Source organism: Ruegeria marisflavi (assembly GCF_025673445.1).
GTDB lineage: Bacteria > Pseudomonadota > Alphaproteobacteria > Rhodobacterales > Rhodobacteraceae > Ruegeria_B > Ruegeria_B marisflavi.
Genome location: NZ_JAOVQN010000004.1, coordinates 111,218 through 165,563 on the forward strand (window position 1 = coordinate 111,218; position 54,346 = coordinate 165,563).

Annotated in this window: 65 protein-coding genes (2 of these 65 cut by a window edge); 47 read left to right on the forward strand and 18 right to left on the reverse strand. The window is 61.3% G+C overall.

The features are described 5' to 3' along the window. The 4 genes in view from infB to rimP are tightly spaced (at most 23 nt apart) and all read right to left on the reverse strand, a layout consistent with a single transcriptional unit that may run on beyond the window. Positions 1-2,193: the 5' portion of a translation initiation factor IF-2 gene (infB, locus tag OEZ49_RS05825; protein WP_263387436.1), read on the reverse strand. The gene continues 315 nt to the left of window position 1, outside the view; the window shows 2,193 of its 2,508 coding nt (coding positions 1-2,193); its start codon is at positions 2,191-2,193; its stop codon lies off the left edge, out of view. Positions 2,194-2,201: 8 nt separating this feature from the next. Continuing rightward, positions 2,202-2,825, reverse strand: coding sequence for an RNA-binding protein (locus OEZ49_RS05830; RefSeq protein WP_164131505.1), 624 nt, complete (start codon positions 2,823-2,825; stop codon positions 2,202-2,204). A gap of 23 nt (positions 2,826-2,848) precedes the next feature. Further along, positions 2,849-4,468, reverse strand: coding sequence for a transcription termination factor NusA (gene nusA / locus OEZ49_RS05835; RefSeq protein WP_263387437.1), 1,620 nt, complete (start codon positions 4,466-4,468; stop codon positions 2,849-2,851). Beyond that, positions 4,468-5,094: a ribosome maturation factor RimP gene (gene rimP, locus OEZ49_RS05840; protein ID WP_164131707.1), complete on the reverse strand. Its 627-nt coding sequence runs from the start codon at positions 5,092-5,094 to the stop codon at positions 4,468-4,470. Before rimP ends, nusA begins: the two co-directional genes overlap by 1 nt. 237 nt (positions 5,095-5,331) lie before the next feature. Between rimP and OEZ49_RS05845 the strand changes: the two genes are divergently transcribed. The 7 genes from OEZ49_RS05845 (at position 5,332) to OEZ49_RS05875 (ending at position 9,377) form a co-directional block, all read left to right on the forward strand. After that, the gene (locus tag OEZ49_RS05845) at positions 5,332-5,820 is read left to right on the forward strand and encodes an AAA family ATPase (protein WP_263387438.1); all 489 of its coding nucleotides are present in this window, start codon (positions 5,332-5,334) and stop codon (positions 5,818-5,820) included. Positions 5,821-6,078: 258 nt separating this feature from the next. Then, positions 6,079-6,921: a 50S ribosomal protein L2 gene (rplB, locus tag OEZ49_RS05850; RefSeq protein ID WP_164131508.1), complete on the forward strand. Its 843-nt coding sequence runs from the start codon at positions 6,079-6,081 to the stop codon at positions 6,919-6,921. A gap of 3 nt (positions 6,922-6,924) precedes the next feature. Next, on the forward strand, positions 6,925-7,203 hold the full coding sequence (gene rpsS, locus OEZ49_RS05855) for a 30S ribosomal protein S19 (protein ID WP_093029006.1): 279 nt from the start codon (positions 6,925-6,927) through the stop codon (positions 7,201-7,203). A gap of 3 nt (positions 7,204-7,206) precedes the next feature. Beyond that, positions 7,207-7,587: a 50S ribosomal protein L22 gene (rplV, locus tag OEZ49_RS05860; RefSeq protein ID WP_093029004.1), complete on the forward strand. Its 381-nt coding sequence runs from the start codon at positions 7,207-7,209 to the stop codon at positions 7,585-7,587. After that, positions 7,587-8,294, forward strand: coding sequence for a 30S ribosomal protein S3 (rpsC, locus tag OEZ49_RS05865; RefSeq protein WP_093029002.1), 708 nt, complete (start codon positions 7,587-7,589; stop codon positions 8,292-8,294). The genes rplV and rpsC overlap by 1 nt, the downstream gene beginning before the upstream one ends. Before the next feature lie 12 nt (positions 8,295-8,306). Then, entirely contained in the window at positions 8,307-8,720 is a 414-nt protein-coding gene (rplP, locus tag OEZ49_RS05870; RefSeq protein ID WP_263387439.1) for a 50S ribosomal protein L16, read from the forward strand. A gap of 108 nt (positions 8,721-8,828) precedes the next feature. After that, positions 8,829-9,377 carry an amino acid synthesis family protein gene (locus OEZ49_RS05875; RefSeq protein ID WP_263387440.1) on the forward strand — a complete coding sequence of 183 codons (549 nt, stop codon included), beginning with the start codon at positions 8,829-8,831 and terminating at the stop codon, positions 9,375-9,377. An 89-nt stretch (positions 9,378-9,466) separates the two neighbouring features. Here the strand turns inward: OEZ49_RS05875 and OEZ49_RS05880 are convergent, their stop codons facing one another. Then, entirely contained in the window at positions 9,467-9,715 is a 249-nt protein-coding gene (locus OEZ49_RS05880; protein WP_263387441.1) for a DUF1127 domain-containing protein, read from the reverse strand. 169 nt (positions 9,716-9,884) lie between these two features. Here OEZ49_RS05880 and OEZ49_RS05885 point away from each other — a divergent pair, with 169 nt between their 5' ends. The 4 genes from OEZ49_RS05885 to OEZ49_RS05900 all read left to right on the forward strand — a co-directional run bounded on the left by OEZ49_RS05885 (position 9,885) and on the right by OEZ49_RS05900 (position 12,764). Further along, complete coding sequence (locus OEZ49_RS05885; RefSeq protein ID WP_263387442.1) at positions 9,885-10,586, forward strand: winged helix-turn-helix transcriptional regulator; 702 nt, start codon at positions 9,885-9,887, stop codon at positions 10,584-10,586. Positions 10,587-10,649: 63 nt separating this feature from the next. Then, positions 10,650-11,270, forward strand: a complete 621-nt coding sequence (locus OEZ49_RS05890; protein ID WP_164131511.1) for a 2OG-Fe(II) oxygenase family protein — start codon at positions 10,650-10,652, stop codon at positions 11,268-11,270. 185 nt (positions 11,271-11,455) lie between these two features. After that, positions 11,456-11,959: a hypothetical protein gene (locus tag OEZ49_RS05895; protein ID WP_263387443.1), complete on the forward strand. Its 504-nt coding sequence runs from the start codon at positions 11,456-11,458 to the stop codon at positions 11,957-11,959. Positions 11,960-12,086: 127 nt separating this feature from the next. Beyond that, on the forward strand, positions 12,087-12,764 hold the full coding sequence (locus tag OEZ49_RS05900) for a cyclic nucleotide-binding domain-containing protein (RefSeq protein ID WP_263387444.1): 678 nt from the start codon (positions 12,087-12,089) through the stop codon (positions 12,762-12,764). A 7-nt stretch (positions 12,765-12,771) separates the two neighbouring features. On the opposite strand, the gene OEZ49_RS05905 is transcribed toward OEZ49_RS05900, so the two are convergent. Continuing rightward, complete coding sequence (locus tag OEZ49_RS05905; RefSeq protein ID WP_263387445.1) at positions 12,772-12,918, reverse strand: hypothetical protein; 147 nt, start codon at positions 12,916-12,918, stop codon at positions 12,772-12,774. A 255-nt stretch (positions 12,919-13,173) separates the two neighbouring features. On the opposite strand from OEZ49_RS05905, the gene rpmC reads away from it, so the two are divergent. The 13 genes from rpmC (at position 13,174) to OEZ49_RS05970 (ending at position 20,011) form a co-directional block, all read left to right on the forward strand. Further along, positions 13,174-13,374 (forward strand): 50S ribosomal protein L29, encoded by a 201-nt coding sequence (rpmC, locus tag OEZ49_RS05910; protein WP_093028990.1) that lies wholly within the window; start codon positions 13,174-13,176, stop codon positions 13,372-13,374. 12 nt (positions 13,375-13,386) lie between these two features. Then, complete coding sequence (gene rpsQ, locus OEZ49_RS05915; protein WP_164131516.1) at positions 13,387-13,617, forward strand: 30S ribosomal protein S17; 231 nt, start codon at positions 13,387-13,389, stop codon at positions 13,615-13,617. Between the two features lie 75 nt (positions 13,618-13,692). Then, entirely contained in the window at positions 13,693-14,061 is a 369-nt protein-coding gene (rplN, locus tag OEZ49_RS05920; RefSeq protein WP_005621870.1) for a 50S ribosomal protein L14, read from the forward strand. A gap of 2 nt (positions 14,062-14,063) precedes the next feature. Then, positions 14,064-14,375 (forward strand): 50S ribosomal protein L24, encoded by a 312-nt coding sequence (gene rplX, locus OEZ49_RS05925; protein WP_011046255.1) that lies wholly within the window; start codon positions 14,064-14,066, stop codon positions 14,373-14,375. After that, the gene (gene rplE, locus OEZ49_RS05930; protein WP_164131517.1) at positions 14,368-14,928 is read left to right on the forward strand and encodes a 50S ribosomal protein L5; all 561 of its coding nucleotides are present in this window, start codon (positions 14,368-14,370) and stop codon (positions 14,926-14,928) included. Before rplX ends, rplE begins: the two co-directional genes overlap by 8 nt. A gap of 17 nt (positions 14,929-14,945) precedes the next feature. Next, positions 14,946-15,251, forward strand: coding sequence for a 30S ribosomal protein S14 (gene rpsN / locus OEZ49_RS05935; RefSeq protein WP_093028984.1), 306 nt, complete (start codon positions 14,946-14,948; stop codon positions 15,249-15,251). A 12-nt stretch (positions 15,252-15,263) separates the two neighbouring features. Then, positions 15,264-15,656, forward strand: coding sequence for a 30S ribosomal protein S8 (rpsH, locus tag OEZ49_RS05940; protein ID WP_164131518.1), 393 nt, complete (start codon positions 15,264-15,266; stop codon positions 15,654-15,656). A gap of 12 nt (positions 15,657-15,668) precedes the next feature. Next, a complete protein-coding gene (gene rplF / locus OEZ49_RS05945) occupies positions 15,669-16,202 on the forward strand; it encodes a 50S ribosomal protein L6 (RefSeq protein WP_263387446.1) in 534 nt (177 codons plus the stop codon). 11 nt (positions 16,203-16,213) lie between these two features. Beyond that, on the forward strand, positions 16,214-16,573 hold the full coding sequence (rplR, locus tag OEZ49_RS05950; RefSeq protein WP_164131520.1) for a 50S ribosomal protein L18: 360 nt from the start codon (positions 16,214-16,216) through the stop codon (positions 16,571-16,573). 112 nt (positions 16,574-16,685) lie between these two features. After that, the gene (gene rpsE, locus OEZ49_RS05955; RefSeq protein WP_164131521.1) at positions 16,686-17,258 is read left to right on the forward strand and encodes a 30S ribosomal protein S5; all 573 of its coding nucleotides are present in this window, start codon (positions 16,686-16,688) and stop codon (positions 17,256-17,258) included. 12 nt (positions 17,259-17,270) lie between these two features. Then, positions 17,271-17,459 (forward strand): 50S ribosomal protein L30, encoded by a 189-nt coding sequence (gene rpmD, locus OEZ49_RS05960; RefSeq protein WP_050605831.1) that lies wholly within the window; start codon positions 17,271-17,273, stop codon positions 17,457-17,459. Positions 17,460-17,695: 236 nt separating this feature from the next. Then, positions 17,696-19,135: a DUF2252 domain-containing protein gene (locus OEZ49_RS05965; protein WP_263387447.1), complete on the forward strand. Its 1,440-nt coding sequence runs from the start codon at positions 17,696-17,698 to the stop codon at positions 19,133-19,135. A 234-nt stretch (positions 19,136-19,369) separates the two neighbouring features. Next, positions 19,370-20,011: a 2-hydroxychromene-2-carboxylate isomerase gene (locus OEZ49_RS05970; protein WP_263387448.1), complete on the forward strand. Its 642-nt coding sequence runs from the start codon at positions 19,370-19,372 to the stop codon at positions 20,009-20,011. A 52-nt stretch (positions 20,012-20,063) separates the two neighbouring features. On the opposite strand, the gene OEZ49_RS05975 is transcribed toward OEZ49_RS05970, so the two are convergent. Then, entirely contained in the window at positions 20,064-21,587 is a 1,524-nt protein-coding gene (locus tag OEZ49_RS05975) for a calcium-binding protein (protein WP_263387449.1), read from the reverse strand. A 278-nt stretch (positions 21,588-21,865) separates the two neighbouring features. On the opposite strand from OEZ49_RS05975, the gene OEZ49_RS05980 reads away from it, so the two are divergent. From OEZ49_RS05980 to OEZ49_RS06065, 18 genes are all read left to right on the forward strand, one after another. Then, the gene (locus OEZ49_RS05980; RefSeq protein WP_263387450.1) at positions 21,866-22,081 is read left to right on the forward strand and encodes a DUF1127 domain-containing protein; all 216 of its coding nucleotides are present in this window, start codon (positions 21,866-21,868) and stop codon (positions 22,079-22,081) included. Between the two features lie 193 nt (positions 22,082-22,274). Then, entirely contained in the window at positions 22,275-22,748 is a 474-nt protein-coding gene (gene rplO, locus OEZ49_RS05985) for a 50S ribosomal protein L15 (RefSeq protein ID WP_164131525.1), read from the forward strand. A 110-nt stretch (positions 22,749-22,858) separates the two neighbouring features. Beyond that, the gene (secY, locus tag OEZ49_RS05990; protein WP_263387451.1) at positions 22,859-24,226 is read left to right on the forward strand and encodes a preprotein translocase subunit SecY; all 1,368 of its coding nucleotides are present in this window, start codon (positions 22,859-22,861) and stop codon (positions 24,224-24,226) included. Continuing rightward, positions 24,223-24,864 (forward strand): adenylate kinase, encoded by a 642-nt coding sequence (locus OEZ49_RS05995; protein ID WP_234140524.1) that lies wholly within the window; start codon positions 24,223-24,225, stop codon positions 24,862-24,864. Before secY ends, OEZ49_RS05995 begins: the two co-directional genes overlap by 4 nt. 200 nt (positions 24,865-25,064) lie before the next feature. Further along, complete coding sequence (gene rpsM, locus OEZ49_RS06000; RefSeq protein WP_164131528.1) at positions 25,065-25,433, forward strand: 30S ribosomal protein S13; 369 nt, start codon at positions 25,065-25,067, stop codon at positions 25,431-25,433. A gap of 13 nt (positions 25,434-25,446) precedes the next feature. Then, a complete protein-coding gene (rpsK, locus tag OEZ49_RS06005) occupies positions 25,447-25,839 on the forward strand; it encodes a 30S ribosomal protein S11 (RefSeq protein ID WP_164131529.1) in 393 nt (130 codons plus the stop codon). 116 nt (positions 25,840-25,955) lie between these two features. Further along, a complete protein-coding gene (locus OEZ49_RS06010; protein ID WP_263387452.1) occupies positions 25,956-26,972 on the forward strand; it encodes a DNA-directed RNA polymerase subunit alpha in 1,017 nt (338 codons plus the stop codon). A gap of 178 nt (positions 26,973-27,150) precedes the next feature. Next, the gene (gene rplQ / locus OEZ49_RS06015) at positions 27,151-27,573 is read left to right on the forward strand and encodes a 50S ribosomal protein L17 (protein WP_263387453.1); all 423 of its coding nucleotides are present in this window, start codon (positions 27,151-27,153) and stop codon (positions 27,571-27,573) included. A gap of 115 nt (positions 27,574-27,688) precedes the next feature. Further along, a complete protein-coding gene (locus tag OEZ49_RS06020; RefSeq protein ID WP_263387454.1) occupies positions 27,689-28,096 on the forward strand; it encodes a hypothetical protein in 408 nt (135 codons plus the stop codon). 65 nt (positions 28,097-28,161) lie between these two features. Then, positions 28,162-29,544 (forward strand): Do family serine endopeptidase, encoded by a 1,383-nt coding sequence (locus OEZ49_RS06025; protein WP_263387455.1) that lies wholly within the window; start codon positions 28,162-28,164, stop codon positions 29,542-29,544. 3 nt (positions 29,545-29,547) lie between these two features. Next, positions 29,548-30,858, forward strand: a complete 1,311-nt coding sequence (locus tag OEZ49_RS06030) for a replication-associated recombination protein A (RefSeq protein ID WP_263387456.1) — start codon at positions 29,548-29,550, stop codon at positions 30,856-30,858. Positions 30,859-31,019: 161 nt separating this feature from the next. Next, complete coding sequence (locus tag OEZ49_RS06035) at positions 31,020-32,063, forward strand: RluA family pseudouridine synthase (protein WP_263387457.1); 1,044 nt, start codon at positions 31,020-31,022, stop codon at positions 32,061-32,063. Next, complete coding sequence (locus tag OEZ49_RS06040; protein ID WP_263387458.1) at positions 32,060-32,731, forward strand: HAD-IA family hydrolase; 672 nt, start codon at positions 32,060-32,062, stop codon at positions 32,729-32,731. The genes OEZ49_RS06035 and OEZ49_RS06040 overlap by 4 nt, the downstream gene beginning before the upstream one ends. Positions 32,732-32,735: 4 nt before the next feature. After that, positions 32,736-33,443 (forward strand): ATP12 family chaperone protein, encoded by a 708-nt coding sequence (locus OEZ49_RS06045; protein ID WP_263387459.1) that lies wholly within the window; start codon positions 32,736-32,738, stop codon positions 33,441-33,443. Positions 33,444-33,639: 196 nt separating this feature from the next. Continuing rightward, positions 33,640-34,656 carry an amino acid ABC transporter substrate-binding protein gene (locus OEZ49_RS06050; RefSeq protein WP_263387460.1) on the forward strand — a complete coding sequence of 339 codons (1,017 nt, stop codon included), beginning with the start codon at positions 33,640-33,642 and terminating at the stop codon, positions 34,654-34,656. A gap of 131 nt (positions 34,657-34,787) precedes the next feature. Beyond that, a complete protein-coding gene (locus OEZ49_RS06055; RefSeq protein WP_263387461.1) occupies positions 34,788-36,056 on the forward strand; it encodes an amino acid ABC transporter permease in 1,269 nt (422 codons plus the stop codon). A 1-nt stretch (position 36,057) separates the two neighbouring features. Beyond that, the gene (locus OEZ49_RS06060) at positions 36,058-37,371 is read left to right on the forward strand and encodes an amino acid ABC transporter permease (protein WP_263387462.1); all 1,314 of its coding nucleotides are present in this window, start codon (positions 36,058-36,060) and stop codon (positions 37,369-37,371) included. Positions 37,372-37,381: 10 nt separating this feature from the next. Further along, complete coding sequence (locus OEZ49_RS06065; RefSeq protein ID WP_317853159.1) at positions 37,382-38,173, forward strand: amino acid ABC transporter ATP-binding protein; 792 nt, start codon at positions 37,382-37,384, stop codon at positions 38,171-38,173. Between the two features lie 45 nt (positions 38,174-38,218). Here the strand turns inward: OEZ49_RS06065 and OEZ49_RS06070 are convergent, their stop codons facing one another. From OEZ49_RS06070 to argB, 4 genes are read right to left on the reverse strand one after another with little or no spacing between them, the layout of a single operon-like run. Further along, the gene (locus OEZ49_RS06070) at positions 38,219-38,716 is read right to left on the reverse strand and encodes a SixA phosphatase family protein (RefSeq protein WP_263387463.1); all 498 of its coding nucleotides are present in this window, start codon (positions 38,714-38,716) and stop codon (positions 38,219-38,221) included. Then, positions 38,713-39,345, reverse strand: coding sequence for a ferredoxin (locus tag OEZ49_RS06075; protein ID WP_263387464.1), 633 nt, complete (start codon positions 39,343-39,345; stop codon positions 38,713-38,715). The genes OEZ49_RS06070 and OEZ49_RS06075 overlap by 4 nt, the downstream gene beginning before the upstream one ends. Next, positions 39,342-40,136, reverse strand: a complete 795-nt coding sequence (locus tag OEZ49_RS06080) for a sterol desaturase family protein (RefSeq protein ID WP_263387465.1) — start codon at positions 40,134-40,136, stop codon at positions 39,342-39,344. Before OEZ49_RS06080 ends, OEZ49_RS06075 begins: the two co-directional genes overlap by 4 nt. A 57-nt stretch (positions 40,137-40,193) precedes the next feature. Continuing rightward, positions 40,194-41,057, reverse strand: coding sequence for an acetylglutamate kinase (argB, locus tag OEZ49_RS06085; protein ID WP_164131545.1), 864 nt, complete (start codon positions 41,055-41,057; stop codon positions 40,194-40,196). 114 nt (positions 41,058-41,171) lie between these two features. Here argB and OEZ49_RS06090 point away from each other — a divergent pair, with 114 nt between their 5' ends. Then, complete coding sequence (locus OEZ49_RS06090; RefSeq protein ID WP_164131546.1) at positions 41,172-41,900, forward strand: SDR family NAD(P)-dependent oxidoreductase; 729 nt, start codon at positions 41,172-41,174, stop codon at positions 41,898-41,900. Positions 41,901-41,915: 15 nt separating this feature from the next. Here OEZ49_RS06090 and yihA read toward each other — a convergent pair whose 3' ends face one another. The 6 genes from yihA to OEZ49_RS06120 form a co-directional block, all read right to left on the reverse strand. Beyond that, positions 41,916-42,569, reverse strand: coding sequence for a ribosome biogenesis GTP-binding protein YihA/YsxC (gene yihA / locus OEZ49_RS06095; RefSeq protein ID WP_263387466.1), 654 nt, complete (start codon positions 42,567-42,569; stop codon positions 41,916-41,918). Continuing rightward, positions 42,566-43,303 (reverse strand): MOSC domain-containing protein, encoded by a 738-nt coding sequence (locus OEZ49_RS06100; protein WP_263387467.1) that lies wholly within the window; start codon positions 43,301-43,303, stop codon positions 42,566-42,568. The genes yihA and OEZ49_RS06100 overlap by 4 nt, the downstream gene beginning before the upstream one ends. After that, positions 43,300-45,129 (reverse strand): membrane protein insertase YidC, encoded by a 1,830-nt coding sequence (gene yidC, locus OEZ49_RS06105; RefSeq protein ID WP_263387468.1) that lies wholly within the window; start codon positions 45,127-45,129, stop codon positions 43,300-43,302. Before yidC ends, OEZ49_RS06100 begins: the two co-directional genes overlap by 4 nt. A gap of 125 nt (positions 45,130-45,254) precedes the next feature. Further along, positions 45,255-46,796, reverse strand: coding sequence for a putative bifunctional diguanylate cyclase/phosphodiesterase (locus OEZ49_RS06110; protein ID WP_263387469.1), 1,542 nt, complete (start codon positions 46,794-46,796; stop codon positions 45,255-45,257). Positions 46,797-46,868: 72 nt separating this feature from the next. Continuing rightward, positions 46,869-47,738 carry a tRNA 2-thiocytidine(32) synthetase TtcA gene (gene ttcA / locus OEZ49_RS06115; protein ID WP_164131551.1) on the reverse strand — a complete coding sequence of 290 codons (870 nt, stop codon included), beginning with the start codon at positions 47,736-47,738 and terminating at the stop codon, positions 46,869-46,871. A 60-nt stretch (positions 47,739-47,798) separates the two neighbouring features. Beyond that, a complete protein-coding gene (locus OEZ49_RS06120) occupies positions 47,799-48,755 on the reverse strand; it encodes a LysR family transcriptional regulator (protein ID WP_263387470.1) in 957 nt (318 codons plus the stop codon). Positions 48,756-48,898: 143 nt separating this feature from the next. Here OEZ49_RS06120 and OEZ49_RS06125 point away from each other — a divergent pair, with 143 nt between their 5' ends. From OEZ49_RS06125 to OEZ49_RS06140, 4 genes are all read left to right on the forward strand, one after another. After that, positions 48,899-49,909: a TAXI family TRAP transporter solute-binding subunit gene (locus OEZ49_RS06125; protein WP_263387471.1), complete on the forward strand. Its 1,011-nt coding sequence runs from the start codon at positions 48,899-48,901 to the stop codon at positions 49,907-49,909. A 98-nt stretch (positions 49,910-50,007) separates the two neighbouring features. Continuing rightward, the gene (locus tag OEZ49_RS06130; RefSeq protein WP_263387472.1) at positions 50,008-50,736 is read left to right on the forward strand and encodes an aspartate/glutamate racemase family protein; all 729 of its coding nucleotides are present in this window, start codon (positions 50,008-50,010) and stop codon (positions 50,734-50,736) included. A gap of 28 nt (positions 50,737-50,764) precedes the next feature. Next, positions 50,765-52,984, forward strand: coding sequence for a TRAP transporter permease (locus tag OEZ49_RS06135; protein WP_263387473.1), 2,220 nt, complete (start codon positions 50,765-50,767; stop codon positions 52,982-52,984). Beyond that, on the forward strand, positions 52,974-54,224 hold the full coding sequence (locus tag OEZ49_RS06140) for an NAD(P)/FAD-dependent oxidoreductase (protein WP_263387474.1): 1,251 nt from the start codon (positions 52,974-52,976) through the stop codon (positions 54,222-54,224). The genes OEZ49_RS06135 and OEZ49_RS06140 overlap by 11 nt, the downstream gene beginning before the upstream one ends. Here OEZ49_RS06140 and OEZ49_RS06145 read toward each other — a convergent pair. Then, a protein-coding gene (locus tag OEZ49_RS06145) for an acyl-CoA dehydrogenase family protein (RefSeq protein ID WP_263387475.1) crosses the window boundary here: on the reverse strand, positions 54,221-54,346 show its final stretch. 1,497 nt of this gene lie beyond the right edge of the window; 126 of the gene's 1,623 nt are visible here — the last part of the coding sequence; its start codon lies off the right edge, out of view; the stop codon is at positions 54,221-54,223. The two genes, OEZ49_RS06140 and OEZ49_RS06145, sit on opposite strands and share 4 nt — an antisense overlap.

The following is a 54,346-nucleotide window of genomic DNA, read 5'->3' on the forward strand; positions in this document are numbered from 1 at the left end:
CAGCAGGCCGCTTGCGGCCGCTTTGACGTCGTCAACCAGGTCATAGATCACAGAATAATACCGGATCTCGACGCCCTTTTGGTTGGCGGTATTACGTGCTGACGCATTGGCCCGGACGTTGAAGCCCATGATCGGCGCGCCAGATGCTTCGGCGAGGCCCACATCGGTTTCGGTGATCGCACCGACGCCCGAATGCAGCACGCGCACGCGCACCTCGTCGTTGCCGATCTTTTCCATCGCCTGAACAATGGCCTCGGCAGAACCCTGCACGTCGGCCTTCACCAGGATCGGCAACTCGGCGACATTCTCGTCGGCCTTGGCCTTGGCCATCAGCTGTTCCAGCGTGGTGGCAGCCCCGGCGGCGGCGCGCTTGTCCTTGGCGACCTGCTCGCGATAGGCCGCGATTTCGCGCGCCTGCGCTTCGGTCGAGGTCACGTTCAGAACGTCACCGGCCTCGGGCGTGCCGTTCAGGCCCAGCACCTCGACAGGCACCGAAGGCCCTGCTTCGGTGACGCGCTCGCCCTTGTCGTTGATCAGCGCGCGGACCTTGCCGTATTGCTCGCCCACGACAAAGATGTCGCCCTGGCGCAGCGTGCCCTTCTGGATCAGGACCGTCGCGACCGGGCCGCGGCCCACGTCAAGCTGCGCCTCGATCACCGCGCCCTGGGCGGGACGATCGGGGTTGGCCTTCAGTTCCAGGATCTCGGCTTGCAGCGCGATGGCCTCGAGCAATTCGTCCAGACCTTCGCCGGTCTTGGCCGAGACCTCGACATCCTGCACTTCGCCCGACATCGCTTCGACCACGACCTCGTGTTGCAGAAGATCGGTGCGCACCTTGGTCGGGTCGGCCTCGGGCTTGTCGATCTTGTTGATCGCCACGATCATCGGAACCCCGGCGGCCTTGGCGTGGTTGATCGCCTCGACCGTCTGCGGCATCACCGCGTCATCCGCGGCCACGACGAGAACGACGATATCCGTCACCTGCGCACCGCGCGACCGCATCGAGGTAAAGGCGGCGTGGCCCGGCGTATCCAGGAAGCTGAGCGTCACACCTCCGTCGGTCGTCACCTGATAGGCGCCGATGTGCTGGGTGATGCCACCGGCCTCGCCCGACACCACCTTGGTGTTGCGGATCGCGTCCAGCAAAGAGGTCTTGCCGTGGTCGACGTGACCCATGATCGTGATGACCGGCGGCCGCGGTTTCATGTCTTCCGGCTTGTCCGCGACATCGGTGATGACATCCTCGACATCGGAATCGGAAACCCGCACCACCTTGTGGCCGAATTCCTCGATGATCAGCTCGGCGGTGTCGGCATCGATGGTCTGGTTCTGCGTGACCATCATGCCCATTTTCATCAGCGCTTTGACCACGTCGGCCACGCGTTCGGCCATACGGTTGGCCAATTCCGAAACCACGATGGCCTCGGGCAGCTGCACGTCGCGAATCACCTTTTCCCGGTCAGCGCCGCCGCCCATTGCCTTCTGGCGGGCGCGTTCCTGCTTGCGTTTCATCGCGGCGAGCGATTTCTGGCGACCACCTTCGCCGTCGGTCACCTGGCTCAGCGTCAGCTTGCCCGACCGGCGGCCATCTTCGCGGGTCTTGCCCCCACGCGGCGCGCGCTGGTCGCGCTCGCGCTCGCGTTCGGCCTTGCGCGGGGCGTCGCCCGGTTCGCTGCGCGGCGCGGCGGGCGCACGTTCGGAGCGCTCGGCCTTCGGCGCTTCCTGCGCGGCTGCGGTGCGCGCGGCGGCGCGCTTGGCCTCTTCTTCGGCCTCCAGACGCTGGCGTTCTTCTTCTTCCGCCTTTTCGCGGGCGCGCTGTTCGGCCTCGCGCTGTTCGCGTTCCTTGGCCTCTTGCTCGGCCCGGCGGCGTTCACGCTCTTCGGCGCGCGCCTTTTCCTCGGCTTCGCGCTGAGCGGCTTCCTCGGATTCGCGGGCTTTGGCGGCCTTCAACGCGTTCAGTCGGCGCTCCATCTCGGTGTCCGAGATGCCTGCCGGCCGGCGCGACGGATCGCCCGCCTGTGCGGTGCCGCCGGACGTGGGCTTTCCTGCGCCCGGCTTGGGGACCACCACGCGCTTGCGTTTGGTTTCCACCACGACATTCTTGGTCCGTCCGTGGCTGAAACTCTGTTTCACGTTCCCGGGACGGGAACCTCCACGCAGACCCAATGTCTTCTTGCCGTCAGTATCGCTCATTAAGCTTCTTACCCTTCCGCGCGGCCCTTGCCGCCGTCATCCGTTTTGCGCATCCCTTTCAGGCGTTGCGCTTCCTCTACAACACGTTTGGCGAGTCCACCAGAGGCCAGCGCCGCATGTATCACTGTTTGGCGGCCAAAGGCCATGCCCAATTCATCTGCGGTCAGCCAGCCGATGTACTTGCCGAAATGCGGCGTACTCAGTTTCGACTTGCCCCGGCCCGACCCGTCGGCGGCCTGGATCAGCACATGGGCCTCTTCCTTGTCCAGCCAGGTCTTGACCTTTTCATACCCCGAAACCGCCGCGCCCGACTTGCGGGCCAGGCTGATCGTCTCGACCACCCGGCGGATCAGCTGCCGCTCGACCTCGTCCACCAGGTCCGCCGGTACCGTGACCGGCATTTTCAGTCCGCGGGCAAACAGTTTCTTGTCCACGGCCTTTTTCAACGCGGCCCGGTCGGCGGCAACATAGGTGCCCCGGCCCGGCAGCTTGCCCGCGATGTCGGGCACCACCTGGCCGTCGGGTCCGGCCACGAACCGGATCAGCCCGTGACGCGGCTGTGTCTCGCCCGTGGCGATGCACTTGCGTTCGGGGCCGTCCAGCCGGTCTTTTGTTGCGCCGCCACGGGTCATGTCCGTCTCCACGAGGCCTGGGATCAGGCCCCGGCCTCCTCTTCGTCTGCGGCGTCTTCGACGTCGCCCTCATCGGCTGTCAGGTCTTCGGGATCGACCCAGCCCAGCATCACGCGGGCGGTCATCACCATGTCCTGCGCCTCTTCCAGAGACACGTCAAAGGGCTCCAGGATGCCGTCATCCTTGACCCGCTGACCATCGACCGTGGTCCAGCCACCGGCCAGTTCCCAGTCGGCGCAGGTTGCGAAATCTTCCAGCGTCTTGACGCCGTCCTTGGCCAGCGCCTCGACCATCTGCGGTGTCAGCCCCTCGAAGTTGACCAGGCTGTCCTCGACACCCAGGGCGCGTGCGTTTTCCAGCGCCGCCTTGGCCTGTGCCTCCAGATAGTCGCGGGCGCGGGCCTGAAGCTCTTCGGCGGTGCCTTCGTCGACACCGTCGATCACCAACAGCTCGTCCTGTTCGACATAAGCGACTTCTTCAAGGTTGGTGAACCCTTCGGACACCAGCAGCTGGGCAAAGAATTCGTCCAGGTCCAGCGTTTCCATGAACAGCTTGGTGCGGCTTTCGAATTCCTTCTGACGGCGAGCCGATTCCTCGGCTTCGGTCATGATGTCGATGTCCAGGCCGGTCAGCTGCGACGCCAAGCGCACGTTCTGGCCGCGACGGCCGATGGCAAGGCTCAGCTGCTCTTCGGGGACCACAACCTCGATCTTGCCGGCTTCTTCATCCAGCACCACCTTCGACACTTCGGCCGGTTGCAGCGCGTTCACCAGGAAGGTCGGCTGATCCTCGTTCCACGGGATGATGTCGATCTTTTCACCCTGAAGCTCGTTCACCACCGCCTGCACGCGGCTGCCGCGCATACCGACGCAGGCACCCACGGGGTCGATCGAATTGTCATAAGAGATTACGGCGATCTTGGCGCGCGAACCGGGGTCGCGGGCAACAGCCTTGATCTCGATGATGCCATCATAGATTTCCGGCACTTCCATCTTGAACAGCTCGGCCATGAATTCCGGTGCGGTGCGCGACAGGAAGATCTGCGGCCCGCGCGGCTCGCGGCGCACGTCCTTGACATAGCAGCGGATGCGGTCGTTCGGACGATAGCTTTCGCGGCCGATCTTCTCGTTGCGGCGCAGGATCGCTTCGCCCGCGCCCACGTCGACGATGACGTTGCCGTATTCTTCACGCTTGACGAGACCGTTGATGATGGTGCCGGCACGGTCCTTGAATTCCTCGTACTGGCGATCGCGTTCCGCCTCGCGCACTTTTTGCAGGATCACCTGCTTGGCACTTTGTGCGGCGATCCGGCCCATCTCGACCGGCGGCACCTCTTCGACATAGACGTCACCGATTTCCGGGTTCGCCATGTACTGGCGCGCCTGATCGACGGTCATCTCGGCCTGATAGTTCTCCAGCTCGTCGTCGGCAACCACGGTGCGCACGCGGGTAAAGGTGGCGCGACCGGTCTTGCGGTCGATCTTCACCCGGATGTCCATCTCGCTGCCGTAGCGGCTCTTGGCGGCGCGGGCGAGGCTTTCTTCCATCGCCGCGACCACCAGACCGGGGTCGATCATCTTTTCGCGGGCCACGGCCTCGGCGGTTTGCAACAGCTCCAGCTGGTTTGCAGAGGTGATTGCCATCACTTCGTCTCCTCTTCGGACCCGTCCAGGGCCATGGTCTCGTCGCCCAACTCGGGCGCTTCCTCTACGATCTCGTCGAATTCTTCTTCGTTCAGCACACCGGCGGCCTTGCGCTGCCGCAGCATTTCCTTGATCAGGTCGTCGGTCAGCACCAGCTTGGCGTCACTCAGCCAGTCGAATTGCAGGCCGATGGTCACCGTCTCGCCGCCCTGCTCGATATTGATCAGAACCTCGTCGCCCTCGACACCGGCCAGCTCACCCCGGAACCGGCGGCGGCCGTCGATCATCTCGCTGGTCTCGATCTTGGCTTCATATCCTTCGAACATCTCGAAGTCCTTGAGCCGGGTCAGCGGCCGGTCGATGCCTGGGCTCGACACTTCCAGCGTATAGGCGTCCAGGATAGGGTCCTCGACATCCAGCGTCGCGCTTACCGCGTTGGAAATTTCGGCGCAACCATCGACCTCGATCCCGCCATCGGGCTTGTCGGCCATGATCTGAAGGGTTGTCGACTTGCCGCTCATCAGACGGATTCGCACCAGCTCGTAACCGAGGTCCTCGATCACGGGGCCGACAATCTCGGCCAGGCGCCGGTCGATGGCGGCCTTTGCTATCAGGTTGTTGGTCATCAGGGTCATCAGCCACTTTCGGGCACAAAAAACGGGCGCGCGGCCCGTCGAACTTTCCGGTGGAACCCCGGGGCCAGTGCCCGACGTGCCGCTGTTATCAAGCCATATACGCAGGCTGGGCCGAGTCTGCAAGAGGTGAACGGCATCAGGACGCCTGACCGGGGTTTTCCTCTCCCTCCGACATCCCTTATGCCGGGGGAGGGACGATTGGGTCCCGCGCAATCAGGCGCCACAACCATGAGCAAGACACAGGCGGAACTTCATTTCCTCTGCGGCAAGATCGCAGCCGGAAAATCGACGCTGTCCAGATCCCTTGCCGCCCGGCATCGCGCCGTGGTTCTGTCCGAGGACGACTGGCTGCACGTTCTCTATCCCGAAGAATTGCGGACTATTCCCGATTACCTTCGTCTTTCGTTGCGCCTGAAACAGGCAGTCGCTCCTCATCTGCTTAACCTGCTGGCAGCGGGTGTAACGGTGATTCTGGACTTTCCCGCCAACACGGTGGACCAACGGCGCTGGATGCGCGCGCTTGCCGACACCTCGGCCGCGCCGCACATGCTGCATTATCTCGATGCGCCGGACGAGGTCTGCAAGGCCCGACTGCACCGCCGCAACGCGGACGAGGATCACAATTTCAACGTCACCGAGGCGCAGTTTGAACAGATCACCCGGCATTTCGTTGCGCCCACGGCCGCCGAAGGGCTCACCACCGTCGTTCATTCCTAGGATGAGAAACGACTATAGGATGGGCAGCCTGCCCAACCCTTGCAGATCGCGCCAGGGCACCAAACAAATCCCGGCCCGGCCTATAGACACCCCCAAACAACCCTGCTAAACGCACCCAATCTTGCGCCCCGGGATTCGTTCCGGGGTGCTTGGTTTTTTCAGCCGGGGACCTGCGGGGCCCTATACCACTGGCACCTACGGGGGCCTCAAACATAGCGGCGGGATCACCCGCTGCACGCTAAACGGAAGACAGAAAGCATGGCACTCAAGTCGTATAAGCCGACGACGCCGGGCCAGCGCGGGCTGGTGCTGATCGACCGTTCGGAGCTGTACAAAGGACGTCCTGTCAAGTCCCTCACCGAGGGTCTGACGAAATCGGGCGGCCGGAACAACACCGGACGGATCACCTCGCGTCGCCGCGGTGGTGGGGCAAAACGCCTCTACCGGATCGTTGACTTCAAACGGAACAAATTCGATGTGGCGGCCACCGTCGAGCGGATCGAGTACGATCCGAACCGGACCGCCTTTATCGCGCTGGTCAAGTACGAGGATGGCGAACAGGCCTATATCCTTGCACCGCAGCGTCTGGCAGTTGGTGACCAGGTCATCGCGTCGGCCAAGGCCGACATCAAGCCGGGCAACGCAATGCCCTTCTCGGGCATGCCGATCGGTACCATCGTGCACAACATCGAGATGAAGCCTGGCAAGGGCGGTCAGATCGCACGCGCCGCCGGCACTTACGCTCAGTTCGTTGGCCGCGATGGCGGTTACGCTCAGATCCGTCTGAGCTCGGGCGAACTGCGCCTGGTCCGTCAGGAATGCATGGCCACCGTCGGTGCCGTGTCGAACCCCGACAACTCGAACCAGAACTACGGCAAAGCTGGCCGAATGCGCCACAAGGGCATTCGTCCGTCGGTTCGCGGTGTCGCAATGAACCCGATCGACCACCCCCATGGTGGTGGTGAGGGTCGCACCTCGGGTGGCCGTACGCCGGTGACTCCGTGGGGCAAGGATACCAAGGGTACCCGTACCCGGAACAAGAACAAAGCGTCGCAAAAGCTGATCATCCGCTCGCGTCACGCCAAGAAGAAAGGGCGTTAAGCAATGTCTCGCTCTGTTTGGAAGGGTCCTTTCGTCGATGCTTATGTCCTTAAAAAGGCAGCAGCAGCGCGCGAGTCGGGCCGCAACGAAGTCATCAAGATCTGGTCGCGTCGTTCCACCATTCTGCCCCAGTTCGTGGGTCTGACCTTTGGTGTGTACAACGGCCAGAAGCATATCCCCGTCAACGTCTCCGAGGACATGATCGGTCAGAAGTTCGGTGAATACTCGCCGACCCGGACCTATTATGGCCATGCGGCGGACAAGAAAGCGAAGCGGAAGTAAGTCATGGGCAAGGAAAAGAACCCCCGCCGCGTGGCAGACAACGAAGCAATGGCAAAACTGCGCATGCTCCGTACTTCCCCGCAGAAACTGAACCTGGTGGCTCAGATGATCCGTGGCAAGAAAGTCGAGAAGGCGCTGACCGATCTCACCTTCTCGAACAAACGGATCGCGCAGGACGTGAAGAAATGCCTTCAGTCTGCAATCGCGAACGCCGAGAACAACCACAACCTGGACGTCGATGAACTGATCGTCGCCGAGGCCTATGTGGGCAAGAACCTGATCATGAAGCGCGGTCGTCCGCGGGCACGTGGCCGGTTCGGCAAGATCATGAAGCCGTTCTCGGAACTCACGATCAAGGTGCGACAGGTAGAGGAGCAAGCCTAATGGGACATAAGGTCAATCCGATCGGCATGCGCCTTCAGGTCAACCGCACCTGGGACAGCCGTTGGTACGCAGATACCAAGGACTACGGCAATCTGCTGCTCGAGGATCTCAAGATCCGCGAGTTCATCAAGGAAGAGTGCAAACAGGCTGGCGTGGCCCGTGTGATCATCGAACGTCCGCACAAGAAGTGCCGCGTCACGATCCACACCGCGCGTCCGGGCGTGATCATCGGCAAGAAAGGCGCAGACATCGAAACCCTGCGCAAGAAGCTGGCGAACATTACCGACAGCGAACTGCACCTGAACATCGTCGAAGTCCGCAAGCCCGAGATGGATGCGCAGCTGGTCGCCGAGTCGATCGCGCAACAGCTCGAGCGCCGGGTGTCCTTCCGTCGCGCCATGAAGCGCGCCGTGCAGAACGCAATGCGGATGGGTGCCCTGGGTATCCGGGTGAACGTCGCCGGCCGTCTGGGCGGTGCCGAGATCGCCCGTACCGAATGGTACCGCGAAGGCCGCGTTCCGCTGCACACCCTGCGTGCCGACATCGACTACGCCCTGGCCGAAGCCTCGACCCCCTACGGGATCATCGGGATCAAGGTCTGGATCTTCAAGGGCGAGATCATGGAGCATGACCCGCAGGCGCGTGATCGCAAAGCACAGGAACTCCAGGACGGTCCGGCCCCGCGTGGCGCCGGTGGCCGCCGCTAAGGAGGATTAGAGATGCTGCAACCAAAGCGCACTAAATTCCGCAAGATGTTCAAAGGCCGTATCCATGGCGAAGCCAAGGGCGGTTCCGACCTGAACTTCGGCACCTTCGGCCTGAAGGCACTTGAACCCGAGCGTGTCACCGCGCGCCAGATCGAGGCCGCCCGCCGTGCCATGACGCGTCACATGAAGCGTCAGGGCCGCGTCTGGATCCGGATTTTCCCGGATACGCCGGTGACCTCGAAACCCACCGAGGTTCGGATGGGTAAAGGTAAGGGTTCGGTCGATTACTGGGCCTGCAAGGTGAAGCCGGGCCGGGTGATGTTTGAAATCGACGGTGTGGGCGAGGAAATCGCCCGCGAGGCCCTGCGCCTGGCCGCGATGAAACTGCCGATCAAGACCCGCGTGGTCGTTCGCGAAGACTGGTAATCCCGGCCTTGCGACAAGACATTGAAACCCCCGCCGGGACACCGGCGGGGGTTTTCCTTTTCCGGTATCCATCGTAGCCTTTTTGCATTCCGTGTCCGGAGGTGACCCATGGTGCAGCCCCGCAAGACCGTTTTTCAACGTGAAATCATTGCCGCGGATGCCTTCGGTGAACCTTGCCATCCCGTGACCCGGGTGGCTGTCATGGCCGCGTTTCGCAATCCCCTTGCGGGCCGGTTCTTTCGTGACCTCTCACCCCTGTTCGAGATCGGCCGTGAATTGGGCGAAGCTTTGGCTCGGCAGGCCATCGCCGAATTGGGTTGTCCCCCGATTTCATACGGCAAGGCCGCGATTGTCGGAGCAAATGGCGACATGGAGCAGGGCGGGGCGGTCGTGCACCCCAAACTGGGCGCTCCAATGCGCGCGGCAGCGGGCGGTGGGGCGGCGGTGATCCCTTCCAACGTGAAACTGGGCGGTCCGGGCACAACGATTGACTTGCCGTTGGGCCACAAGGACAACCCCTGGTCCTTCGATCATTTTGACACGATGACCCTGGTCATGGCGGATGCACCGGGTCCGTACGAGATTGTCATGTGCCTGGCCTATGCCGACGGCGGACGCCCGATCCCCCGCTGCGGCAAGGGTCCGGTCCAGACCTGAACAGGCAACGGATGGAAAGTGGTGCGCCAAACCATAAGGAGACCCGCCGATTCCCCAACGGGCGCTTTTTTTGTTCAGCTCCGCCAATGTTACCAGTTTCTGGACTGTCGGATCCGCGTCTGTTCGATCCGGTCAATGCTGCCGGTGTCGCGTGCAATTGACCTGAGATCGTCGCGTGTCAGACCGATGTCGCGCAATCCATGATCCGATAGCGGTGACAGCGCAGCCACCACCTGCCAACGGCTCAACAGACCTTGGCCAAGTAGATGGAGCCGGTTGATGGAAAGGGCGTTCTGAAAACGGGGCTGCTTAGTTGCGGCGCCTGTGAGCGAGATCATCTGTCGTAGTCCTTCTTCGGGGTTCATCTGACGACAGGGTGCCACCGTAATCTTAGCGCGGGGTAGTGTAGGAAGTGAACCAGAACCGGTACAGCTTCTGTACTGGAGCGATATCGCGGGCCCGGATAGACTGTCTCATACCCAATAGACCAAAAGAGGGAAGTACGAGATGACGACCAAACCGTTTGGTCTCTTTTGCCCGACTTCCAAGGCTTGCGAAGTCCTCAATCCTCGTTGGACCATTCAGATCCTCGGAGAACTCTCCACCGGTTCGACCCGCTTCAACGATATCAAGCGCGGTCTGCCGGGTATCTCGCCGACCCTGCTGGCCAAACGCCTGAAAGAGATGCAGCAGAATGGGCTTGTCGAATGGATAGATGATCCGGCCAGCGGGGTCATTGATTATATCCGTACCGCGAAGGCCGCCGAACTGGACCCGATCCTCGAAGGTCTAGCGCGTTGGGCGCAGCGCAATGTATCTGTCGATGTGGCGCTGGAAGACCGCGATGCGGATGTCCTGATGTGGACCCTTCGAAACCGGATCGTGGTCGATGCGCTACCGCCGGGCCGAACCGTGGTCCGTTTCAACTTTTCGGACGCGACTTCTCCGGCATCGACATACTGGCTGGTCGTGCGGCCGGGCGTCCCTGTTGAACTTTGTGCCGCGGATCCCGGCTTTGACGTGGATTTGTTCATCGAGACGGGCGTGTCCGTGATGACCGGCATCTATCTTGGGCGGTTGTCCTATGGCCGTGAGATCGAAGGCGGGAGGTTCTTCATGTCAGGAGACAAACGATTGGAAAGGACGATCGGGCGCTGGCTCAGACTCAGCATGTATGCCGGGATAGAGGGTTTGGCACGAGCGGTTTGAAACCTGAGTTGTTCTACACAACAGCCCCTCGCGCCGGTTGGTCGGTTACGCTATGACACGGCCATGTCCCAGATCGAATCCCTCTTTGTCACCCGCCTGTATCGCGCCCGCCTGTCCGAGCATGGCCCTGCCATCGACCCGGACGAGATGGAGGCATCCTGCTATTCCATCGCCGAGGATGACGAGGCCGGACAGGAATGGTGCGAGGAGAATGGCTATCCCGGCTATACGTCTTATGCCTCCCTCACCGATCTGCCCTGGCGCTTTCCGATCTTTGCCGATCTGGTGAAATCGCTTGATGCGCATGTGGCGGCCTTTGCCGCCGATCTGGAATTCGACCTCGACGGCCGCGCCCTGGTGCTGGAGGATCTCTGGATCAACATCCTGCCGCAGGGCGGCATGCATTCCAGCCATCTGCATCCACATTCGGTGATTTCAGGCACCACCTATGTCGCCATGCCCGACGGCGCCAGCGCGCTGAAGCTCGAAGACCCCCGATCCGGCCGGATGATGGCCGCGCCGACGCGGACCAAGACCGCCCGGCGCGAATTGCAGCCCTTCATCTATATGAAGCCAGACGTGGGCGACGTGCTGCTCTGGGAAAGCTGGCTGCGCCACGAAGTGCCGATGAACATGGCCGAAGAAGAACGCATCTCGGTCAGCTTCAACTATCGCTGGGAGTGAGCCCCGGTCCGCGTAGCGGCAATCGCTCCGGTGGAGCGATAGAGGGGCGAACGGGCGGAGCCCTGCAATCCCTTGATCCCGGTCAAGGCGCGGAACTGCAAAAACTGCGATAAGGCAGCAGTCCGTTTCACGCGGACAGCGATCCAGACTCTCTGGACCGGAAAACGCAACTTGCGGTGATTTCCATGCATGGCCTGACAGCCGCACTTTCCGCACTCGCGATCCTGATCGCCCCGGTGGCATTGGCATCCGAGGCCGACCCTCATCAGCTCTACGAGAACAAATGTGCCGCCTGCCATTCCCCGCATGCGGGCGATTTTGTCTGGCTGGAACTGGACACAGGCCAAGAGCCGCTCGAGGGGCGGAACTCGGGCCGGTCCGTCGCCGCCATGCTCGAACGCGGTCACGGCCGCCTGACACCGGCCGAGGCCACCATTCTCTTGGCGCATTTCCAGGCCATCCGCACCTCGGGGCAGCTGTTCCGGACAAAATGCCGGATGTGCCATGACACAGCGTCGGGGCTGGTGCGCCGCGCGCTGATTCTGCGCGACAGCAGACTGACCGGGCGGTACACCGGGCGGGACATTGCCGAGTTCCTGATGGTCCATGGGAGGCTGACACCGCCCGAGGCCCAGCAGATGCTGGGCGTGCTCGAACGTATTGCCGCCAGTTCCGCCCGAACCGACTAACACCAGGCCGTTCCCTGTGCCTAGCTTTGATAGTCAACGGTGACAGCCAACTTGCTTGCGTAGGAATGGCAGGCTATCGCTGATCCATGTCGGCCCAGTGCCGGACAAGCGGGCGAGACGTAGGGGAATGGATCTAAGCTTCATAACCGAAGGCTGGGCGGGCCATCTGTCCTATCTTCTGCTCGTCCTGTCCATGCTTATGCGTCGCATGCTTTGGCTGCGGCTCTTCGTGATCGCCTCGGCGCTTGCAGGCATCGCTTTTGACTTTTTCTGGCTCAACAATCCGGTCGGCGTTTTCTGGCAGACTCTGCTTGTCCTGGTTAACCTGGCCGAACTCTTCATCCTGTGGCGCAATGATCGCCGGGCTAGCTTCTCGGCCGAGGAAAAAAGGTTTCGCGACACCCTGCTGCCTGGCTTGTCGCCGGGTCGCACCCGTCGGTTCCTAGACCTCGGCCGTTGGGAAACTCTGACACCCGGTACCGTGTTGACATGTGAAGAGCATCCACCCGATTTCCTGACCTATCTTGATGATGGTGAAGTGAGGATCGAGGCGCATGGGCGATTGGTCCGCGTGGTGACAGGCGGCCATTTCATCGGCGAGATGTCGATGATGGGAGATGGCCGGGCAGTGGCAACCGCCACGGTCCAGACCCGCGTTCGGGCTTGGAGAATCGAACGGGTCAAACTTGCGCGTCTGCGCGAAACCGCTCCAACCACGATGAGCGTTCTTGAATTGGGTATCGCCCGGGACATGCGGGCAAAACTGGTGTTCCAGAATGCAAGTGGTCAGGTTGGCGGCCCCTGAGAGGCGATCAGATAAGCCAGTCGCGCAATTTGCGCAGCAGTATGGACACTCCGATGATGCTCAGGACATAGCCGACGGAAACGACGGGCAACAACGCGGGCCCGGACAGCGGCAGATCTGAAATCGCATTCGGCAGCATGGCGGCAAAAGTCATCTAAGAAAACCGATCAGTCTATAGTACCGGAAAAGCTCCGGCGCACCCCTTACGTCTTTTTACGGTGTACGGCAATACATAGCTGTCGGATATTAAGGTCAACTTCCGCTTGCCCTCCCCCTGCAACTCTCCTATAGAGCGGCATCTTGCGGCTCCCCCGTCTTTGCGGGGGATTCGCTTGTTGTCATTCATCCACCAGGTCAAGGGTGACCCGGCTACGGGGCCTTCTGGTGTTTTGAGCAAAGGAAAAAGGCGATGAACGCCCAGGAACTGCGTAACAAGACCCCGGATCAACTCCGGGAAGAACTGGTCAACCTCAAGAAAGAAGCGTTCAATCTGCGCTTTCAGCAGGCAACCGGCCAACTCGAAAACAACGCCCGTATCCGCACTGTGCGCCGCGACGTCGCGCGCGTCATCACAGTGCTGAACGAAAAAGCCGCCGAAGCTGCGAACTGAGGAGCCTGAGAGATGCCCAAACGTATTCTGCAAGGCACCGTGACCAGCGACGCCAACGCCCAGACCGTAACCGTTCTGGTCGAGCGCCGCTTCAAGCATCCGCTGCTGCAAAAGACCGTCCGCAAGTCCAAGAAGTACCGGGCTCACGACGAAAACAACACCTTCAAGGTGGGTGACACGGTCCGCATCATCGAATGCGCGCCCAAGTCGAAAACCAAACGCTGGGAGGTTCTGGAGGCGTAAGCCTCTGGCACCTGCCAATTGTCGAAACCCTGGGGGATCTAAAAAGACCAGCCCCCACAGGTCGGGAGAAACCACATGATCCAGATGCAGACCAATCTGGATGTCGCTGACAACTCCGGCGCTCGCCGGGTGCAGTGCATCAAGGTCCTGGGTGGTTCCAAGCGTAAATACGCCTCCGTCGGCGACATCATTGTCGTCTCGGTGAAGGAAGCCATCCCGCGCGGCCGCGTGAAGAAAGGTGACGTCCGCAAGGCCGTCGTCGTACGCACCGCCAAGGAAGTCCGTCGCGAAGACGGCACCGCGATCCGTTTCGATCGCAACGCCGCCGTGATCCTGAACAACAACAACGAGCCTGTCGGCACCCGTATCTTCGGGCCGGTTGTTCGCGAACTGCGCGCGAAGAACTTCATGAAGATCATCTCGCTGGCTCCGGAGGTGCTGTAACCATGGCCGCAAAACTCCGCAAAGGCGACAAGGTCGTCGTGCTGGCCGGCAAGGACAAGGGCAAAGAGGGGACCATCACCTCTGTTGACCCGAAAGCCGGCAAAGCTGTTGTCGACGGCGTGAACATCGCCATCCGCCACACCCGCCAGACCCAGACCTCGCAAGGTGGCCGCCTGCCCAAGGCGCTACCGATCGACCTGTCGAACCTGGCGCTGCTGGACAAGAACGGCAAGGCAACCCGCGTCGGCTTCCGCATGGAAGGCGACAAGAAAGTCCGCTTTGCCAAGACCACGGGGGACGTGATCGATGCTTGACGCTGCAACCTACACCCCGCGCCTCAAGGCCGACTACAAGGACCGCATTCGCGCCGCTCTGAAAGAAGAGTTCGGCTACAAGAACGACATGATGATCCCCAAGCTGGACAAGATCGTTCTGAACATCGGCTGCGGTGCCGAAGCCGTCCGCGACAGCAAGAAGGCCAAGTCGGCTCAGGAAGACCTGAGCAAGATCGCCGGCCAGAAAGCCGTCACCACCAAGGCCAAGAAGTCGATCGCCGGCTTCCGCGTGCGCGAAGAGATGCCGCTGGGCGCCAAGGTGACCCTGCGCGGTGACCGCATGTATGAATTCCTTGACCGTCTGACCACCATCGCGATGCCCCGCATCCGCGACTTCCGTGGTGTGAAGCCGTCCTTCGACGGCCGTGGCAACTTTGCCATGGGCATCAAGGAACACATCGTGTTCCCGGAAATCGATTTCGACAAGGTCGACGAGGTCTGGGGCATGGATATCATCATCGCCACCACCGCGAAAACCGACGCCGAAGCCAAGAGCCTGTTGAAGCACTTCAACGTGCCGTTCAACGCATAAGCGCGCGAGGATTAGACATGGCTAAGAAAAGCATGATCGAACGCGAGAAGAAGCGCGAGCGCCTGGTGGCACAATATGCCGCAAAGCGCGCCGAGCTGAAAGAAATCGCAAACGACGAAAGCCGCCCGATGGAAGAGCGCTTCAAAGCGCGCCTGAAACTGGCGAAACTGCCGCGCAACAGCTCGGCGACCCGTCTTCACAACCGCTGCCAGCTCACCGGCCGTCCGCACGCTTACTACCGTAAGCTCAAGGTCAGCCGGATCATGCTGCGCGACCTGGGTTCTGCTGGTCAGATCCCCGGTCTGGTGAAATCGAGCTGGTAAGGAGAGAGCGATATGAACGATCCTATCGGCGATATGCTCACCCGCATCCGTAACGCACAGCTGCGCCACAAAAGCACGGTTCTGACCCCCGGTTCGAAACTGCGCGCCTGGGTTCTGGATGTGCTGGCCGACGAAGGCTACATCCGCGGTTACGAGACCAAGACTGACGACAATGGCCACTCGCTCATTGAAATCAGCCTGAAGTACTACGAAGGCGAACCTGTCATTCGCGAGCTCAAGCGGGTCTCCAAGCCCGGCCGCCGCGTGTACATGAGCGTCAAGGACATCCCCTCGGTCCGTCAGGGCCTGGGCGTGTCGATTGTCAGCACTCCGAAAGGTGTGATGTCGGACGCGAACGCACGCACCAACAATGTTGGCGGCGAAGTGCTCTGCACCGTCTTCTAAGGAGGTCTGCAAATGTCTCGTATTGGTAAGAAACCGGTCGAGCTGCCCAGCGGCGTTTCCGCCTCTGTGTCCGGCCAGACCATCGAAGTGAAGGGCCCCAAGGGCACCCGCAGCTTCACCGCCACCGACGACGTCACCCTTGGCATCGACGGCAATGTCGTGACCGTCACCCCCCGTGGTTCGTCCAAGCGGGCGCGCCAGCAGTGGGGCATGTCCCGCACCATGGTCGCCAACCTGGTGACCGGCGTGACCACCGGCTTCAAGAAAGAGCTGGAGATCACCGGTGTGGGTTACCGTGCCAACGCGCAGGGTAACGTGCTCAAGCTGAACCTCGGTTACAGCCACGATGTCGATTTCGCTGTTCCGGCCGGTGTCACCGTGACCACGCCGAAACAGACCGAAATCACCGTCGAGGGCATCGACCAGCAGGAAGTTGGTGAAGTGGCCGCGAAGATCCGCGAGTGGCGCTCGCCCGAGCCGTACAAAGGCAAGGGTATCCGCTACAAGGGCGAGTTCATCTTCCGCAAAGACGGCAAGAAGAAGTAAGGACGCAAATCATGGCAAACAGCAAACGTACCCTGTTTCTGAAGCGCCGCATGCGCGTTCGGAACAAGCTCCGCAAGGTCAACGCAGGGCGTCTTCGCCTCAGCGTGCACCGCTCGAACAAGAACATCAGCTGCCAGCTGATCGACGACGTTCGCGGCGTGACCCTTGCCGCCGCATCGACCATGGAGAAAGACCTGGGCGTGGTTGGCAAGAACAACGTCGAAGCGGCCAAGAAAGTGGGCGCGGCAATCGCCGAGCGCGCAGCCAAGGCCGGTGTGACCGAAGCTTACTTCGATCGTGGCGGCTTCCTGTTCCACGGCAAGGTGAAGGCCCTGGCCGACGCCGCGCGTGAAGGCGGGCTGAAGATCTAAGACTTGCGGGGGGCGCACGCCGCCCCCCCGATGATCCGGGGCCGCGCCCGCGCGGCCACCATGGATCGGAGACAACGGCGCCCAGGCGCCAACAGAGAAAGAGGAATGCCGCATGGCAGAACGTGAAAACCGCCGGGGCAACCGCCGCGACCGCGAGGAAGCAGCCCCCGAATTCGCCGACCGTCTGGTCGCGATCAACCGCGTGTCGAAAACCGTCAAGGGCGGTAAGCGCTTCGGCTTCGCCGCTCTGGTGGTCGTGGGCGATCAGAAAGGCCGCGTCGGCTTTGGCAAGGGCAAGGCAAAAGAAGTGCCCGAGGCCATCCGCAAGGCCACCGAACAGGCTAAGCGTCAGATGATCCGCGTGCAGCTGCGCGAAGGCCGCACCCTGCATCACGACATCGAAGGCCGTCACGGCGCCGGTAAGGTCGTCATGCGGGCCGCGCCCGAAGGTACCGGTATCATCGCCGGTGGTCCGATGCGCGCCGTGTTCGAAATGCTGGGCGTCAAGGACGTGGTGTCCAAGTCGCTGGGCAGCGCGAACCCCTACAACATGATCCGCGCCACCATCGACGGCCTGAAGAAAGAGCAGAGCCCGCGCTCTGTCGCACAGCGCCGCGGCAAAAAGGTCGCCGACATCCTGCCCAAGCGGGACGAAGCACCGGCTGCTGAAGCCGTCGAAGCGTAAGGAGTCGTCACCATGGCAAAAACCATCGTCGTCAAGCAGATCGGCTCGCCGATCCGCCGTCCCGCCGAACAGCGCGCTACCCTGATCGGCCTGGGCCTGAACAAGATGCACAAAACCCGCGAGCTGGAGGATACTCCCTCGGTCCGCGGCATGATCCGCAAGATCCCGCATCTGGTCGAGATCGTCGAAGAGCGCGGCTGATACCTGCACCGGGCGTCTTGCCCCTGCGGTGTATATCCGACACAGACAGCGCCCCTGGCATCTGCCGGGGGCGTTTGCTTTTGCGGCGACGCTTTCGCGGGGCATTGCCAAAAACCGGACTTCTGTTAGCCTGATTAGGCCCGGACATTCGCACCGCCTGTCCCAACCGGACCTATACGCGGCCTGTACCGGGCCCATGTCCGGCGGGCCGCCGGATGGCCCTTCCGAGGCCGAAAATGAACCATATTCCTTCTACCTCACCGGATGACAGCGGTTCCGCCATCTATCGCGATTTTCTGCAAACACCGCTGGCGCGGTCCGAGCGGCGCGCCGCCGGCAAGGCATTGCGGGAACGCACCCCGCGCGCGCATCACGGCATCTACGTGCCCCGGCCTGACCGGCCTGACCCCATTGCCACGATCCTCGCCCAGAACCAAGGCCGGGTCGAAAGCCTGGTTCCGGTCCGGATGGGCAGGATGCTGGCCTCGCCCTTTGCCTTTCTGCGCGGCTCGGCTGCGGTCATGGCGGCCGACCTGGCCCCGTCTCCGCGTACCGGCATCCCGGTGATGGCCTGCGGCGACATGCATGTGTCCAATTTCGGGCTGTTTGCGTCCGCCGAACGAAACCTCGTGTTTGCGATCAATGACTTTGACGAGACGCATCCCGGTCCCTGGGAATGGGACGTCAAGCGCCTGGCCGCCAGCGCGGCGGTCGCCGCCCGCTTTCTTGGCGGCGACCGTCATGCCGCGGAAGAGGCGGCGCATGCCGCTGTTTCGGGTTATGTCCGGTGGATCGACCGCTACAGCAAGCTCGGCCTGCTCGAAGTCTGGTATTGCCAGATCGACGAGCAGGATATTCTTGATGTCTGTCCAAAGGATCTGCGCAAGACGACCCGAAAGCTGTTGGACAAGGCCCGCGCCCGCGGCCACTTTACCGCGCTCGACCGGCTGACCCATACCGTCGATGGCGACCAGCGCCTGATCGAGGATCGCCCGATCATCGTCCGTGAAACTCACATGCCTGACGGGCGCAGCGTCGAACAGGCGCTGGACCGCATGCTCCAGTCCTATGTCGCATCGCTGTCCTACGACCGCCGCAGGCTGTTGATGCGCTACACGCTGATCGACGCGGTGCGCAAGGTCGTCGGCGTCGGCAGCGTCGGTTTGGAATGCTGGGTGCTGTTCCTGCGCGGCGAGGGCAAGGACGATCCGCTGTTCCTCCAGGTCAAGGAGGCCAGGCCCTCGGTGCTGGCACCCTATGCCGAATCCCAACTGCCGATGGAAAACCAGGGTCACCGGGTCGTCGCGGGCCAACGGCTGATCCAGGGGTCGCCCGACATCTTTCTGGGCTGGGGGCCGAACGACGGGGTGCCGGGCAAACAGTACTATGTCCGCCAACTGGCCGACATGAAGGGTGGGGTGAAGTTCGCCGAAGGTGACAAGGCGGCAGTCAAGGGGCTTGCCAGTTACGCCAGGCTCTGTGGCCGGGCCCTGGCATTGGCGCATGCCAAATCGGGCGATGCGGCAATGATCTCGGGCTATTGCGGGTGCAGCGACGCCTTGCCAGATGCGCTGGCGCGCTTTGCCCTCGCCTATGCCGAACAGACCGAAGCCGACCATGCGGCGCTGGACAAGGCCGCCCGCGCTGGGCGGTTCGCCTATGTGGTTGGTAAATGACCGCTGCCGCTAAGCCACGGCATGATCCGCAAGATCCCGCATTTGGTCGAAAAAGAAGAAGTGCACGGCTGACGCGGGCGGTGGGCAAAATGCCCACCCTACGGGACAGCCCGGAACAAGGTTCCCGATTGCAACCGGGGGTTTATCCGTTGGAGCCCCGACCGTGTGATCAACTTCGCGTGTGCTGGCATGACGTGGGATGCAGAGCGGCCGCATCCCGCCTAACCTGCCGCCATGGCCCGCATCGACTATTTCTATTCCGCCCATTCCGCCTATGCCTATCTCGGCGCGCAAGAGCTTTACCGCATCTGCGCCGCGCATCCCGGCACGGAAATGGTGCATCGCCCGATGCTGCTGAGCCCGGTGGTCGAGGCGGCGGGCGGTCTCTCGTTCGCCGCGCGCAGCCAGGCGCATGTGGACTACTTCTTTGGCCGCGAGATCGAACGCTGGGCGGAGTGGCGCGGCGCGCCGGTGATCGATCACCGCCCGACCTATCATGACAATCCGCTCGACCTGCCCAACGGGGTGATCATCGCGGCGCAACGGGCCGGGCTGGATGTGAACACGCTGTCTTTTGCAATTCTTCAGGCCCATTGGCGCGACGATGCCGATATCGCCGATCCTGGCCTGCTGCACCGCCTGATCGCGGCCCTGGGCTTGGACCCCAACGCGCTGTTGGCCGCCGCGCGATCGGAGCCCGTCCTGGCCGAACAGGCCGCCAACACGCAAGAGGCGATAGACCGGGCCCTGTTCGGATCGCCCAGCTATGTGGTCGATGGCGACCCGTTCTTTGGACAGGACCGGCTGGATCTGGTCGCCCGAGCCCTGATCCAACCGTTTCGGCCCGATTCCTGGCGCAACCCGCCGGTGGGCTGACCCCACGCCCTCCGAGCAATCGCCAAACCGCCCCCAGACGCCGGAAGAGACCTCAGAAGAAGTCCCAGATGATCGGGGCCAGGCCCGGGTTCAACTCGCTGGGCAAGGCCAGTTCCACGGCATCGACGCCAGACAGAAGGGTAACGGTTGCGATCAAACGCAGATCGGGCTCGCCTTCCGCTCGATGCAGGATATCGAGCGACGATGAGGTGCGATTGCCATCGGCGTCATAAATCTCTCCGTCGCCGCCCGCCCGCGCAAAGAAGGAATTCCGTGCATAGAGATCGCCATCGACGATCAACCGATCCCCCTCTCCAGGGTTGAAATCGACAATCGTCAACTGACCCATGGGGTTCAGCAGGAAGGTATCTGCCCCCGCCCCGCCGTCGGCCATATTGATGCCAAAGTCGCCATACAGGAAATCGTCGCCATCGCCACCATAAAGGCTGTCGTTGCCATCGCCGCCGGCCATTGTGTCGTTTCCGGCACCGCCATGCATCTCATCCCGATCGCTCCCGCCCCGCAACTCGTCATTGCCGTCGCCGCCGTCGATCGTGTCGTTGCCATAGGCGCCCTGCACGGTGTCGTTGCCTTCGCCGCCTTCGATCAGGTCATAGGAGTTCCAGTAGTCGGTGATCTCCCAGGACTCGGCCAGCAGGTCATCGCCGACACCGCCATAGATCGTGTCGCCGCCTTCGCCGCCGTCTATCGTGTCATTGCCGTCCTGACCGCTGATCTGGTCGTTGCCGCCACCGCCGGTGATCGTATCGTCACCCGCGCCGCCCGCGATGGTGTCTTGTGACAGGCCGCCGTCGATCTCGTCATTGCCGTTGCCGCCATCCAGCACGTCGGCGCCGTCATTGCCCTGAATCGTGTCGTCGCCACCCAGACCGTTCAGCACGTCAGCCCTTGCGGTACCTACCATCAGGTCCGGGCCATCCGTACCGTCCACGTTCAAACCGGGTTCAAGAACCCCGTCCACGATGCGGAATTGCCAGACTCCAGCGACGCCTGTGTTTCCGGGCGTATCATCCAAGGCATAGGAGGGAATGCCAGTGTACGATTCGCTGGATAAGAGCGTTGACCCCCGTTCCGCCGTCAGCCCAGCCCGGTACCACGACAACTGGGACACACCCATGTCGGCATATCGAAAGATGACTTCCGCATCACCTTCACCAAGGTCCAACAGCTCCATTTGGAACGTATAGCTAGGTTCGTAGTTCTGATAGGATCTCCCGATCATGTTCCAGGTTACAACGACGGAGTCACGCTCGGTGTTCAGGTCCACGAACACGCCGCTTGCCGGGTCAGGTGGATTGCTGCTGTCCAAATGGTTGTTGAATGGAGCGATCGTGAATGTCTGATCGGGTCTCGGCCACCAGTCAGCACCATTAAAAGTCACACCGCCATTGGTTGAGACCCAGAAGCTGTCGAAGGTCTCGCCACCAAACAGAAACCCGTCCTCAAAAATTTCACCAAGAAACAGTTCCGAGGACACGCTGCCATCCCCGCGCGGGACCTGCGCGCCGCCAAAGGCAAGCAATGAATTGTCGGTTACAGGGGTGTAGTCGGTCATTGGAACCTCGCTTCTGAAAAATGATCGCCTCACCTGGGGTGATGCGTCGGTGGAAACACTCTTGGATTATGGAATATGAGCGCCGGGAAACCGAGCCGTAATTCTCCGGTCACCCGCCTCGGTTCACCTCAACCACAGCCATGCCGCCGCTGCATGGCGGCTAGACCAAAGCGTCCCTTGCTGATGCTGCAATGCAGCACTATCTGCCTCTCATCAACGAAACGATCAAAAATCAGGCAGTTGGGAAAGGCCCTGCTGCATCCGTAAGAGGTAAGAAAATGGCATACGCAACCGTCACCACCGACCACGCACCGTCGATCGCCGCCCGCATCCTGTCCGCCGTGAAATCCACGCGCGACGCATGGGCAAAGAACGCGTCCTACAAGCGCACGTTCAACGAGCTCGATCGTCTGTCGAACCGCGAACTGGCCGATATCGGTATCCGTCGCTGCGACATCAACGATATTGCCCGGTTCCACGTCTACGGCCGCTGATACGGCCCTACAGACCGGACGCTGCACCGCCCTCGGACACCCGGGGGCGTTCTGCTTTTCGGGGTGCTTGCATGAGTGGCGCACAGCGTCTATACGCCCCCGGTGGCCCTCCGTGGCCGCAGAATCAACAATCAAGAAACGCCGTGGTTGGCCTGTCACGCTTCGTGGGTCACATCCGGCAAGGAGAAGCGACATGAAACTGCATGAACTGAGCGACAATCCAGGCGCCGCCAAGAAACGGATGCGCATCGGCCGCGGCCCGGGCTCGGGCAAGGGTAAAACCGGTGGCCGGGGTATCAAGGGTCAGAAATCCCGTTCGGGTGTGGCCATCAACGGCTACGAAGGCGGCCAGATGCCGCTGTACCAGCGCCTGCCCAAGCGCGGCTTCAACAAGCCCAACCAAAAGAAATTCGCCGTCGTCAACCTGGGCCTGATCCAGAAGTTCGTCGAAGCCGGCAAGATCGACGCATCGGCTGCCGTGACCGAGGACGCCCTGGTCGCCTCGGGCCTCGTCCGCCGCAAGCTGGACGGTATCCGGGTTCTGGCCAAGGGTGACTTCAGCGCCAAGCTGAACATCGAAGTCACCGGCGCATCGAAAGCGGCTGTCGAGGCCGTCGAGAAAGCGGGCGGCTCGCTGAAGGTCACAATCGCTGCTGCGGCAGAGTAACGGGTTGTGAGCGGGCAAAGACCCGCTTACATAGACACCCAAGTTTTCCCGAAACGCCGCCCGAGCCGGAAAACGGTTCCGGGCGGCGTTTTTATCCAGAGAGACCGAGAATGGTATCAGCAGCAGAACAAATGGCGGCCAACACAAGCTGGGCTGCCCTGGGCAAGGCCACCGATCTGCGCAACCGCATCCTGTTTACCCTGGGGCTTCTGATCGTCTATCGCCTTGGCACCTTCATTCCGGTGCCGGGAATCGACGGCGTGGCCCTGCGTGAGTTCATGCAGCAGGCGGGGCAGGGCATCGGCGGCATGGTGTCGATGTTCACCGGCGGTGCGCTGGGGCGGATGGGCATCTTTGCCCTCGGCATCATGCCTTACATCTCGGCCTCGATCATCGTTCAGCTGCTGACGGCCATGGTGCCCTCGCTTGAGCAACTCAAGAAAGAGGGCGAACAAGGCCGCAAGAAAATCAACCAGTACACCCGTTTCGGTACAGTGGCGCTGGCCACAGTGCAGGCCTATGGCCTGGCCGTCTCGCTGGAATCGGGCGACCTGGCCACCGATCCGGGCATGTATTTCCGCTTTGCCACCATGATCACCCTGGTGGGCGGCACCATGTTCCTGATGTGGCTGGGCGAACAGATCACCGCCCGCGGCATCGGCAACGGCGTCTCGCTGATCATCTTCGTCGGCATCATCGCCGAGGTCCCCGCCGCCCTGGCCCAGTTCTTTGCCTCTGGCCGTTCGGGCGCCATCAGCCCCGCCGTGATCATCGCCATCATCCTGATGGTGATCGCGGTCATCACCTTTGTCGTGTTCATGGAACGTGCCCTGCGCAAGATCCACATCCAATATCCCCGCCGCCAGGTGGGCATGAAGGTCTATGACGGCGGCTCCAGCCACCTGCCGGTCAAGGTCAACCCGGCGGGTGTGATCCCGGCGATCTTCGCCAGTTCCCTCCTGCTGCTGCCGGTCACCATCTCGACCTTCAGCCAGGGTTCGGCGAGCGGCCCGGTCATGTCGTGGCTCCTGGCCAACTTCGGCCCCGGACAGCCGCTCTATCTGCTGTTCTTCGTGTCGATGATCGTGTTCTTTGCCTATTTCTACACCTTCAACGTCTCGTTCAAACCCGATGACGTGGCGCAGAACCTGAAGAACCAGAACGGCTTTGTTCCAGGCATCCGTCCGGGCAAGAAGACCGCCGAATATCTGGAATACGTGGTCAACCGCGTGCTGGTGCTGGGCTCGGCCTATCTGGCCGCCGTCTGCCTGCTGCCCGAGATCATGCGCGGCCAGTTCAACGTGCCGTTCTATTTCGGCGGCACTTCGGTGCTGATCATCGTCTCGGTGACGATGGACACGATCCAACAGGTCCAGAGCCATCTGCTGGCACACCAGTACGAAGGTCTGATCGAAAAATCGCAGCTTCGCGGCAAGAATCGCAAGCGCACGAACAGGAAGGGACCCGCGCGTCGATGAACATTATTCTGTTGGGACCCCCGGGTGCGGGCAAAGGCACCCAGGCGCGGCATCTGGTCGAAACCCGTGGCATGATCCAACTCTCGACCGGTGACATGCTGCGCGAGGCGCGCACCTCGGGCACCGAAATGGGCCAGAAGGTCGCCGCCATCATGGATGCAGGCAAGCTGGTCACCGACGAGATCGTCATCGGCCTGATCGAGGAACAGCTGACCACCAAGAAAGGTGCCGGTTTCATCTTCGACGGGTTCCCCCGTACCCTGGCCCAGGCCGACGCGCTGGCTGCGCTGCTGGCCAAGCATGGTCAATCGTTGCATACCGTGATCGAGATGCGCGTCGATGACGAGGCGCTGGTCAGCCGGATCACCGCCCGCTCGACCTGCGGCGGCTGCGGCGAGGTCTATAACGACATCACCAAACCGATTCCGGCCGACGGCAAGTGCAGCAATTGCGGCAGCACCGAGTTCAAGCGCCGCGCCGACGACAACGAAGACAGCCTGCGCACCAGGCTGATGGAATACTACAAAAAGACCTCGCCACTGATTGGTTATTACTATGCCAAAGGCGACCTGCGCCCGGTCAACGGATTGGCGGATATCAAGGAAGTCACCGCCTCGATCGAGGCGATCCTCGGCTGACATCGGTTAGGGGCTTGACGGCCCCGCCAAAAGCCCATATCGACCCCCATCCCCTATGGGAATCAACCGCGCGGGCGGGATTCGTTTCGTTTGTGCAAGACCACCTCAAAATGCTGGGCCCACTGGCTACACTGCCACGGTCAAGCGTTGTGAAAAAAGGTTCTGGAGCTACGGAACCGCAACGAAAAGGAAAGTGACACGTGGCACGTATTGCCGGCGTAAACATCCCGACTGCCAAACGGGTACCTATCGCCCTCACCTATATCACCGGAATCGGCAACACCTCGGCGAAAGCCATCTGTGAAGCCGTTGGCATCGACGCAGCCCGTCGTGTGAACCAGCTCAGCGATGCTGAAGTGCTGGCAATCCGCGAATACATCGACGCAAACTTCACCGTCGAAGGCGACCTGCGTCGCGAAGTTCAGATGAACATCAAGCGTCTGATGGACCTCGGCTGCTATCGCGGTCTGCGTCACCGCCGCAACCTGCCGGTTCGCGGTCAGCGCACCCACACCAACGCCCGTACCCGCAAGGGCCCGGCCAAGCCGATCGCCGGCAAGAAGAAGTAAGGGGGGCTGATCAATGGCACGCGACAAGACACGCACCACCAAGAAAAAAGAGCGTAAGAATATCGCATCGGGCGTGGCCCATGTGAACTCGACGTTCAACAACACCAAAGTCCTGATCTCGGACGTGCAAGGCAACGCCATCGCATGGTCGTCGGCTGGCACCATGGGCTTCAAGGGATCGCGGAAATCGACCCCTTACGCCGCTCAGCTGGCCGCCGAAGATGCCGGCCGCAAGGCGCAGGATCATGGCGTAAAGACGCTGGAAGTCGAAGTTCAAGGCCCCGGTTCGGGCCGTGAATCGGCTCTGCGCGCTCTGGCTGCCGTGGGCTTCAACATCACGTCGATCCGTGACGTGACCCCGATCGCCCACAATGGCTGCCGCCCGCCGAAGCGCCGCCGCGTCTAAGCGACCCAGAAATTACGCTGGGGCTGTGTCTGTGACACGGCCCCAGTCCGCCGTTTGAAACCTCGGGCGTTTGCACCTTCCTGGACATGGGGTGCGAACAGGAATGGAGGGATTACATGATCCACAAGAACTGGGCAGAACTGATCAAGCCGACCCAGCTTGAGGTCAAGCCGGGTAATGACCCGGCGCGCCAGGCCACCGTGATTGCCGAACCGCTGGAGCGTGGTTTTGGTCTGACCTTGGGTAACGCACTGCGCCGCATCCTGATGAGCTCGCTGCAAGGCGCAGCCATCTCCAGTGTGCAGATCGACAATGTCCTGCACGAGTTTTCGAGCGTGGCCGGTGTGCGCGAAGACGTCACCGACATCATTCTGAACCTCAAGCAGGTCTCGCTGCGCATGGACGTCGAAGGGCCCAAGCGCCTGTCGATCAATGCGAAGGGCCCGGCTGTTGTCACCGCCGGCGACATCAGCGAAAGCGCCGGTATCGAGGTTCTGAACCGCGACCACGTGATCTGTCACCTGGACGATGGTGCCGACCTGTTCATGGAACTGACCGTGAACAACGGCAAGGGCTATGTCTCGGCCGACAAGAACCGCCCCGAAGACGCACCCATCGGCCTGATCCCGATCGACGCGATCTATTCGCCGGTCAAAAAGGTCGCCTATGACGTGCAGCCCACCCGCGAGGGCCAGGTGCTGGATTACGACAAGCTGACCATGAAGATTGAAACCGACGGTTCGATCACTCCGGACGATGCCGTGGCCTTTGCCGCGCGGATCCTTCAGGATCAGCTGTCGATCTTCGTCAACTTCGACGAACCGGAATCGGCTGGCCGCCAGGACGAGGACGACGGACTGGAATTCAACCCGCTGCTGCTCAAGAAGGTGGACGAGCTGGAATTGTCGGTGCGTTCGGCTAACTGCCTCAAGAACGACAACATCGTCTATATCGGCGACCTGATCCAGAAGACCGAAGCCGAGATGCTCCGCACTCCGAACTTCGGCCGCAAGTCGCTCAACGAGATCAAGGAAGTGCTCTCGGGCATGGGCCTGCACCTCGGCATGGATGTCGAAGACTGGCCGCCCGACAACATCGAGGATCTCGCCAAGAAATTCGAAGACGCGTTCTAAGCGGTCTTCGGGCGTGGCGGCGGGCTGATTTCGCCGCCACGGGTTTTGTACAAAACGGTCAATCGGGGTTCCGGGGCCAGTACGAAACGGTCAATACGATGGGCAATTCCGCCCCAAGGAGAGTGGCCCACACGTAGGGTCGCCGGACAAAGCAAAACACGACACAAGGATTGAAATCATGCGTCACGCACGTGGCTACCGCCGCCTGAACCGCACCCACGAACACCGCAAGGCCCTGTTTTCCAACATGGCCGGCTCGCTGATCGAGCACGAACAGATCAAGACCACCCTGCCCAAGGCCAAGGAACTGCGTCCGATCGTTGAAAAGCTGATCACGCTGGGCAAGCGCGGTGACCTGCACGCCCGTCGTCAGGCCGCAGCTCAGCTGAAGGAAGACAAGGACGTCGCGAAACTTTTCGACGTACTTGCAGAACGTTACAAGGACCGTCAGGGCGGCTATGTCCGTATCCTGAAGGCCGGCTTCCGTTATGGTGACATGGCGCCGATGGCGATCATCGAACTGGTCGACCGCGACGTCGACGCCAAGGGTGCCGCCGACAAGGCCCGCGCAGAAGAAGAAGAATTGGCTGCCGAAGAGTAAGCATTCTGGGACCCGTCCCGATGCAACCCCGTCCGAACTTTCGGGCGGGGTTTTTCTTTGTTTTGCAAGGCATTGGATGTTGCCTTGCGGGCTGTCCGCCGGTTAGGTTTCGCTCATGTCGAAGCCGATCACCGCTGGATACTCAGGCAAACCGCTCTGGCAAAAACTGGGGTTCAAACCCGGCTGGATCGTGTGCCCCGTCAATCCGCCAGCCCAATACAAGGACCTGATGACCGGGGCCGATGGCGTACAGTTCGACACTGCGGCCACTGTCGCAAATGCGGTGCACCTGTTCCTCCACAGCCGCGAAGCGGTGGCAACCAAAGCGGCGCAACAGATATCCCGGCTGGCCCCCGGTGGCATGCTCTGGCTGTCCTGGGCCAAGAAAACCTCTCCGCTCCATACGGGCGTGACCGAAGACCTGCTGCGCGCCGAAGTTCTGCCGCTGGGCTGGGTCGACGTAAAGGTTTGCGCTGTCGACAGCGACTGGTCCGGGCTCAAGTTTCTGCGCCGGAGGAACTGACCGCGCGACTTGCATTTGTCGGATCGACCCCGCATATCCGTTTGGCAGCCGAAATCGGAGTTCCCATGATCCGCGCAACCCTGATCGCCCTGTCTACCTTGCTTTCCTTTCCCGCGGTCGCCGAAATCCGCGTGCCGTCCTCACAGTCGGAAATCGGTCTCGGCTTTGCCCCGGTGGTGAAAAAGGCGGCACCAGCAGTAGTCAACATATATGCCAAGATCATCACGGCGGGGCACAGCAGCCCAATGTTCAATGATCCGTTTTTTCAGGATTTTTTCCGGGGATTCGGATCGCCGCAGCCCCGGGTGCAGAACTCGCTCGGCTCGGGCGTGATCCTGTCGGATGATGGCTATGTCGTGTCAAACTACCATGTGGTCGGCATGGCATCGGAAATTCGGGTCGTCACCACGGATCGGCGTGAGTTTACCGCGCAGGTCGTTCTGGGCGATGAGGAAAGCGATATCGCCATCCTGCGGCTGGACAATGCGCGCGACCTGCCAAACCTGGCCTTGCGCGACAGCGACCGTATCGAGGTTGGAGAGTTGGTTCTGGCCATCGGCAACCCGTTCGGCGTGGGTCAGACGGTGAGCAGCGGCATCGTTTCGGGCCTTGCCCGGTCCGGGACCGCCACGGGAAATGCGCGGGGGTACTTCATCCAGACCGATGCGCCGATCAACCCCGGCAACTCTGGCGGTGCACTGATCGACGTCAACGGCGACCTGATTGGTATCAATACCTCGATCCTCAGCCGTTCCGGTGGGTCGAACGGGATCGGCTTTGCCATCCCCGCCAATCTGGTGGCCGAATTCCTGCGTCAGGCCCGGCACGGCAACACCAGTTTCAACCGCCCCTGGGCCGGTATGGCGGGCCAGCCGATGACCGCCGATATCGCCGAGTCGCTGGGCCTAACGATACCCGAGGGCGTGGTCATTTCCGACCTGCACCCGGAAAGCCCACTGGCAAAGGCCGGGTTCGCAGTTGGGGACGTGGTCACCGAGGTGGACGGGCAGCTTGTCAACTCACCCTCGGAGATGAAGTTCCGCATGTCCGTCGCGGGTATCGGCGGTACGGCCAAGATGACGCGATTTCGGCAGGGCGAGCGGAGCGAGTTACAGGTCGTCCTGACCGAGGCGCCGGATGATCCCCCGGCGCAGGAAACCGTTTTGGGCGAGCGCACCATCCTGCCCGGTCTGACCGTGGCCCGTTTGAACCCGGCGGTGATCGCGCGGCTTGGCCTGCCCCTGTCGGCAAGCGGTGTCGTGGTTCTGGATCCCGGCCCCTATGGCGCGCGGGCGGGCGTACAGCCAGGTGATGTTCTGGGAGCGATCAACGGCGAAGAGATCGAGAGCACCGCCGATGTCGAGCGGGCGCTGACCGAGACCGGGCGCTGGGTACGGATCGACTTGCAGCGCCGGGGTCAGTGGGTGTCGCTGCGGTTCCGGCTCTGACCCATGGCCGACCTGTTCGATACCGGGGCCGCCAGGCCGGAACGAGAGCCGCCGCGCCCGCTGGCGGACAGGTTGAGGCCGCAGAGCTTGGCCGAGGTGATCGGGCAACAACAGGTGCTGGGCCCTGAGGCGCCATTGGGCGTGATGCTGGCCTCGGGTTCTCTGTCGAGCCTTGTATTCTGGGGGCCGCCCGGGGTGGGCAAGACCACCATCGCCCGCCTGCTGGCGCAAGAGACTGACCTACATTTCGTGCAGATCAGCGCCATTTTTACCGGGGTGCCGGACCTGAAGAAAGTGTTCGAGGCGGCACGTATCCGGCGGGGCAACGGGCAGGGCACATTGCTGTTCGTCGACGAGATACACCGCTTCAACAAGGCGCAGCAGGACGGGTTCCTGCCGCATATGGAGGATGGCACCATCCTGCTGGTGGGGGCCACGACCGAGAACCCGTCGTTCGAGTTGAACGCCGCGCTCTTGAGCCGGGCGCAGGTGCTGGTGCTGGAGAGGCTGAGCGCCCAGGATCTGGAGCATCTGACCGCACGGGCCGAGCGCGAGTTGGGCCGCGAATTGCCACTGACACCCGAGGCGCGGCTGGCGCTTCAGGAAATGGCCGATGGCGACGGGCGCGCGCTGCTCAATCTGATCGAACAGGTGGCGGCGTGGAAAGTGGCGGCGCCGCTCGACCGCGAAGCTTTGGCGGCCCGGCTGATGCGGCGGGCCACCAAATACGACAAGAGCGGGGATGAGCATTACAACCTGATCTCGGCGTTGCACAAATCGGTGCGCGGCTCGGACCCGGACGCGGCGCTCTATTGGCTGGCGCGGATGCTGACGGGGGGCGAGGACCCGCGTTACCTGGCCCGCCGGATCACCCGGATGGCGGTCGAGGATATCGGGCTGGCCGATCCACAGGCCCAGTCGGTCTGCCTGCATGCCTGGGAAATCTACGAGCGGCTGGGCAGCCCCGAGGGCGAGCTGGCGCTGGCGCAGGCGATTGTCTATCTGGCATTGGCCCCGAAATCGAACGGGGCTTATGTGGGTTACAAGGCGGCGATGCGGCTGGCCAAGCAATCGGGCTCGGCGCCGCCGCCCAAACATATCCTGAACGCGCCCACCGGGCTGATGAAGGATCAGGGGTATGGCGCGGGCTATGCCTATGACCATGACGCCGAGGATGGGTTTTCCGGACAGAACTACTTTCCCGACGGGATGGAGCGGCCAGCGCTCTATCAGCCAGTCGAGCGGGGGTTCGAGCGGGAGTTGAAGAAGCGGTTGGACTATTTTGCCCGGCTGCGGGAGCAACGGAACGGATAGGCGGGCAGCCTGCGGGCGCCCCACCCGCCCTCCCGCGCCCGCAGGCTGCCCTTGGTCCCTTGACTCTCGATGGTGTGCGGGCGACAGACGGCGATGTTTTCTTTCGATCAAAATGTAAGCGTAGTCCGGTGTACCGGCCGGGATGCGCGGAGGATGCTTGCATGAGCGGCGTACAGATCATCACCGTCGAGGCGGGCGAGGGCGACCAGCGGTTGGACCGCTGGTTGCGCCGCCGTTTTCCGCATGTCGGGCAGGGCCGCATCGAGAAGATGTGCCGCAAGGGCGAGTTGCGGGTCGAAGGCGCGCGGGCAAAACCGGCGACCCGCCTGGAAGAGGGTCAGCAGGTGCGGGTGCCGCCGCTGCCGGCTGAAGGGGAAAAGCCGCCGGCGCACAAGCCACGGGTCTCGGACGCGGATGCGCGGATGATCCAGGCCTGTGTCATTCATCGCGACGACCATGTGATCGTGCTGAACAAGCCCGCCGGTCTGGCGGTGCAGGGCGGCAGCGGCCAGAGCCGCCATGTCGACGGGTTGAGCGAGGCGTTGCGCTTTGGCAATGACGAGAACCCGCGTCTGGTGCACAGGTTGGACAAGGACACCTCGGGTGTGCTGGTGCTGGCCCGCACGCGCGAGGCCGCGACGCGGCTGACCGCTGCGTTTCGCCACCGCAACACGCGCAAGATTTATTGGGCGCTGGTCGCCGGTGTGCCGACGCCCTATCTGGGCGAGATCAAGACCGGCCTTGTCAAGGCGCCCGGCCACGGCGCGCGGGGCGAGGGCGAGAAGATGAATGTCGTTCATCTGAACGACGTTGACAGCACCCCCGGGGCGAAACGGGCGCATACTTATTATGCCACTCTGTACCGCGTCGCCGGGCGCGCGTCCTGGGTGGCGATGGAGCCGGTGACTGGCCGCACCCACCAATTGCGGGCGCATATGGCCGGCATCGGTCATCCGATCATCGGGGATGGCAAATACGGTGGATCGGGGCAGGAAAACATGGGCGATGGGTGGGGCGCACAACTGGGCGGCATCATCAGCAAGAAACTGCATCTGCATGCCCGCAGCCTGTCGTTCGAACATCCGGGCACGCGCAAGGTTGTCACCTATACCGCGCCGCTGCCGGAGCATATGCAACAAAGCTGGGAAACCTTCGGCTGGACCGAGGACCTGGCCGCGGACGATCCCTTTGCGGAGTTGATGTGAGCGACCAACTGCGTCTGATCCTGTTCGACGTGGATGGTACTCTGGTCGATAGCCAGGCTGCCATCGTCAGTTCGATGACGTCCGCCTTTGACGCGCTGGGCCTGCCGGCGCCCGCGCGCCCGGCGATCCTGTCGATCGTCGGGCTTTCGCTGCCTCAGGCGATGGCCTGTCTGGCGCCGGAACAGGAGTCCGGCACTCAAAACAGGTTGGTCGAAGCTTACAAGCATTCCTATCACCAGACCCGGTTGGCGCTGGGGGCCGCGCACTCGCCGCTATTTCCCGGTGCTCGCGAGTTGCTGGATGCCTTGCACGCAGTGCCGCATTTCCTACTGGGTGTGGCGACGGGTAAATCCAAGCGAGGCCTTGACGGGTTGATCGAAGCGCATGGGTTGGAGAAGTACTTTGTCACCCGGCAGGTGGCGGACCATCACCCGTCAAAGCCGCACCCGTCGATGATCGACGCCGCGCGGGCGGAAACAGGCGTGCGCGCATGCGACACGGTGATGATCGGCGATACGAGTTTCGACATGGATATGGCCGCGGCGGCCGGTGTTCCGGGCATCGGGGTAAGCTGGGGGTATCACCCACCGCAATCGCTGACGCGCGCGCAACATGTCATCGCGGCCTTTGACGACCTGCCGAAATTGCTGAACGAAATCTGGACATGAACCGATGAGCGACTGGAAACCGAAACGCTTCTGGAAACTGGCGACCGTGGCAGAGCGCGACGGAAGCTTTGCTGTCGAACTCGATGGGCGGCCGGTAAGAACCCCGGCCAAGACCCTGCTGACCCTGCCAACGCGCCCGATGGCCGAGGCGGTCGCCGCAGAGTGGGATGCGCAGGAGAAAGAGGTCGACCCGCGCACGATGCCATTTACCCGGTCGGCCAATGCCGCGATCGACAAGGTTCGCGTTCAGCATGCCGAGGTAGCAGACCTGTTGGCGGCCTATGGCGATTCGGATTTGCTGTGCTATCGCGCGGTCCATCCAGCCGAATTGGTCGCCCGGCAATCACAAATCTGGGATCCGGCGCTGGACTGGGCCTGTGTTACATTTGGTGTCCGGCTGATTACGGTGAGTGGTTTGATGCATCAGCCGCAGCCGGAATCCGTACAAACTCAACTGTCGGCGCAGGTGCATTGCCTGTCCGATTTTCAGCTTGCCGCGTTTCATGACCTCGTCAGTTTGAGCGGCTCGCTTGTCCTCGGTTTCGCGGCTGCGCTGGATTGGCGCGATCCGGATGAAATCTGGCGCATTTCTCGTCTCGACGAGCTTTGGCAAGAGGAACAATGGGGGCCCGACGAAGAAGCACAGGCACTTGCCGAATTAAAGCGACAAGCCTTTTTGCACGCAAAACGGTTTTTTGATCTCTCATCATGAGACCAATTTCGTCAAACTGACGAAAACGGCATTGATCGGGCAGTCAAAACCTGAACCAAAGCCTTGACCTTTGTTCACGATTGCGCCCAAACTTGCGCCCATTAGAGGGGTAATACCCTTTGATATCCGCCCCGCCGCCGAAGAGTGGCGGTCGAACCGCCCCGCAAAAGGGGGGGAAAATCAGGAAGAGGTAAAAATGAAGAAATCCGTACTTTTGGGCGCTCTCACTGTCGCCGGATTGGCCGCAGGTGCTGCGGCAGCGGGCACAATTGATGACGTCAAGGCTCGCGGCAAGCTGAACTGTGGTGTGACCACCGGTCTGGTCGGCTTTGCTGCGCCGGATTCGAATGGGGAATGGAAAGGTTTTGACGTGGCCCTGTGCCGTGCCGTTGCAGCGGCAGTTCTGGGCGACGGTAATGCGGTCGAATTCGTTCCGACCACGGGCAAGACCCGGTTCACTGCCCTGGCATCCGGCGAAGTCGACATGCTGGCGCGTAACACCACCTGGACCTTCAGCCGCGACGTGGATCTGAAGTTTGAGTTCGTGGGCGTGAACTACTACGACGGCCAGGGCTTCATGGTTCCGAAAGCGTTGGGCGTTAGCTCGGCCAAGGAACTGGACGGTGCAACCGTCTGCATCCAGACCGGTACCACCACCGAGCTGAACCTCGCGGACTTCTTCCGCGCCAACAACATCAGCTACGAGCCGGTTCCGATCGAAACCAACGCCGAAGCGCAGCAGCAGTATCTGGCGGGCGCATGTGACGTGTACACCACCGACGCATCGGGCCTGGCCGCAACCCGCGCCACGTTCGAAGCCCCCGGCGACCACGTCCTGCTGCCTGAAATCATATCGAAAGAGCCGCTAGGCCCGCTGGTCCGTCACGGCGACAACGAGTGGGCGGACGTTGTCCGCTGGACCCTGAACGCGCTGATCTCGGCCGAAGAGTATGGCATCACGTCGGCAAACATCGACGAGATGTCGGCCGGTACCAACAACCCGGAAATCAACCGTATCCTGGGCACCGAAGGCACCCTGGGCGAGATGCTGGGCCTGGACAACCAGTGGGCCATGCGCGCCATCAAGGTTGGCGGCAACTATGGTGAGGTCTTTGCCCAGAACATCGGTGAAAGCACCCCGATCGGTCTGGCACGTGGCCTGAACGCCCAGTGGACCGAAGGTGGTCTGCTGTACTCGCCGCCGTTCCGGTAAGAAAACCCGCAGGAGGGCGTGGGGAAACCCGCGCCCTTTTTGCATCCATAACTAAGTACCTGGCCGGTAAGAGTGGGGCAAACCCTGCCGGAGAGAGATTGGCCAGGATGTCACGGGGATAAAAATAGGTCATGACGACTCTCACTGACCCGCCAAAGGAGCAGTTCCGGCTGTCCATGCTCCTCTACGATACGCGGTATCGGTCGGCCACCATCCAAGTCATCGCGATGATAGGTTTCATGTTGCTGGCCGCCTGGCTGATCAGCAACACGGCCCAAAACCTTGCGGCTTTGGGCAAACCAATCGATTTCGGGTTCTTCTCGGAACCGGCGAGCTACGATATCAACCAGCGGCTGCTGGATTACAGTTCTCGGGATACACATTTGAGGGCCGCACTGATCGGCCTGCTCAATACGCTTGTCGTTGCGGTGCTTGGGTGTATCACGGCGACCGTTCTGGGCGTCATCATTGGGGTCCTGCGCCTGTCCAACAACTGGATCGTCGCCCGCCTGATGACCATCTACGTCGAAGGGTTCCGCAACGTTCCGGTGCTGCTGTGGATCGTGTTCATCATGGCGATCCTCATCGAAACGCTGCCGGCGCCCAAGGCGTTCCGGGGCGACAACGCAACCGCCAGCATGATGCTGGGCGACAGCGTGGCCGTGACCAACCGTGGTGTCTACATTCCCGAACCGCTGTTCTCGAACAGTCTTGGAAACATTCACGTGTTCGGCGAAAGCGGCCTGCGCTTTGACATCAGCCTTGATCTATTGGCCATCCTCGTGGTTCTTGGGGCCGGTCTGTGGGTGTCGAACTTCCTGCGCAAGCGCGCCGATCGTATTCAGGAACAGACCGGCGACCGGCCTGTAACCTGGTGGCAGCGTCTGGCGGTGGTCGTGCTTCCGACCGGGCTGGTGCTGGTTCTGCTGGGCTTCCATCTTGGCTATCCCGAGCTCAAGGGCTTCAACTTCCAGGGTGGTACCCATCTGCGGAACTCGCTGATCGCGCTCTGGCTGGCGCTTTCGCTTTATACCGCCGCCTTCATCGCTGAAATCGTTCGCGCGGGTATCATGGCTATCTCCAAGGGCCAGACCGAGGCGGCATCCGCGCTGGGCCTGCGCTCGAACAAGATCATGTCGCTGGTGATCCTGCCGCAAGCGCTGCGGGTGATCATTCCGCCGCTGATCTCGAACTATCTCAACCTCACCAAGAACTCGTCTCTGGCGATCGCCGTGGGTTACATGGATATCACCGGCACGCTGGGCGGTATCACCATGAACCAGACCGGGCGCGAGCTGGAGACGATCCTGCTCTTGATGCTGGTGTACCTGACCATCTCGCTGTCCATTTCGGCGGTGATGAACTGGTACAATGAATCCGTCAAACTGAAGGAGCGTTGAGATGTCTGACATCGGATTTGTCCGTACCGAAATGCTCCCCGAACGCGAACCGCCGGCCTCGACCGTCGGCGCGCTGGGCTGGGCACGCGCCAACCTGTTCTCGAACTGGTTCAACAGCATTCTGACGCTGGCCTCTCTTTATGCGATCTACGCGATCCTTGCGGCCGTTTTACCTTGGGTGTTCTCGCCCACATGGAACGGGGCCTCGCTGAACAACTGCCGCGAGATCCTGACCGCCGCCGGCTCGGTGGGTGAACACGGCACATCGGGTGCCTGTTGGGGCGTTATTCGCGAGCGCTGGATCCAGCTCTTGTTCGGGTTCTACCCGTCCGAGCTGTACTGGCGGCCCATTCTGGCCTTTGTCCTGCTGGCCGTGGCCCTGGCCCCGGTTCTGTTTTCCGACAGCGTACCATCGAAGATGCTGATCTTTTCGGGTCTCTATCCGTTCATCTTCCCCTGGCTTCTGTGGGGCGGCACCATCTGGAGCCCGATCGCGGCGCTGGCGGGCTTTGTGCTGGGCTGGGTGGTTTACTCGGCTGTCAGCAAGACGATGAGCAGCCTGATCGGCATCGTTCTGGGCGCAGTGGCGGCGCTGGCCTGGTGGTTCGTTCTGTCCGGCTATTTTGTCGGCGCGCTGGATTCGATCCTGCCGATCGGCATCGAAGCGGTCGAAAGCCGCAAGTTCGGTGGCTTCATGCTGTCGATCACCATCGGGGTCGTCGCCATCGCCTGTTCGCTGCCGCTGGGCATCGTGCTGGCGCTGGGGCGTCAGTCGGACCTGATGATCGTCAAATACATCTGCGTGGGCTTTATCGAGTTCATCCGGGGCGTGCCGTTGATCACACTGCTGTTCGTGGCCTCAACCCTGCTGAACATCTTCATGCCGCCCGGCACGAATTTCGACATCATCCTGCGGGTGCTGATCATGGTAACGCTGTTTGCCGCGGCCTATATGGCCGAGGTGATCCGCGGAGGCCTCGCTGCGCTGCCGCGTGGCCAGTACGAGGGGGCGGATTCGCTCGGCCTCAACTACTGGCAGGCGCAGCGTCTGGTTATCATGCCACAAGCGCTCAAGATTTCGATCCCGGGTATCGTTTCGACCTTTATCGGGGTGTTCAAGGACACCACGCTGGTCTCGATCATCGGGCTTCTCGATCCGCTGGGCCTGTCGAACGCCATTCGTGCGGACGCCAACTGGAATGGCGTCGTCTGGGAACTCTACGGCTTCATCGCCTTGATGTTCTTTGTCTTCTGCTTCGGCATGTCCCGCTATTCCATGTATCTGGAGCGCAAGCTCCACACTGGCCATCGTTAAGGAGGGCCCAATGTCTGAACTCGCTATCGATCGTGAAATCGACCGTTCCAAAATGCAGGTGAGCGACGAGATCGCCATCGAAATCACCAATATGAACAAGTGGTACGGGGCCTTCCACGTGCTGCGCGATATCAACCTGACGGTCAATCAAGGCGAAAGGATCGTCATTGCCGGGCCTTCGGGCTCGGGAAAATCCACCCTGATCCGCTGTCTGAACGCGCTGGAGGAACACCAGCAGGGCAAGATCGTGGTGGACGGGACCGAGTTGTCGAACGACCTCAAGAACATCGACAAGATCCGGTCCGAGGTCGGGATGGTGTTCCAGCACTTCAACCTGTTCCCGCATCTGACCATTCTGGAGAACTGCACGCTGGCGCCGATCTGGGTGCGCAAGACGCCCCGGAAAGAGGCCGAGGAAACCGCGATGCATTTCCTGGAGAAGGTCAAGATCCCGGAACAGGCCCTGAAGTATCCGGGTCAGCTTTCGGGTGGTCAGCAGCAGCGTGTGGCGATTGCCCGCTCGCTGTGCATGCGGCCGCGGATCATGCTGTTTGATGAACCGACCTCGGCGCTTGACCCCGAGATGATCAAGGAAGTGCTCGACACCATGATCGAGCTGGCCGAGGAAGGCATGACCATGCTCTGCGTCACGCACGAGATGGGCTTTGCCCGCCAGGTTGCCAACCGCGTCATCTTTATGGACGCGGGGCAGATCGTGGAACAGAACGAGCCGGAAGAGTTCTTCAACAACCCGCAAAGCGAGCGGACCAAGCTGTTCCTCAGCCAGATCCTGGGTCACTGAGACATCCATGGAAACGGGCAAGGGCGGGGATTTCCCCGCCCTTTTCTATTCGGTCAGTTCGCGTGGAACCACGAAGGCCAGAACTTCGCCGCTGTGCCATCGGATATCCCGCCACGCGTCAACCGGGAACTCGATCACGGTCGTGGCACCAGTCGGATAGTCGAAGAATCGCGCATGCGCAGGCGCTTCTTCCACAATGTTGCCTGCAAACTCGGCGATCCCGGGGTTATGCCCCAACAGCAGAACGGTGCGCCCGGTGGCGCTTTTCAAGGTATCCAGTATCTTGGCTGGGCCAGCATGGTAGAGCGCATCGGTGTATGTCGGTTCGGGCTCCTCGAACCCCATACAGGCCCAGGTTTCCCGCGTGCGAAGGGCCGACGAGGATAGCACCTGATCCGGACTCAGCGCTTTGGTACGCAACCATTCACCAAGGGCAACGGCGGATCTTCGGCCACGTTTGTTGAGCGGGCGGACATGATCGGACAGTGTATCGCTGTCCCACGAAGACTTGGCATGCCGGGTGAGGATCAGAGTAAGGGTCATCTGCGAAAAAACGCCTTCATATGCAATGCGGACTGTGCAGGATCCCGATGTGCACCGGCGCTGAGCGGGCAGGCGAGTCGGGCGGCACAGCCCTGGTCCATACAATCAGACCCAGCGGCGGTGTCCAGATATCCATGACAGGCAGATACGTCATATGGGCGTTCGACTGTCAATGCCCCGACAGGACAGGCGCGGGTACAAGGCGCGTCGCACTCCGGGCAGGGGTTGGGAAAGTCGACCGGTGGCAGAGTCAGGCGTTCGGGCAGGACAAGCGCGCCTCGCAATGAGATCAGCAAGCCGACGGTGTCATGCACCATCATGCCGACCGGGCTGGTGTGGAAACGGCCAGATGCCAGCGCCCAGGCGATGAACGGCGGGTAAGGCGGCCCATCCGACGGATACTGCGCCGTTGCGCCGACAGACGCGGCCATTGCCCCGATGACCCGTTTTGACCATCTGTCCAGCGGATCGGCTGCGCCATCGCGGTACTCTGGCGAAGTTGTGAAAATCGACCAGAACCCCGGTCCAGTGCCCAGCAAGATGATGGTGGCGTTTGCATCAGCCGGATGCAACGCGCCCATCACGAGGAGCGCGGAATCGGCGGCCTCGATGGCGATGCGTTCGATCATCTGCGGCGGAACGGCAGAAGCAAGCTCCACCCCAGGCGAGACGGCCGGTCGTCCTGCCAACCCAGCCCGATTGTCATGTCATCGTGCCCGACCACGGGCTGTGCCACATATGTTCTCATCAAACGGTCCCAGATCGACAAGGCAAAACCATAGTTGCTGTCATGCTCCTCGCGTAGCACCGAATGATGCACCCGGTGCATGTCGGGCGTGACCAAAACCTTGCGCAGCAGAGCGTCCAGCGCAAGAGGCAGCTTTAGGTTCGAATGATTGAACAGGGCGGTTCCATTCAACAAGATCTCGAAAAGGACGATGGCAAAGGCCGAGGGTCCAAGCCCATAGACAAGCCCGATCTTGAGAAGCATGGACAAAGCGATCTCGACCGGGTGGAAGCGTATCGCGGTGCTGACGTCGATGTCGGTGTCGGCGTGATGGACCCGGTGCAGGCGCCACAGCACCGGCACCTTGTGCGTGATCAGATGCTGCGCCCAGATGGCGAAGTCGAAAACCAGCACCGCAAGCACCACTTCGACCCAGGCTGGCCAATCCAGGCGGTTGAACAGACCCCAGTCCTTTGCCGACGCATCAAGCGCGGCCCCGACCGCCAGCAACGGCATCCCAAAGGCGAGGGCCCGCAGTGTTATGGTGTTCAGCACCGATATGGAGAGGTTCGTCACCCATCGCCGGGAACGGCGCGGATGCGATCTGCGACGCGGAGCGAGCCGTTCGAAGATCGCGAACAGGACAAAGAGGCCGATAAATACGGCCAATCGGATCAGGCTTTCGTTTTCCATTAATTCACATTTGTGCATGTGAAGGGGGAAGACAAGCCTGCCCGTGTCACAACCCGGTTATTCCGCCCGGATCAACGAGCCAGCGCCGTGTTCGGTATAGAGCTCCAAAAGCACCGCATTGGCGACTCGACCGTCCAGAATGACAACTGCACGAACGCCCTTGTCCAGCGCATCAAGCGCTGTTTCCGTCTTGGGGATCATGCCGCCCGCGATCGTTCCATCGGCGACCATCTGGCGGATCTGGGCGGCCTTGAGTTCGGTCAGCACCTCGCCTGCTGCATTCTTCACGCCCGAAACGTCGGTCAGCAGCAATAGCCGGTCGGCCTTCAGAGCACCGGCAATGGCGCCTGCGGCTGTATCGCCGTTGATGTTGAAGGTTTCGCCATTGCGCCCGGCGCCAAGCGGCGCGATGACCGGAATGATGTCATGGGCAAAGAGGTTGCGCAGCAACTCGGGATTCATCTCTGCCGGCGTTCCGACATAGCCAAGGCTGGCGTCGGTTTGGTCGCAAACCATCAGGTCGGCATCCTTTCCGGACAGACCGACAGCCTTTCCGCCCTGTCGGTTGATCGCCTGAACGATACGCTTGTTGACTACGCCCGACAAAACCATCTCGACGACCTCGACCGTGGCGGCGTCGGTCACCCGTTTGCCGTTGACGAATTCCGACTTGATATCGAGCTTGTCCAGCATTGCGTTGATCATCGGGCCGCCGCCATGCACCACGACCGGGTTGACGCCCACCTGGCGCAAGAGCACCACGTCGCGGGCAAAGCTTTCCATACCCTCGTCGCTGCCCATGGCGTGACCACCCAGTTTGATAACGACGATCGCGTTATCGTAGCGTTGCAGATAGGGCAGGGCGGCGTTCAGCGTGGCGGCTGTGGCAATCCAATCGCGATTCATGTCTCGTTTCTTCATGGCAAGGTTCCCTCTGGCGCTCCGTGTTAGGGCTTTTGATGGCATCTGCCAAGGGCATTGCCACCGATCGGCGCTATGCTACTCTCCGCCCGAACCAGCATCCGAGGGCCGAAAATGGCGCAAAAAACACTTGTCCTGACCGGGGCCAGCCGGGGAATCGGTCACGCGACCGTAAGACGTTTCGTGGCCGAAGGGTGGCGGGTGATCACCTGCTCGCGCGAGCCGGTTCCGCCGGGCTGCCCCTGGAGCAATGGCGAGCAAAACCATGTCGAGATCGACCTGAGCGACCCGCAAGCCACCATCGCCGCCGCAGAAACCATTCGGCAGAAGCTGAACGGACGGTTGGACGCGCTGGTGAACAACGCTGGCATTTCACCCAAAGGGCCAAATGGAGAGCGGCTGAGCACGCTCAGCACCGATCTGGCGGATTGGGGCCACGTGTTCCACGTCAACTTCTTTGCCCCCGTGGTGCTGGCCCGTTCGTTGAAGGATGAACTGGCTGCGGCCAAAGGCTCGGTGGTTAATGTGACCTCTATTGCCGGATCGCGGGTACACCCTTTTGCCGGGGCCGCCTATGCCACTTCCAAGGCGGCGCTGGCGGCACTGACGCGCGAGATGGCCCATGATTTCGGGCCGCTCGGCGTGCGGGTGAACGCGATCGCTCCCGGTGAGGTCGAAACCTCGATCCTCAGCCCCGGCACGGACAAGATCGTCGAAAAACTGCCGATGCAACGGCTGGGCCAGCCCAGCGAGGTGGCCGCCGCGATCTATTTCCTGTGTTCCCCGGAAAGTTCCTATATCTCGGGTACCGAGATAGAGGTGAACGGTGCCCAGCACGTATAGTTGGGTGCAAGCCGTCTATTCGAGATGGGCGATGATCGAGCGCAATGCCGCTATGCCATCGCCCTTTTCTGACGAGGTCAGAACGATTTCGGGATAGGCAGCAGGGTGTTTGGACAGGGCCGCTCGCACTTGCGACAGAACCTTGTCGCGTTCGGCTGCCTTGACCTTGTCGGCCTTGGTCAGCACGCATTGAAAGGTCACGGCGCTGGTGTCGAGCAGCTTCATGATCTCGTCATCGACGGCCTTGACGCCATGCCGCGCGTCGATCAGCACAAAGGCACGACGCAGGGTCTGGCGGCCGCTGAGGTATTGCTTCAACAGTTTTTGCCATTTCTCGACGATCTTGAGCGGCGCATTGGCATAGCCATAACCGGGCAGGTCGACGAGATAGAGATCCGGGCCTTGGGTGAAGTAGTTGATTTCCTGTGTCCGGCCGGGCGTGTTCGAGGCGCGAGCCAGCCCTTTGGTGCCAGTCAGCGCGTTGATCAGGCTGGATTTACCCACGTTGGAACGGCCGGCAAAGCAAACCTCGATCCGGTCGGCCGGCGGCAGGCCGGACATGGCGACCACGCCTTTGACAAATTCCGATTGCCCGGCAAACAGTTTGCGCCCGGTCTCGGCCGAAAATTCGTCTGGTTCAGGCACAACGGGGAAGGGGAGTGTCGTCATAGGGCGCGTACCTCGTCCCCGATGCGGATATCTCCACCCTGGATCACCTCGGCCCGGACGCTGAAGTCGCGATGACCCCAGATGTCGAGCGTGCCCAGTGTTTCGGCATCGCGAAGCCCGGTTTCCGGGTTGGTGTTGACAGACATGCAGCGTTCCGTTCGTTCGCGCACGGCAAAAACGACCTCGCCCACTTGCACTTCGCGTCCGATCCAGTCGAACTCCTCCCAGAGCGGCAGGCCGTCGAACCAGATATTGCTGCGCCAGCGCAGAGGTGACAGGTCGCGGCCCATCTTTTGTTCCACGGCCCGGTGCGAGGCCATGTTGCAGAGTGTGACCGACGGGAAATCGCTGTCGGTCATTCCGCGACCGGGGACACGGACGATGCGGGCCGACTGCGCACGGTTTTCCGGCATCAGCGGCTTTACCCAGTCCAGGAACAATGCCTCTTCCCGATCCGGGGCAAAGGTCAGATCGGGCCGGTCCGGGTGGCTCAATGTCACGTCCTCGCCCCGCAGGCGCGCGCTCATCGCCATCAGCGCAGGAACCTTGGAGACAAGCGTAAAGTTTTGACAGGGGGCCCAGGCCGAGTTATCGGCGCGCGACTTTTCATGGGCGACCGCCCAAACGCGATCCCCGGGCATTGTCTGCCCGGGGCTGAGGGTGACGCTTTCCAGCGCTTCGCGTCCATGGCTCTTGATCGGATGCCGCCAGAGCCCGGTGACCTTTACGGTCATTTCTTGCTCGCCTTCTTGCCGCGAGAGAAACCCGACCGGATGTTGCCGAACACGTCCGGTTTGTAGCCGTGGCTGCGCATGATGATGTACTGCTGGGTAAAGGTGATCGTGTTGTTCGCGATCCAGTACACCACAAGGCCGCTTGCGAAACTGCCCAGCATGAACATGAACACCCAGGGCATCCAGGCAAAGATCATGGCCTGTGTCGGGTCGGTGGGCGCCGGGTTCAGTTTCTGTTGCAGCCACATCGAGATACCCAGAAGCAGCGGCAGGATGCCGATCAGGATGGTCGCAGCCAGTGAACCCACCTCGGGGCCGGACCAGGGCAACAAGCCAAAGAGGTTCATGATCGAGGTGGGATCGGGCATGCTGAGGTCCTGGAACGGTCCGAACCAGGGCGCCTGACGCAATTCGATCGTGACAAAGATCACCTTGTAGAGCGAGAAGAATATCGGGATCTGCAAGAGGATCGGCAGACAGCCCGCAGCGGGGTTCACCTTTTCCTTCTTGTAAAGCTCCATCATGCCCTGCTGGAGCTTTTGCCGGTCATCACCGGCCGCCTCTTTCAGGGCCTCCATCTGCGGTTGCAGCTCCTTCATCTTTGCCATCGAGACATAGGATTTCAGCGCCAGCGGGAAGACGATCGCCTTGATGATCAGGGTCAGGCCGATGATCGACCAGCCCATGTTGCCGATCAGCCCGTTGAGCTGGTGCAACAGCCAGAAGATCGGCTTGGTCAGGAAGAAGAACCAACCCCAGTCGATGCTGTCGAGGAATTTCTGGACGCCATCCTTTTGATAGGCGCGGATGGTCTCCCATTCCTTGGCCCCGGCAAACAGGCGTGTGGTGACCTGCGCGGTTTCACCCGGAGCGACTGTCATCGTGGGCAGGACGGTTTCGGCCTGATAGATCTTGCGCCGGTCGTCATATTTCGCCGCCGCCTTAAAGGCGCTGCCCGAGCCGGGGATTAGGGTGGCCATCCAATAGTGATCGGTGAACCCGATCCAGCCGTCGGACTTGTTCTGGAATACTTCGGCCTGCGCACCTTCGTTCGGGTCGATGTCAAACTTGCGCACATCTTTGTACTTGATCTCAGACAGGGTGCCGTCGTTCATCGCGACAACGCCCTCGTGCAGGATAAAGAAGTTCTTCAACCCCGGCAGATCCGCATCCTCGCCGATGCCGTGACGGGCCAGAATGCCATAGGGCGCGGCACCGATCGGGGCACCGGAGCTGTTCTCGACCGACTGGGTGACGGTGAACATGTAATCCTCGTCCACCGCCAGGGTGCGGCGGAAGGTGACGCCGCTGCCATTGGACCAGCGCAGCGTGACCGGGCTGCCTGCGCTCAACGTCTCCCCGGATTCCAGCGACCATTCGGTCAGCGGCCCGGGCACGTCGGCGGCGTTTAGGCCGGTGCCGGGGGCCCAGCCATAAAGCGCGTAATAGGCCGAGGCCGATCCGGCCGGGGTCAGCATCTCGACGATCTCGGCATCAGCGTCGAGAGAGACGCGGTAGTCCTTCAGCGACAGTTCGTCGATGCGGCCGCCCAGCAGGGACACGCTGCCCTTTAAGCGCGGGGTGTCGATTGCAACTCGAGGCGCCTCTACTGCCGTCGGGGCATTGGTGTCGAGGACCGGAACCTCTCCCGAGCCGGACGTGGGCGCGGCTGCGGCAGGGGTCTGCACGGCGGTGCCGTCGGTGGCCGTGATCTCTGTCGCGGGCGCTTCGGTCTGTTCCGGAGGCGGGAACAGGATGAACCAGACCAGGATCACCAGAAAGCTGAGCGCTGTTGCGAGGATGAGATTCTTGTTCTGATCGTCCATCGGGGACAGCCACCTTGTGCAGTGAAAGACCACGCAGGGTTCAACAGAGTGATGGCACAAAGGTCAAGCGGAATCGCCCGTTTCGACAGAGTCAAATCGACGGGTGCGGCAACATTCCTGCCCGTTCAGCCGGTTTGCCGCCCAATCTGCGGTGCGTCCTGCAATTTTGCCTCGTGCTGGGCAATCCAATCGAGCGTCTGGTCGAACGGCATCGGCTTGCCAATTCCAAACCCCTGCACATGGTCACAGCCCAGTTGCGCCAGGACCGCATGCTCGCCCACGGTTTCCACACCTTCTGCCAGGGTTTCCAGCTCAAGACGCTCGGCCATTGTCAGAATTGCCGCGACCATCCTCTGTTGTTCGGGGTCCCGATCTGCCCTTCTGACAAAGGACCGGTCGATCTTGATACGTGTGATATCAAAACGTCGGATCGATGCGATCGAGGCGTGACCGGTTCCAAAATCGTCCAGGTCAATCCGGCATCCCAGCTTGCCCAGACCGGCGATGTTTCGGGTAATCACATCGTCCGGGGTGTTGGAAAAGACGGTTTCAAGGATTTCAATGGCTAACCGGTCCGGTGTCAGATCGAACCGGTCGAGCTCCCAACGAATGCGCTCGACAAGACCGGGATTGCGCAGTTCATCCGAGGCAAAGTTCACACCCACTCGCGGTACATCGACCCCGGCACTGTCCCATGCCTTGAGTGCCGTCAGCGCATTGAAAAGCATGACCTGGCCAAGACGCTCCATGTATCCGGACTGTTCTATGACGGGCAGAAAGACACTTGGGGTCAGCACCCCCCTCACCGGATGAATCCAGCGCGCCAACGCCTCGAAACCGGTGATCTTTCCGGTATCCGTTGAAATCTGTGGTTGATACCAGGGTTGGATATGGCCTTTTTCAAGCGCCATCTCGACTTCGTTTCTCAGATCCGCCTGATTGTCGGCAGGTTGGACCATTTCGGGAGAGTAGGCACGAATTCCCGACGGGCTGGCCTGCTTCGCAGTGAAGAGTGCCGCCTGTGTGGCGCCCAGCCAGGCATTTGCGCTTTGAGTGGGCACGCGGTTGTTCTGGCAAAACCCGATCGAACAGGAAACATAAACCGTCGACGCACCCAGAGATATCGGGTCTTCCACCGCGGTTTGCATGCGCCCGGCAAGCTGTATGCACAATTCCAGATCCAGTTGAGGAACTGCCGCAAGACAGACAGCGAAACGGTTCCTGTCAAGTTGCGACACAACGTCGTTGTCGCGGACCGAAGAGAGGATTCGCTCACCAACCTGCCGTATGACCAGGTCACTATCGGCGTGCCCGTGTTGCTGGAGAAATTCCTGAAAGTCGTCCAGTTCCAAAACGAAACAAGCTGATTTTCGTCCCGAACCGCTCGCCGACACAAAGATCTTGTGCATCGCCGCCTCAAATTCACCGGGCTCTATGATGCCTGAAGCGATATTGCGGTCAGGTCGGCCTGTACCGGGCCATTTCCCCAATGCGCCAGCGAGGGCAAAGAGAAGCGATAAGCCCAGTGAGGTCAGCAAAAGGGCAATTTCACCACCCAGCCAAAAGGCGCCGAGGGTTATGGCCGGCAGAAAGGCCAGGATCGGCGGCCCAGTCAGGATCGGAATGATCTCGTCTCGGATACGTGTCAGGAGCGACTTTGTCTGCATGTGATGACTTGGCCTTTCGCAAGACGCAACGTGCGCCTTGTGAAACCCTAGGCAACCAGTCTGAGTCAGACGTTAACGCAACCGCGGAACTTCGCCAAAATTTTCTTGATTCTGCCCGGGGTTCAATTGCAGGCCCTGAAAGTCGAAAAGTTTCGGGTCCAGCAGATGCGAAGGCCGCGCGTTCATCAGGGCCCGGAACATCACCTGTCTGCGGCCAGGCCGGTTTCTTTCCCATCCGTCGAGGATCTGTTTGACCTGCTGGCGCTGCAATCCGTCCTGGCTTCCGCATAGGTCGCAGGGAATGATCGGATAGTTCATCGAGGTTGCGAATTTCTCGCAATCGGCTTCGGCCACATGCGCCAGGGGGCGATAGACGAACAGATCGCCTTCTTCGTTTACCAGCTTTGGCGGCATGGTCGCTAGGCGACCGCCATGGAACAGGTTCATGAAGAAGGTTTCCAGAATGTCGTCGCGGTGATGTCCGAGAACGACGGCTGAGCATCCCTCTTCTCGGGCAATGCGATACAGGTTGCCACGCCTCAGGCGCGAGCAGAGCGCGCAATAGGTCCGGCCCTGGGGCACCTTGTCGATCACGACGGAATATGTGTCTTGGTACTCGATCCGATGCGGGACACCCATGCGCTCCAGAAACTCGGGCAGAACCGTGGCGGGAAACCCCGGTTGACCCTGATCGAGATTGCACGCCAGCAAGTCGACAGGCAGCAGACCACGCCATTTCAGCTCGTAAAGCACCGCCAGCAGGGTATAGCTGTCCTTTCCCCCCGACAGGCAGACCAGCCACCGGGCGCCCCGATCGACCATACCGTATTGCTCGATCGCTTCGCGCGCCTGACGCACGATGCGTTTGCGGAGCTTCTTGAACTCCGTTGTCGAAGGCGCACCTGCGAACAGGGGGTGAATGTCGTCATTCTCGTCCAGCATGTGCGGGCCTTACAGGCTTTGGCAAAACCACTCAAGAGGAGTCACTGTTTCGATGCCATGTCAGGTTGCGGACTGTTTCAGAACCTTCTCGGCCGCGATCACACCATTCACGTAGTCGCTCCACTTCGAGACGAACTCCTGCGTGATCAGGGATTGAGGGTGATACTTGGGCGTCACGATGGAATAGCCGAATGGCACGGAGGGTTCGAAGCGGGCAAAGCTGACCCGCATTTTGCCCTGGTTCATGCGGCGATAGGTTTCCGCGCTCAGGGGATCGAGGACCGTGCAAATCTGTCCTGCTTCGACGAAATGCAGAAGCGGGACAAAATATTGCGCCTCGACACTCAGATCGAACTGCACGCCTTCCTGTTCGAATGCCTTTTTTGTAGAGCGATGCGTGGAATGGCTGGCGGCCAATGCGCCCATCTTCTCGCCGTCAAGATCGCGGGCATGAACCACGGGGCGTCCGGCCAGCGGATGATCCAGCGGCAGCGCGCACAGGCAGTTGCACATTATGATTTCGGATTGGAAAAGGCCGACTTGGGGGTTGTCTTCGGTTGTATCGAGGAACCCGATGTCGCAAAAACCGACATCGAAGCTTTGGGCGGCAACCAGATTGATGATCTGCGGCGAACTGCGGGTGGACAGCGTTATGTTGAGATCCCCGGCATCTGCTTTGAAACGGCTGACGAAATCCGGAAGCAGGAAAACCGACGGGCCGGGCATGGCGACGATACGCAGCGAGCCTCTGGCACGATTCCGCATACCTGCCAAATTGGCTTCGGCCGTATGCAGCCTGTCAATTATTTCAATGGCTTCTGACAAAAGGTAATGTGCTTCGGGGACGGGAAGCAAGCGCCGCCCTTCGCGGCGGAACAACTCCATTCCAACGTTCTCTTCCAGCGTTTTCAGGGATGCACTGATCGCCGGCTGCGTACGGTTCAGGTTTCTGGCCGCAGCGCTGACCGAGCCTGTTTCCATGACTTCCCGAAAGACGATCAGTTGCTGAAGGTTCATAGCTGCATATCAAAGTTTCTTATCTAAACCATAGAATTACAAATTTGCTTTTATCATGCAACTGCCACACAGAATTTAGGTGAGCGTAGAAGTGCCCGACCCGGCATTTCCCGTCTGGAACAGCTCAAACAGGGAGTATGAACATGGGACTTTTTAAACATCTCACAGGCGCAGCACTGGCGACGCTGGTCACCGCGGGTGCGGTGGCGGCACAGAACCCGACCTTTTTCCGCATTGGTACGGGCAGCGCCGGGGGCACTTATTTTCCGATTGGCGGCACGATCGCCAACGGTATTTCGGCCCCTCCGGGCTCTCGCCCTTGTGAGGAGGGCGGTCAATGTGGCGTGCCGGGGCTGATCGCAATCGCCCAATCCACCACGGCATCGGTCTATAACAACACCGCAGTGCAGAATGGCGAACTCGAAGCCGGGCTGGCTGCTGCCGACGTGACCCGGGACATGTACCTGGGCGAGGGTAAGTTCGAGGGCAAGAAGCACGAGAAACTGCGCGTCATCGCCAACCTCTTCCCCGAAGATCTGCACCTTGTTCTTCCCAAGGGGCAAAAGATCGGAAACTTGGGCGACCTCGCGAACAAGCGTGTCGGTATCGCACAGGCGGGTTCGGGTACCCAGGTCGCGGTTTTGCAGATGCTCGACGTCTGGGGAGTAAACCGCGACAACATGGACGAAGCAGAGTTGAACAACAGCCAGTCGGCGGAGCGCCTGGCCGACGGGCAGCTTGACGCTTACTTCTATGCGGCTGGCTGGCCGGTGGCGGCAATGGTGCAGCTTGCTTCGACCAAGGGGATGGAGCTGCATTCCTTCACCGACGAGGACATGGCAAAGATCAACGAGATCATCCCGGCATACATTCCGTCCAAGATTCCGGCGGGCGTGTATGAGGGGATCGACTATGATGTGCACACTCCGGCTGTAAGCGCGTTGCTTGTCGTATCGTCGGACCTCGACGAGGAACTGGTCTATGGCATCACCAAGGCGTTGTGGAACGACAACACCCGGACGCTGCTGGACAACGGGCACGCCAAGGGCAAGCTGATCACACTGGACAGTGCTCTGGATGGCATGGATTCGCTTGGGGTTCCGCTGCACGCAGGTGCCGAGAAATTCTATCGGGAAATCGGCGCCCTGAAGTAACCTTCGGTTGCTGGTTTTCCGACCCTGGGGGCAACCCGAGTCGGTTGTCCCCGACACTACCTTCAAAAAATTCGCACTGAACAGCCGGGAGACCCGATATGAACCTTGTCAAAGGCGGGATAAACATTTGTGGCGTTTCGATCGGCGTGTTGTCGCTTGAATCCTACTTTCCGAAACCGCCAGGTCATATCAAGAACCCCTCGAGTCTGCCGTTCACGCTGACCTATGAAATCATCCAGGGGCTGACGGTTTCGAAACTGTTGAATTCCCCGACACCCGACATGCTGGACCCCTTGCTTGACGCGGCGCGGCGTCTTGAGCGCAGCGGGGTCAAGGCGATCACCGGGTCCTGCGGGTTTCTGGCCCTGTTCCAGGCCGAGATTGCACAAGCCGTATCAGTTCCGGTATTCGTCTCGTCCTTGGTGCAGTTGCCGCTGATCCATACCATGACGCAACGCCCGGTGGGTGTGCTGACGGCCTCCGCTCCGGCCTTGACCGAGAAGCATCTTGCCGGAGCCGGGGCGGCTGGCGTTCCGGTCGTGGTGCAGGGCATGGAAGACAGCGCAGAATTCGCCGACGTTATCCTGCGGGGCGTGCGCGATGACATGGATCTGGACAAGGTCGAGAGCGAACTTCTGGTGGCAGGTCGCCAATTGGTGGCCAGAGACCCGGAAATCGGGGCGGTCCTTCTGGAATGCACCGATCTGCCCCCTTATGCCCATGCGCTGCAACGTGAACTGCAACGCCCCGTTTTCGATATCATCACACTGGCCAGCATGGTCCACTCCGCGGTTCTGCGCGGTTCCTATGCCGGCTTCATTCGTTGACCGCGCAACCGGTTCGAGGTGACAGACAATGAGCGTGCAAAAGACAGACGATGCCCAAGACCGGACGTTGACCGCCGAGGAGCTGGCGGCCATCGAGGAGAAATACGACGAAAGCGCGCCGACACGGCCCGTGTCGCCGGGTTTCGCCCTGTTTCTCAAGGGGGTCGCCCTGACCTTTGCCGTCTATCACTATTTGACGGCGGGATTCGGATTGCCGACCGACTACTGGCACATGGGCTGGCACCTGTCGGGGTTGTTCATTCTGACCTATGCGCTGTTTCCGATAATTCGCACCCGCAACTCATATGATATGAAGACCGGCCTGATGCACTATGGCGGGGTACCGTATCTGGACCTGCTCCTGATGGTGCTGGGGGTTGCATCGGCCCTCTACCTCGGATTGGCCTGGCATGGTGTGCCCTGGCTTGGCATCGAGGAGCAGACGTTCCGGATGGGCAACCCGAACGGGTATGACATGGTGTTCGGCTGCATCCTGGTCGTGCTGGTTCTGGACATTGCGCGACGCACGCTTGGCTGGGTCCTGCCAGCCATCATCTGTGTCTTTATGGCCTATGCGCTATTCGGACCCATCTTTCCCGGCATCCTGCAACATCCCGGTGTCAAGTTCCGGACCTTTGTTTCGTCGATGTATTTCCCGCAAGAGGGCATTTTCGGCGTCACGCTTTGGGTGGTCTCGACCATTGTCTTTCACTTCGTCCTGTTTGGCGTCATCGCGCAACGCACCGGACTTGGGCAGCTCTTTATCGACAATGCGACCATCCTCGCCGGTCGCTACACTGGCGGACCTGCCAAGGTATCTGTCGTGTCCTCGGCCTTCTTTGGCACCATCTCGGGATCGTCGGTGGCCAATACCGTTTCGACCGGGTCGCTGACCATTCCAAACATGAAACGTCTTGGCTATCCCGGTCATTTCGCGGGCGGGGTCGAGGCCGCAGCCTCGGCCGGGGGGCAGATCACCCCGCCGATCATGGGGGCGGCGGCCTTTATCATGGCCGAGTTTCTGGAGGTTCCGTACACGACCATTGTCATTGCCGCCATCTTTCCGGCGCTGCTGCACTATGTCGGCGTGTTCAGTGTCGTTCACCTGATGGCACGGCGCCTGAACTTGCAGGGCATGACAAAAGACGCGCTTCCGAAATTCGCGGCCGTCTGGCGCGACGGCTGGGCCAATCTGGTGCCGTTGGTGGGGCTTCTTGTTGTGCTGTTCTCTGGCTACACGCCTTACATGTCAGCCTTCTGCGGCATTTCGCTGGCACTGGTTACCGGCATGTCGCGGGTCAAGGCACCGGTCACCCTGATTTATCCGGCGGCGTTCATCGCATTTGTGATCTGGAAATACTCCGACCAGGGCTTCGACCTTTCGATGTCGGCGGTGCTGATCGCTTGTGCGGTTCTGGGCGCGTTCAATCCACAAGAGCGAATTCGCCTGCCGCAGATGGCCGAGACCTTTGAAACCGGTGTGAAATACGCGCTGGCGGTTGGCGCGGCGTCGGCGGCCGTGGGTCTGGTTGTCGGCGTGATCAACACCACCGGGGTCGGCTTCCGGATCGGTTTCATGGTTACGCAGGGCGCCGGGGCGCTGGGCGCGGATCTGGCCGGGTTGTTCAGCTTTGGAGGGTATGAGCTGTTCTCGGTCGATCAGATCACGCTGTTCCTCAGCCTGATCTTCATCGCGCTCGCTTGTATCCTGATGGGCGCGGGCATTCCGACAACGGCGCTCTACATTATGCTGGTTTCGGTGGCACAGCCGGCGTTGGCGCAATTGGGGGTGCCGCCCATCGCCAGCCACATGTTCGTGCTGTACTATGGGGTCGTGGCTGAAATCACGCCCCCGGTCTGTACCTCGGCCTATGCGGCGGCGGCGATTGCGAATTCCAATCCTTTCCGGACCGGGATTTCCGCCTTTACGCTTGGCCTGGGCAAGGTCGTGGCGCCAATGGCCTTTGTCTATGCGCCGGTCCTGCTGTTTGTATCACAGACCGGGTTTGACCTCTGGACCTTCAGCTATGCCGCGACCAGCTGCATTCTGGGGGTGATCTGCCTGTCCTCTGCTGTTGTTGGCTACTTGTTGGTGCCGATGGGGGTTCTGTTCCGGGTGTTGATGGCCATCGCCGGAATTGTTTTCATCGCCCCCTCTCTCCAGGCGGATCTGATCGCCGCCCTGATCGCCGCCCCTGCGGTGCTGAGCCAGATCGTGCAGCGCAAGGGGGCGACCCATGTCGCCTGATGTCGAGGAAGTCACCGTCCTCGGCGCCGGGATCGTCGGGATCTGCACTGCGCTGGCGCTGACCGAACGGGGGATCAAGGTCACCCTGATCGACCGGGACGAGCCGGGGCAAGCGACATCCTTTGGCAATGCGGGCATCATCTCGCCCTGGTCGGTGGTGCCGCAGTCCATGCCGGGGATCTGGAAAAAGGTTCCGGGCTGGCTGCTGGACCCGCTGGGTCCCGTAACCGTTAGGCCCTCTTATCTGCCGCGCCTTGCGCCCTGGGGGTTGCGCTTTCTGTGGCAAGGGCGCGAGCAGAAAGTAAGACAGATCTCGCCCGCGATGGATTTGCTGAACCGGGATTGCATCGCCTTGTTTCGCCGTCATCTGGCCGGCACAGGGCACGAGGACCTGATCCGCGACAGCTACTACGTGCATGCCTATCGTGACCCGGATGCCGCCCGGCTTGATACACTGGATGCCGAGTTGCGCCAGGCAATCGGTGCGGATCTGCAACGTATCAGCGCCGACGACTTGCTTGCGCTCGAACCGGCCCTGTCGCCCGAGTTTCGCGCGGCGATCCTGATCAAGGGTCAGGCGCGGGCGCTGTCGCCGGGGCGCGTGGGCAAGGTCCTTGCCGAGAAACTCCAGCGTATGGGGGGCGAGATTCGGCGTGCCACCGTGCAAGCCATTCTGCCATTGGAAGGTGGGGGTTGGTCGGTTGGCACGGATCAGGGTGAAATGACCGTTCCCAGACTGGTGCTGGCCATGGGGGTCTGGTCGGCCGAATTGCTCAGGCCTTTGGGCATTCGCATCCCGCTGGAAGCCGAGCGTGGGTATCATGTCTGCTTTACCCGCCCGGGTATCACGCTGAATCACTCGGTGATGGATGCCGACATGAAGTTCGTGGCCTCCACGATGGAGGACGGGCTGCGGGTGGCGGGAACCGCAGAGTTCGCCGGTCTGGATGCGCCGGTCAATGAAAAGAGGCTCAAAGGGTTGGTTGAACTTGCCAAGCGCTTGTCACCCGATCTGAACAGCACGGATTACACTACCTGGTCAGGTCAACGGCCCAGCCTGCCCGACAGTCTGCCTTGTATTGGAGAGATTGAGGGCTTTCCCGGCCTGATCGCCGCATTCGGGCACAGCCATTATGGGCTGATGATGGCGCCCAAGACCGGCGAGCTGGTGGCCGATATCGCAACAGGACGCAAGGCGAACACGGACCTTTCGCCGTTTCGTGTCCTGCGCTTTGGCTAGGTCCCGCCCAGTCTGGCCAGAACGCCGCCCACCTCACCGGCGGCGATAGCGCCGGGAATGCGTCCGCTGTCACCAGCCAACCGGGTCGCGGTGTACATGTCGGCAACGGCGGCCGGGCCTTT

Coding starts and splice junctions, on each gene's coding strand:
- rplN (WP_005621870.1), top strand. CDS start 13,693: ATGATCCAGATGCAGACCAATCTGGATGTCGCTGACAACTCCGGCGCT.
- OEZ49_RS05995 (WP_234140524.1), top strand. CDS start 24,223: ATGAACATTATTCTGTTGGGACCCCCGGGTGCGGGCAAAGGCACCCAG.
- OEZ49_RS05885 (WP_263387442.1), top strand. CDS start 9,885: ATGACGACCAAACCGTTTGGTCTCTTTTGCCCGACTTCCAAGGCTTGC.
- OEZ49_RS06045 (WP_263387459.1), top strand. CDS start 32,736: ATGAGCGACTGGAAACCGAAACGCTTCTGGAAACTGGCGACCGTGGCA.
- rplV (WP_093029004.1), top strand. CDS start 7,207: ATGGGCAAGGAAAAGAACCCCCGCCGCGTGGCAGACAACGAAGCAATG.
- rplO (WP_164131525.1), top strand. CDS start 22,275: ATGAAACTGCATGAACTGAGCGACAATCCAGGCGCCGCCAAGAAACGG.
- rplQ (WP_263387453.1), top strand. CDS start 27,151: ATGCGTCACGCACGTGGCTACCGCCGCCTGAACCGCACCCACGAACAC.
- rpsK (WP_164131529.1), top strand. CDS start 25,447: ATGGCACGCGACAAGACACGCACCACCAAGAAAAAAGAGCGTAAGAAT.
- OEZ49_RS06125 (WP_263387471.1), top strand. CDS start 48,899: ATGGGACTTTTTAAACATCTCACAGGCGCAGCACTGGCGACGCTGGTC.
- OEZ49_RS06030 (WP_263387456.1), top strand. CDS start 29,548: ATGGCCGACCTGTTCGATACCGGGGCCGCCAGGCCGGAACGAGAGCCG.
- rpsE (WP_164131521.1), top strand. CDS start 16,686: ATGGCAGAACGTGAAAACCGCCGGGGCAACCGCCGCGACCGCGAGGAA.
- OEZ49_RS06010 (WP_263387452.1), top strand. CDS start 25,956: ATGATCCACAAGAACTGGGCAGAACTGATCAAGCCGACCCAGCTTGAG.
- OEZ49_RS06110 (WP_263387469.1), bottom strand. CDS start 46,796: ATGCAGACAAAGTCGCTCCTGACACGTATCCGAGACGAGATCATTCCG.
- OEZ49_RS06135 (WP_263387473.1), top strand. CDS start 50,765: ATGAGCGTGCAAAAGACAGACGATGCCCAAGACCGGACGTTGACCGCC.
- OEZ49_RS06050 (WP_263387460.1), top strand. CDS start 33,640: ATGAAGAAATCCGTACTTTTGGGCGCTCTCACTGTCGCCGGATTGGCC.
- rpsN (WP_093028984.1), top strand. CDS start 14,946: ATGGCTAAGAAAAGCATGATCGAACGCGAGAAGAAGCGCGAGCGCCTG.
- OEZ49_RS06055 (WP_263387461.1), top strand. CDS start 34,788: ATGACGACTCTCACTGACCCGCCAAAGGAGCAGTTCCGGCTGTCCATG.
- secY (WP_263387451.1), top strand. CDS start 22,859: ATGGTATCAGCAGCAGAACAAATGGCGGCCAACACAAGCTGGGCTGCC.
- OEZ49_RS05830 (WP_164131505.1), bottom strand. CDS start 2,825: ATGACCCGTGGCGGCGCAACAAAAGACCGGCTGGACGGCCCCGAACGC.
- rpmC (WP_093028990.1), top strand. CDS start 13,174: ATGAACGCCCAGGAACTGCGTAACAAGACCCCGGATCAACTCCGGGAA.
- rimP (WP_164131707.1), bottom strand. CDS start 5,094: ATGACCAACAACCTGATAGCAAAGGCCGCCATCGACCGGCGCCTGGCC.
- OEZ49_RS05965 (WP_263387447.1), top strand. CDS start 17,696: ATGAACCATATTCCTTCTACCTCACCGGATGACAGCGGTTCCGCCATC.
- rpmD (WP_050605831.1), top strand. CDS start 17,271: ATGGCAAAAACCATCGTCGTCAAGCAGATCGGCTCGCCGATCCGCCGT.
- OEZ49_RS05845 (WP_263387438.1), top strand. CDS start 5,332: ATGAGCAAGACACAGGCGGAACTTCATTTCCTCTGCGGCAAGATCGCA.
- OEZ49_RS06140 (WP_263387474.1), top strand. CDS start 52,974: ATGTCGCCTGATGTCGAGGAAGTCACCGTCCTCGGCGCCGGGATCGTC.
- OEZ49_RS05975 (WP_263387449.1), bottom strand. CDS start 21,587: ATGACCGACTACACCCCTGTAACCGACAATTCATTGCTTGCCTTTGGC.
- OEZ49_RS06080 (WP_263387465.1), bottom strand. CDS start 40,136: ATGGAAAACGAAAGCCTGATCCGATTGGCCGTATTTATCGGCCTCTTT.
- rpsQ (WP_164131516.1), top strand. CDS start 13,387: ATGCCCAAACGTATTCTGCAAGGCACCGTGACCAGCGACGCCAACGCC.
- rplB (WP_164131508.1), top strand. CDS start 6,079: ATGGCACTCAAGTCGTATAAGCCGACGACGCCGGGCCAGCGCGGGCTG.
- rplX (WP_011046255.1), top strand. CDS start 14,064: ATGGCCGCAAAACTCCGCAAAGGCGACAAGGTCGTCGTGCTGGCCGGC.
- OEZ49_RS06120 (WP_263387470.1), bottom strand. CDS start 48,755: ATGAACCTTCAGCAACTGATCGTCTTTCGGGAAGTCATGGAAACAGGC.
- OEZ49_RS06070 (WP_263387463.1), bottom strand. CDS start 38,716: ATGACCCTTACTCTGATCCTCACCCGGCATGCCAAGTCTTCGTGGGAC.
- OEZ49_RS06100 (WP_263387467.1), bottom strand. CDS start 43,303: ATGACCGTAAAGGTCACCGGGCTCTGGCGGCATCCGATCAAGAGCCAT.
- OEZ49_RS06020 (WP_263387454.1), top strand. CDS start 27,689: ATGTCGAAGCCGATCACCGCTGGATACTCAGGCAAACCGCTCTGGCAA.
- OEZ49_RS05890 (WP_164131511.1), top strand. CDS start 10,650: ATGTCCCAGATCGAATCCCTCTTTGTCACCCGCCTGTATCGCGCCCGC.
- yidC (WP_263387468.1), bottom strand. CDS start 45,129: ATGGACGATCAGAACAAGAATCTCATCCTCGCAACAGCGCTCAGCTTT.
- OEZ49_RS05970 (WP_263387448.1), top strand. CDS start 19,370: ATGGCCCGCATCGACTATTTCTATTCCGCCCATTCCGCCTATGCCTAT.
- rplR (WP_164131520.1), top strand. CDS start 16,214: ATGGCAAACAGCAAACGTACCCTGTTTCTGAAGCGCCGCATGCGCGTT.
- OEZ49_RS05900 (WP_263387444.1), top strand. CDS start 12,087: ATGGATCTAAGCTTCATAACCGAAGGCTGGGCGGGCCATCTGTCCTAT.
- OEZ49_RS06075 (WP_263387464.1), bottom strand. CDS start 39,345: ATGATCGAACGCATCGCCATCGAGGCCGCCGATTCCGCGCTCCTCGTG.
- ttcA (WP_164131551.1), bottom strand. CDS start 47,738: ATGCTGGACGAGAATGACGACATTCACCCCCTGTTCGCAGGTGCGCCT.
- argB (WP_164131545.1), bottom strand. CDS start 41,057: ATGAAGAAACGAGACATGAATCGCGATTGGATTGCCACAGCCGCCACG.
- OEZ49_RS06025 (WP_263387455.1), top strand. CDS start 28,162: ATGATCCGCGCAACCCTGATCGCCCTGTCTACCTTGCTTTCCTTTCCC.
- nusA (WP_263387437.1), bottom strand. CDS start 4,468: ATGGCAATCACCTCTGCAAACCAGCTGGAGCTGTTGCAAACCGCCGAG.
- rplF (WP_263387446.1), top strand. CDS start 15,669: ATGTCTCGTATTGGTAAGAAACCGGTCGAGCTGCCCAGCGGCGTTTCC.
- OEZ49_RS06065 (WP_317853159.1), top strand. CDS start 37,382: ATGTCTGAACTCGCTATCGATCGTGAAATCGACCGTTCCAAAATGCAG.
- rplP (WP_263387439.1), top strand. CDS start 8,307: ATGCTGCAACCAAAGCGCACTAAATTCCGCAAGATGTTCAAAGGCCGT.
- yihA (WP_263387466.1), bottom strand. CDS start 42,569: ATGACGACACTCCCCTTCCCCGTTGTGCCTGAACCAGACGAATTTTCG.
- rpsC (WP_093029002.1), top strand. CDS start 7,587: ATGGGACATAAGGTCAATCCGATCGGCATGCGCCTTCAGGTCAACCGC.
- rpsH (WP_164131518.1), top strand. CDS start 15,264: ATGAACGATCCTATCGGCGATATGCTCACCCGCATCCGTAACGCACAG.
- OEZ49_RS06035 (WP_263387457.1), top strand. CDS start 31,020: ATGAGCGGCGTACAGATCATCACCGTCGAGGCGGGCGAGGGCGACCAG.
- OEZ49_RS05875 (WP_263387440.1), top strand. CDS start 8,829: ATGGTGCAGCCCCGCAAGACCGTTTTTCAACGTGAAATCATTGCCGCG.
- OEZ49_RS05895 (WP_263387443.1), top strand. CDS start 11,456: ATGCATGGCCTGACAGCCGCACTTTCCGCACTCGCGATCCTGATCGCC.
- OEZ49_RS05980 (WP_263387450.1), top strand. CDS start 21,866: ATGGCATACGCAACCGTCACCACCGACCACGCACCGTCGATCGCCGCC.
- rplE (WP_164131517.1), top strand. CDS start 14,368: ATGCTTGACGCTGCAACCTACACCCCGCGCCTCAAGGCCGACTACAAG.
- OEZ49_RS05905 (WP_263387445.1), bottom strand. CDS start 12,918: ATGACTTTTGCCGCCATGCTGCCGAATGCGATTTCAGATCTGCCGCTG.
- OEZ49_RS06130 (WP_263387472.1), top strand. CDS start 50,008: ATGAACCTTGTCAAAGGCGGGATAAACATTTGTGGCGTTTCGATCGGC.
- OEZ49_RS05880 (WP_263387441.1), bottom strand. CDS start 9,715: ATGATCTCGCTCACAGGCGCCGCAACTAAGCAGCCCCGTTTTCAGAAC.
- OEZ49_RS06090 (WP_164131546.1), top strand. CDS start 41,172: ATGGCGCAAAAAACACTTGTCCTGACCGGGGCCAGCCGGGGAATCGGT.
- OEZ49_RS06060 (WP_263387462.1), top strand. CDS start 36,058: ATGTCTGACATCGGATTTGTCCGTACCGAAATGCTCCCCGAACGCGAA.
- rpsS (WP_093029006.1), top strand. CDS start 6,925: ATGTCTCGCTCTGTTTGGAAGGGTCCTTTCGTCGATGCTTATGTCCTT.